52 protein-coding genes, 1 tRNA gene and 2 pseudogenes (1 of these 55 cut by a window edge) are annotated in these 57,538 nt (G+C 59.5%); 29 read left to right on the top strand and 26 right to left on the bottom strand.

Going from position 1 to position 57,538, the window contains the following annotated elements:
- Positions 1-14 carry the 3' portion of a Nudix family hydrolase gene (locus EJA72_RS14375; RefSeq protein ID WP_178129369.1) on the top strand. It extends 937 nt beyond the left edge of the window, so only the last 14 of its 951 coding nucleotides appear in the window; its start codon lies off the left edge, out of view; the stop codon is at positions 12-14.
- A gap of 122 nt (positions 15-136) precedes the next feature.
- On the opposite strand, the gene EJA72_RS14370 is transcribed toward EJA72_RS14375, so the two are convergent.
- The 3 genes from EJA72_RS14370 to EJA72_RS14360 are packed head-to-tail and all read right to left on the bottom strand — an operon-like array spanning position 137 to position 3,720.
- Entirely contained in the window at positions 137-718 is a 582-nt protein-coding gene (locus EJA72_RS14370; protein WP_157712087.1) for a cob(I)yrinic acid a,c-diamide adenosyltransferase, read from the bottom strand.
- A 2-nt stretch (positions 719-720) separates the two neighbouring features.
- Complete coding sequence (locus tag EJA72_RS14365; protein ID WP_157712086.1) at positions 721-2,757, bottom strand: PAS domain-containing sensor histidine kinase; 2,037 nt, start codon at positions 2,755-2,757, stop codon at positions 721-723.
- Between the two features lie 45 nt (positions 2,758-2,802).
- Positions 2,803-3,720, bottom strand: a complete 918-nt coding sequence (locus tag EJA72_RS14360) for a putative 2-dehydropantoate 2-reductase (RefSeq protein ID WP_157712085.1) — start codon at positions 3,718-3,720, stop codon at positions 2,803-2,805.
- A gap of 141 nt (positions 3,721-3,861) precedes the next feature.
- On the opposite strand from EJA72_RS14360, the gene EJA72_RS14355 reads away from it, so the two are divergent.
- Entirely contained in the window at positions 3,862-4,347 is a 486-nt protein-coding gene (locus EJA72_RS14355; protein WP_007906601.1) for a YajQ family cyclic di-GMP-binding protein, read from the top strand.
- Positions 4,348-4,486: 139 nt separating this feature from the next.
- The gene (locus EJA72_RS14350; RefSeq protein ID WP_157712084.1) at positions 4,487-5,329 is read left to right on the top strand and encodes a mechanosensitive ion channel family protein; all 843 of its coding nucleotides are present in this window, start codon (positions 4,487-4,489) and stop codon (positions 5,327-5,329) included.
- 64 nt (positions 5,330-5,393) lie between these two features.
- Here the strand turns inward: EJA72_RS14350 and EJA72_RS14345 are convergent, their stop codons facing one another.
- On the bottom strand, positions 5,394-6,749 hold the full coding sequence (locus EJA72_RS14345; protein ID WP_157712083.1) for an OprD family porin: 1,356 nt from the start codon (positions 6,747-6,749) through the stop codon (positions 5,394-5,396).
- An 892-nt stretch (positions 6,750-7,641) separates the two neighbouring features.
- Between EJA72_RS14345 and EJA72_RS14340 the strand changes: the two genes are divergently transcribed.
- Together EJA72_RS14340 and EJA72_RS14335 are read left to right on the top strand one after the other, a co-directional pair.
- Positions 7,642-8,067, top strand: a complete 426-nt coding sequence (locus tag EJA72_RS14340; RefSeq protein ID WP_178129370.1) for an HIT domain-containing protein — start codon at positions 7,642-7,644, stop codon at positions 8,065-8,067.
- A 3-nt stretch (positions 8,068-8,070) separates the two neighbouring features.
- Positions 8,071-8,277 carry a SlyX family protein gene (locus tag EJA72_RS14335; RefSeq protein WP_056741397.1) on the top strand — a complete coding sequence of 69 codons (207 nt, stop codon included), beginning with the start codon at positions 8,071-8,073 and terminating at the stop codon, positions 8,275-8,277.
- Between the two features lie 74 nt (positions 8,278-8,351).
- Here EJA72_RS14335 and EJA72_RS29525 read toward each other — a convergent pair whose 3' ends face one another.
- Entirely contained in the window at positions 8,352-8,954 is a 603-nt protein-coding gene (locus EJA72_RS29525) for a cold-shock protein (RefSeq protein WP_157712082.1), read from the bottom strand.
- Positions 8,955-9,419: 465 nt separating this feature from the next.
- Here EJA72_RS29525 and EJA72_RS14325 point away from each other — a divergent pair, with 465 nt between their 5' ends.
- The 18 genes from EJA72_RS14325 (at position 9,420) to nadA (ending at position 23,830) form a co-directional block, all read left to right on the top strand.
- Positions 9,420-9,758, top strand: a complete 339-nt coding sequence (locus EJA72_RS14325; RefSeq protein ID WP_157712081.1) for a ribbon-helix-helix domain-containing protein — start codon at positions 9,420-9,422, stop codon at positions 9,756-9,758.
- 136 nt (positions 9,759-9,894) lie between these two features.
- Entirely contained in the window at positions 9,895-10,116 is a 222-nt protein-coding gene (locus EJA72_RS14320; protein WP_010457489.1) for an FmdB family zinc ribbon protein, read from the top strand.
- 122 nt (positions 10,117-10,238) lie between these two features.
- Positions 10,239-12,014: an aspartate--tRNA ligase gene (gene aspS / locus EJA72_RS14315; protein WP_157712080.1), complete on the top strand. Its 1,776-nt coding sequence runs from the start codon at positions 10,239-10,241 to the stop codon at positions 12,012-12,014.
- A 120-nt stretch (positions 12,015-12,134) separates the two neighbouring features.
- Positions 12,135-12,881: a YebC/PmpR family DNA-binding transcriptional regulator gene (locus EJA72_RS14310; RefSeq protein ID WP_027922936.1), complete on the top strand. Its 747-nt coding sequence runs from the start codon at positions 12,135-12,137 to the stop codon at positions 12,879-12,881.
- A 120-nt stretch (positions 12,882-13,001) separates the two neighbouring features.
- Positions 13,002-13,526 (top strand): crossover junction endodeoxyribonuclease RuvC, encoded by a 525-nt coding sequence (gene ruvC, locus EJA72_RS14305; protein ID WP_019693260.1) that lies wholly within the window; start codon positions 13,002-13,004, stop codon positions 13,524-13,526.
- A gap of 116 nt (positions 13,527-13,642) precedes the next feature.
- Positions 13,643-14,260: a Holliday junction branch migration protein RuvA gene (gene ruvA, locus EJA72_RS14300; RefSeq protein WP_178129368.1), complete on the top strand. Its 618-nt coding sequence runs from the start codon at positions 13,643-13,645 to the stop codon at positions 14,258-14,260.
- Positions 14,261-15,322 carry a Holliday junction branch migration DNA helicase RuvB gene (gene ruvB / locus EJA72_RS14295; protein WP_178129367.1) on the top strand — a complete coding sequence of 354 codons (1,062 nt, stop codon included), beginning with the start codon at positions 14,261-14,263 and terminating at the stop codon, positions 15,320-15,322.
- 127 nt (positions 15,323-15,449) lie between these two features.
- Positions 15,450-15,917, top strand: a complete 468-nt coding sequence (ybgC, locus tag EJA72_RS14290; RefSeq protein WP_149657887.1) for a tol-pal system-associated acyl-CoA thioesterase — start codon at positions 15,450-15,452, stop codon at positions 15,915-15,917.
- Positions 15,907-16,602, top strand: a complete 696-nt coding sequence (tolQ, locus tag EJA72_RS14285; protein ID WP_178129366.1) for a protein TolQ — start codon at positions 15,907-15,909, stop codon at positions 16,600-16,602. Before ybgC ends, tolQ begins: the two co-directional genes overlap by 11 nt.
- Before the next feature lie 23 nt (positions 16,603-16,625).
- Positions 16,626-17,078, top strand: coding sequence for a protein TolR (tolR, locus tag EJA72_RS14280; RefSeq protein WP_172681793.1), 453 nt, complete (start codon positions 16,626-16,628; stop codon positions 17,076-17,078).
- Entirely contained in the window at positions 17,078-18,157 is a 1,080-nt protein-coding gene (tolA, locus tag EJA72_RS14275; RefSeq protein ID WP_157712079.1) for a cell envelope integrity protein TolA, read from the top strand. Before tolR ends, tolA begins: the two co-directional genes overlap by 1 nt.
- Complete coding sequence (tolB, locus tag EJA72_RS14270; protein WP_372240706.1) at positions 18,154-19,455, top strand: Tol-Pal system beta propeller repeat protein TolB; 1,302 nt, start codon at positions 18,154-18,156, stop codon at positions 19,453-19,455. Before tolA ends, tolB begins: the two co-directional genes overlap by 4 nt.
- Before the next feature lie 52 nt (positions 19,456-19,507).
- Positions 19,508-20,005 carry a peptidoglycan-associated lipoprotein Pal gene (gene pal, locus EJA72_RS14265; RefSeq protein WP_003178634.1) on the top strand — a complete coding sequence of 166 codons (498 nt, stop codon included), beginning with the start codon at positions 19,508-19,510 and terminating at the stop codon, positions 20,003-20,005.
- Positions 20,006-20,011: 6 nt separating this feature from the next.
- Positions 20,012-20,851, top strand: a complete 840-nt coding sequence (ybgF, locus tag EJA72_RS14260) for a tol-pal system protein YbgF (RefSeq protein WP_157712078.1) — start codon at positions 20,012-20,014, stop codon at positions 20,849-20,851.
- 166 nt (positions 20,852-21,017) lie between these two features.
- Positions 21,018-21,665: a 7-carboxy-7-deazaguanine synthase QueE gene (gene queE / locus EJA72_RS14255; protein ID WP_157712077.1), complete on the top strand. Its 648-nt coding sequence runs from the start codon at positions 21,018-21,020 to the stop codon at positions 21,663-21,665.
- A 1-nt stretch (position 21,666) separates the two neighbouring features.
- A complete protein-coding gene (queC, locus tag EJA72_RS14250) occupies positions 21,667-22,359 on the top strand; it encodes a 7-cyano-7-deazaguanine synthase QueC (protein WP_157712076.1) in 693 nt (230 codons plus the stop codon).
- A gap of 63 nt (positions 22,360-22,422) precedes the next feature.
- Positions 22,423-22,498: transfer RNA gene (locus tag EJA72_RS14245), tRNA-Lys, on the top strand.
- 273 nt (positions 22,499-22,771) lie between these two features.
- Positions 22,772-23,830: a quinolinate synthase NadA gene (gene nadA, locus EJA72_RS14240; RefSeq protein WP_157712075.1), complete on the top strand. Its 1,059-nt coding sequence runs from the start codon at positions 22,772-22,774 to the stop codon at positions 23,828-23,830.
- Between the two features lie 126 nt (positions 23,831-23,956).
- Here nadA and EJA72_RS14235 read toward each other — a convergent pair whose 3' ends face one another.
- The 12 genes from EJA72_RS14235 to arcD (EJA72_RS14180) all read right to left on the bottom strand — a co-directional run bounded on the left by EJA72_RS14235 (position 23,957) and on the right by arcD (EJA72_RS14180) (position 38,596).
- Positions 23,957-24,445, bottom strand: coding sequence for an RDD family protein (locus EJA72_RS14235; RefSeq protein ID WP_157712074.1), 489 nt, complete (start codon positions 24,443-24,445; stop codon positions 23,957-23,959).
- Positions 24,446-24,540: 95 nt separating this feature from the next.
- Positions 24,541-24,753 carry a cold-shock protein gene (locus EJA72_RS14230; protein ID WP_003175786.1) on the bottom strand — a complete coding sequence of 71 codons (213 nt, stop codon included), beginning with the start codon at positions 24,751-24,753 and terminating at the stop codon, positions 24,541-24,543.
- 404 nt (positions 24,754-25,157) lie between these two features.
- The gene (gene gcvT / locus EJA72_RS14225; RefSeq protein WP_157712073.1) at positions 25,158-26,282 is read right to left on the bottom strand and encodes a glycine cleavage system aminomethyltransferase GcvT; all 1,125 of its coding nucleotides are present in this window, start codon (positions 26,280-26,282) and stop codon (positions 25,158-25,160) included.
- 34 nt (positions 26,283-26,316) lie between these two features.
- Positions 26,317-27,693, bottom strand: coding sequence for an L-serine ammonia-lyase (locus EJA72_RS14220; protein ID WP_157712072.1), 1,377 nt, complete (start codon positions 27,691-27,693; stop codon positions 26,317-26,319).
- 192 nt (positions 27,694-27,885) lie between these two features.
- Positions 27,886-30,738 (bottom strand): aminomethyl-transferring glycine dehydrogenase, encoded by a 2,853-nt coding sequence (gcvP, locus tag EJA72_RS14215; RefSeq protein WP_157712071.1) that lies wholly within the window; start codon positions 30,736-30,738, stop codon positions 27,886-27,888.
- Positions 30,739-30,750: 12 nt separating this feature from the next.
- On the bottom strand, positions 30,751-31,134 hold the full coding sequence (gene gcvH, locus EJA72_RS14210; protein WP_084318989.1) for a glycine cleavage system protein GcvH: 384 nt from the start codon (positions 31,132-31,134) through the stop codon (positions 30,751-30,753).
- Positions 31,135-31,591: 457 nt separating this feature from the next.
- Positions 31,592-33,100, bottom strand: coding sequence for a sigma-54-dependent transcriptional regulator (locus EJA72_RS14205; protein ID WP_157712070.1), 1,509 nt, complete (start codon positions 33,098-33,100; stop codon positions 31,592-31,594).
- 208 nt (positions 33,101-33,308) lie between these two features.
- Entirely contained in the window at positions 33,309-33,671 is a 363-nt protein-coding gene (locus EJA72_RS14200) for a DUF5064 family protein (protein ID WP_157712069.1), read from the bottom strand.
- A 12-nt stretch (positions 33,672-33,683) separates the two neighbouring features.
- Complete coding sequence (gene arcC / locus EJA72_RS14195) at positions 33,684-34,613, bottom strand: carbamate kinase (protein ID WP_157712068.1); 930 nt, start codon at positions 34,611-34,613, stop codon at positions 33,684-33,686.
- Positions 34,614-34,796: 183 nt separating this feature from the next.
- Complete coding sequence (locus EJA72_RS14190) at positions 34,797-35,807, bottom strand: ornithine carbamoyltransferase (RefSeq protein ID WP_157712067.1); 1,011 nt, start codon at positions 35,805-35,807, stop codon at positions 34,797-34,799.
- Positions 35,808-35,876: 69 nt separating this feature from the next.
- A complete protein-coding gene (arcA, locus tag EJA72_RS14185) occupies positions 35,877-37,133 on the bottom strand; it encodes an arginine deiminase (RefSeq protein WP_157712066.1) in 1,257 nt (418 codons plus the stop codon).
- 35 nt (positions 37,134-37,168) lie between these two features.
- On the bottom strand, positions 37,169-38,596 hold the full coding sequence (arcD, locus tag EJA72_RS14180; protein WP_157712065.1) for an arginine-ornithine antiporter: 1,428 nt from the start codon (positions 38,594-38,596) through the stop codon (positions 37,169-37,171).
- A 459-nt stretch (positions 38,597-39,055) separates the two neighbouring features.
- Here arcD (EJA72_RS14180) and arcD (EJA72_RS14175) point away from each other — a divergent pair, with 459 nt between their 5' ends.
- Together arcD (EJA72_RS14175) and EJA72_RS14170 are read left to right on the top strand one after the other, a co-directional pair.
- Positions 39,056-40,483, top strand: coding sequence for an arginine-ornithine antiporter (arcD, locus tag EJA72_RS14175; RefSeq protein ID WP_157712064.1), 1,428 nt, complete (start codon positions 39,056-39,058; stop codon positions 40,481-40,483).
- Positions 40,480-41,343, top strand: a complete 864-nt coding sequence (locus tag EJA72_RS14170) for a DNA-3-methyladenine glycosylase (RefSeq protein ID WP_178129365.1) — start codon at positions 40,480-40,482, stop codon at positions 41,341-41,343. Before arcD (EJA72_RS14175) ends, EJA72_RS14170 begins: the two co-directional genes overlap by 4 nt.
- A 182-nt stretch (positions 41,344-41,525) precedes the next feature.
- Here the strand turns inward: EJA72_RS14170 and EJA72_RS14165 are convergent, their stop codons facing one another.
- The 9 genes and pseudogenes from EJA72_RS14165 to gap form a co-directional block, all read right to left on the bottom strand.
- Positions 41,526-42,857 (bottom strand): CoA transferase, encoded by a 1,332-nt coding sequence (locus EJA72_RS14165; RefSeq protein WP_157712063.1) that lies wholly within the window; start codon positions 42,855-42,857, stop codon positions 41,526-41,528.
- A 183-nt stretch (positions 42,858-43,040) separates the two neighbouring features.
- Positions 43,041-43,568 (bottom strand): annotated as a pseudogene (locus EJA72_RS29730) (methyl-accepting chemotaxis protein); the annotation flags it as partial.
- A gap of 378 nt (positions 43,569-43,946) precedes the next feature.
- Positions 43,947-44,906 (bottom strand): annotated as a pseudogene (locus tag EJA72_RS29725) (chemotaxis protein); the annotation flags it as partial.
- A gap of 476 nt (positions 44,907-45,382) precedes the next feature.
- On the bottom strand, positions 45,383-45,778 hold the full coding sequence (locus EJA72_RS14155) for a YbaN family protein (protein ID WP_157712061.1): 396 nt from the start codon (positions 45,776-45,778) through the stop codon (positions 45,383-45,385).
- 195 nt (positions 45,779-45,973) lie between these two features.
- On the bottom strand, positions 45,974-46,582 hold the full coding sequence (locus EJA72_RS14150; protein ID WP_157712060.1) for a biliverdin-producing heme oxygenase: 609 nt from the start codon (positions 46,580-46,582) through the stop codon (positions 45,974-45,976).
- 114 nt (positions 46,583-46,696) lie between these two features.
- Positions 46,697-49,288, bottom strand: coding sequence for a TonB-dependent receptor (locus tag EJA72_RS14145; protein ID WP_157712059.1), 2,592 nt, complete (start codon positions 49,286-49,288; stop codon positions 46,697-46,699).
- 122 nt (positions 49,289-49,410) lie between these two features.
- Positions 49,411-50,376, bottom strand: a complete 966-nt coding sequence (locus EJA72_RS14140; protein WP_178129364.1) for a FecR domain-containing protein — start codon at positions 50,374-50,376, stop codon at positions 49,411-49,413.
- 84 nt (positions 50,377-50,460) lie between these two features.
- Positions 50,461-50,979 carry a sigma-70 family RNA polymerase sigma factor gene (locus EJA72_RS14135; protein WP_178129363.1) on the bottom strand — a complete coding sequence of 173 codons (519 nt, stop codon included), beginning with the start codon at positions 50,977-50,979 and terminating at the stop codon, positions 50,461-50,463.
- A gap of 86 nt (positions 50,980-51,065) precedes the next feature.
- Entirely contained in the window at positions 51,066-52,067 is a 1,002-nt protein-coding gene (gene gap / locus EJA72_RS14130) for a type I glyceraldehyde-3-phosphate dehydrogenase (protein ID WP_157712058.1), read from the bottom strand.
- Positions 52,068-52,287: 220 nt separating this feature from the next.
- On the opposite strand from gap, the gene edd reads away from it, so the two are divergent.
- From edd to EJA72_RS14110, 4 genes are all read left to right on the top strand, one after another.
- Positions 52,288-54,114 carry a phosphogluconate dehydratase gene (edd, locus tag EJA72_RS14125; RefSeq protein ID WP_157712057.1) on the top strand — a complete coding sequence of 609 codons (1,827 nt, stop codon included), beginning with the start codon at positions 52,288-52,290 and terminating at the stop codon, positions 54,112-54,114.
- Entirely contained in the window at positions 54,111-55,070 is a 960-nt protein-coding gene (locus EJA72_RS14120) for a glucokinase (protein ID WP_157712056.1), read from the top strand. The genes edd and EJA72_RS14120 overlap by 4 nt, the downstream gene beginning before the upstream one ends.
- A 177-nt stretch (positions 55,071-55,247) precedes the next feature.
- Positions 55,248-55,979: a response regulator transcription factor gene (locus EJA72_RS14115; RefSeq protein ID WP_178129362.1), complete on the top strand. Its 732-nt coding sequence runs from the start codon at positions 55,248-55,250 to the stop codon at positions 55,977-55,979.
- Positions 55,969-57,438 (top strand): ATP-binding protein, encoded by a 1,470-nt coding sequence (locus EJA72_RS14110; RefSeq protein ID WP_157712055.1) that lies wholly within the window; start codon positions 55,969-55,971, stop codon positions 57,436-57,438. The genes EJA72_RS14115 and EJA72_RS14110 overlap by 11 nt, the downstream gene beginning before the upstream one ends.
- The last annotated feature ends 100 nt before the right edge of the window (positions 57,439-57,538 follow it).

Genomic DNA, 57,538 nt, shown 5'->3' with positions numbered 1-57,538 from the left:
ATTCTTTGGTGTAGCTGATGGCCTCTTCGCGGGCAAGCCTTGCTCCTACAGGTTCAGTGGTGGACACAGATTTGTGTACGGCGCTGATCCCTTGTGGGAGCGAACCTGCTCGCGATGAGGGGCTTGCAGGCGCCGGTTAAACCTCGGGTTTCGCCGCCGGCTGCCACAAAATCTCCGCAACCCCTTGCCGCTTCGCAATCAGCCTTGCCACCACAAACAACAGATCCGACAACCGATTGATATACGCCAGGCCCACCCCGGCCAATGGCTCGACCGCATTCAAATGCTGGCAACGCCGTTCCGCACCGCGCGCCAGGCTCCGGCACACATGCGCTTGGGCAATCAACGCTGAACCGCCCGGCAAGATGAAATTCTCCAGCGGCCCCAATTCTTCATTCCACAGATCGATCGCCGCTTCCAGACGCTCGATTTCTGCCGCGTTCAGCGCCTGATACTCCGGCATCGCCAGTTCACCGCCCAGATCGAACAATCGATGCTGACAGGGGGACAACACCTCGATCACTTCGCTCAAGCCCGGATATTCGGCCGTCTGCGCCGCCAGCCCGGCCAGCAATACGCCGACTTGACTGTTCAGCGTATCGACCTCGCCAATGGCCTCGATCCGTGGATGGTCCTTGGGCACGCGGCGGCCGTCGCCCAGCCCGGTTTCGCCTTTGTCGCCGGTGCGGGTGTAAATCTTCGACAAGCGAAAGCCCATGGTTACCTCGATAGCTGATTGAGTTCTTGAGAAACGAGCGGGGTGCCCGCCAATGGCAGGCGCAAGGTGAAACAGGTGCCTTGGCCCAGGGTCGATTGCACTTCCATCTGGCCCTTGTGGTTGTTGGTGATGATGAAGTACGAGACCGACAGGCCAAGGCCCGTGCCCTGGCCGATTTCCTTGGTGGTGAAGAACGGCTCGAACGTACGTTTGCGCACGCTCTCGCTCATGCCGATGCCGTTGTCCTCGACCTGGATTTCGGCCCAGGGCGGATTCAGTCGGGTGCGCAAGATTATCCGCCCCGGTTCGCGGTCATCTTCGCGCTGGTGAATGGCTTGCGCGGCGTTTTTCAGCAGGTTGAGCAGCACTTGCTCCAGCTCGTTGGCGGTGCCGGGCACAGGGCCCAGCGCGGGGTCGAACTGGCGGATGATCGCCTGGCCCTTGAAGTCGAAGCCGATCGCCAGGTCGAAATCGTTGCCGGCGATTTCGACGGCCTGGTCGATCAACGCCGGCAAATCGCACGGTGCCATTTGCCGGGTGCTGCGGCGGCTGAAACTGAGCATGTGGGTCACGATCTTCGCCGCCCGTGCGCCTGCTTGTGCGATACCGTCGAGCAGTTGTGGTACTTCGCGCACCTGCAGGTATTTATTCACAGTCTCCAGTTCGATGCCGACGTGCTCGGCCTGTTCGATGTTCTTCGGCAGCTCGGGGGACAGGCGTCGGCGAATGTTTTGCACGTTATGCAGAATGGCGCCGAGCGGGTTGTTGATCTCATGGGCCATGCCGGCGGCGAGTCCGCCCACCGAGAGCATTTTCTCCGACTGCACCATCATTTCTTCCAGGGACAGGCGCTGGGTGATGTCATCGATCCGGATCACCACACCACGCCCGGCGCCGCCCATCAGCGGATAGAACGTCAGGGCGTAATGCTTGGGCTCGTCGTCCTTGAACCAGGTCACGCGTTCGATTTTCGCGACGGTGTGCTGTTCAACGGTTTGCTTGAGTTGTGGCAGAAACGGCTTCAGCGGTTCAAAGGCGAGGAAAATAGGCTGGTTCAAGGCTTCGTCCAGTCGGGTGCCGGACAGGGCGCTGGCCTCCTGATTCCACTGCGTCACGTAGAGCTGCTCATCCAGCGCGATCAGTGCCGAGGGCATCGAGTCGATAATGCTGTTGAGGTAATTCTGGAACCCGGTGAGTTTCTTCTCGATCTTGCTGCGCACCTGGACTTCGAGTTCCAGTTTGCGATTGGTATGGCGGGTTTCTTCGGCCAACCCCTGGGCCTGGTCGTACGCGGCCTGGGAATCATCCCGTGCCCGTTTGAGTTGCTGCTCCCGGGCTTCAATGCGCGAAAGCATGGTATTGAAGGCCTCGGCAAGGCTGCCGATTTCGTCGTGGTTGCCGCGAGAGGCACGCAGGGCGTAGTTCTCTTCCCTCGTCACCTGCCGTGACAACTCTTCGAGTTGATGGATCGGCCGGGTGATCAGGCGCTTGATCTGCCGGGCGATGATCAGCCACAACAGCACGCTGAAAATCAGGATCCCCAGGCTTGCGGTTAACGTGCCGGTATAAAACGCCACGGGCAATTCGCTGCTGGCGACCAGCAGCAAGTGGCCGGGCGCCGTGCCGGGGCGGGGCAGGGTGATCACCTGGTTGGTGCGAAATTCCGTGGCTTGCCAGGCTTCGAGGTGCCGGAAACGTTCCGGCAGGTTCAACTTGTCGCCATGCTGCAATTGCGCCAGGCGTTCGCCTTTGCCGTCATACAGCGCCGCTGCGCGCAGGGGGGAATAGCTGTTGAGTTCGTTGAGCAGTCGGTCAGCACTTTGCGGCGACTGCAACGCTTCGGACACCAGGCTCGGGTTCGACACCAGGCGGCCGATGGTCTGCAAGGCCTGCGGCGCCATGCTTTCCTGGGAGATGTAATACGCGGCGCTGATAAAGGTCAGGTTGGCGACCAGCAGGACGGTAATCAACAGCACCAGCAGGGCGGCCAGGAGTTTTTGGCCGACCGGAAGGTTTTCAAGGCGCTGGCGCAATGGCATTGGGTTCATCGCTGAATAGGAACAAGTGGCCAGCGTAGCCGCTGCTCAGTCGCTGGGCAATCCGAGGCTGTGCAGATGGGCGATCAACCTTGATTCAAGCTGATTGAGGTGCGGCAGGTTCAACTGGTGCCGCGCGGCGACTTTGCAGACATGGCCCAGCAGGTAGCTGATTTCGGTACGGCGCTGACTCGCCACGTCCTGGTGCATCGATGAATAGTTAGCGGCTGTTGCATGGATCACCCGTTCGACTTCCTTCTGGAGGTCCTCGGCTGCTGCTGGCTGGCCACACCGTTCAAGCAACTCCGTCAGTTCGCCGCACAGGGTGGCGACTTCACAATGATGCGCCTGCAGCCCGCCATTGCGGCAATCGTGCAGCACGGTCAGCGGGTTGATCGCGCAATTGAGCGCCAGTTTCCGCCAAAGCCGGGTGAGGATCTCGGTGCTCCACTCGTGGGGAATGCCTGCGGCGCTCAGGTCATCCAGCCAGATGGGCGCCACGGGATGCCCGGCATCGCCCAGCCAGGTGTAACCGTGCCCCGCGAACACCACACGCCAGTCGCCATCTCGAAAAGCGCCCTCGGTGCTCGACGCCCAGATGCAGCGCGCCTGTGGCACTTGAGCGGCCACCGCATCCTGACTGCCGAGGCCGTTTTGCAGCAGGATCAATTCCGCGCCGGGGGCCAGGCGCGGCGCCAGTTGTGCGACGGCCTTTTCGGCGTCGTAGGCTTTGCAGGCCACAAGCAAGCGCTTGATCGGCTCGCCGCTGTCGGGCGTCTCACCGGGGATTTCGTAGGTTTTGGCTTCGCCGTGTTCCACCAGCGTCAGCCCACCCGTCGCCTCATAGGCCTGAAGGCGCGCCGCGTCCCTCACGATCAGCTTGACCGGCACACCGGCCCGGGCAAGACGCGTGGCCCATAAAGTGCCAAGGCTGCCGGCGCCCAGTACATGCCAAGTGGTAGACATCAGCTTTTTGCTCTGTTTAACGCGCGCATGGGTGGCTCGCAGTGAATGATGGGAAAGACCCGTTATAATCAGCGCGGATTTTAACCGCAAGCCAGGCGTGCTCCCTCGTGATTGAGCGCGCCCTTTTATTGGAGAGATTACATGCCGTCGTTCGACGTGGTATCCGAACTGGACAAACACGAAGTCACCAACGCGGTCGAGAACGCCGTCAAGGAACTCGATCGTCGTTATGACCTGAAAGGCAAGGGCACCTTCGAGTTCAAGGAAAAGGACCTGACCGTCAACCTGACCGCCGAGGCCGATTTCCAGCTTGAAGCGATGATTGAGATCCTCAAGCTGGCGCTGGTCAAGCGCAAAATCGACGTGCAGTGCCTTGAAGTCAAGGATGCCTACGCGTCGGGCAAGCTGATGAAACAGGAAGCCGTCCTCAAGGAAGGCATCGACAAAGAGCTGGCGAAGAAAATCGTCGCTCACGTCAAAGACGCCAAACTCAAGGTCCAGGCCGCCATTCAGGGCGAGCAGGTGCGTATTACCGGCAAGAAGCGTGACGACCTGCAGGAAGCCATCGCAGCCCTGCGCGCCAAGACTTTCGACATGCCGCTGCAGTTCAACAACTTCCGCGACTGACCTTCGAAGCGGGAACCTCTCGGCGTTTTCGGCGTCCGAGGCCCAAGCAACGGCAGAAACGATTGTCCCCAGGAGGGGGCAGTTTTTTCTGCCGATTATTTTTTCGCGTGCCGGGTAGCCGGAAATCAGGAGAACGTAGATGGATTTGAATGCTGAAGTAGACAACCTGGTCAAGGCATCTCAAGCCTGGATCCCGATGATCATGGAATACGGCAGTCGCGTGCTGCTGGCGGTCATCACCCTGGCCGTCGGCTGGTGGCTGATCAACAAGGTCACGCAAAAGCTCGGCGGCCTGTTGGCGCTGCGCAATGCCGACCTGGCGCTGCAAGGTTTCATCAGCAGCCTGGCGAACATCATTCTCAAGATCCTGCTGATTGTCAGCGTAGCGTCGATGATTGGTGTTGAAACCACCTCGTTCGTGGCGGCGATCGGTGCGGCGGGCCTGGCCATTGGTCTGGCGCTGCAGGGCAGCCTGGCCAACTTTGCCGGTGGCGTGCTGATTCTGTTGTTCCGTCCGTTCCGCATTGGTGACTGGATTGAAGCCCAAGGTGTTGCCGGTACTGTCGACAGCATCCAGATCTTCCATACCGTACTGCGCACCGGCGATAACAAAACCATCATCGTGCCTAACGGCAACTTGTCGAACGGCATCATTACCAACACTAACCGTCAGCCGACCCGTAAAGTCGTGTTTGATGTGGGCGTTGATTACGAAGCGGACTTGCAGAAGGCCCGTGAAGTATTGTTGGATTTGGCCAAAGATCCACGCGTATTGGCAGATCCGGCACCTCAAGCAGTGGTTTCCACTCTGGGTGACAGTTCGATCACTCTTTCGCTTCGAGTGTGGGTAAAGACGGCGGATTACTGGGACGTAATGTTCATGTTCAACGAACAGTCCCGTGATCGTTTGAAAACAGCAGGGGTTGATGTTCCATTGCCACAGCGGATGATTCGTGTGGTGCAGGAATCTGCGGTGCAGTAAGCAACAAAAAAGGCCCATCCGAAGATGGGCCTTTTTTTGTTTACCGCAAACTAACTGCTCGCGATTACAAAACTTGCAGCGGGTAGTCGACGATCAGGCGGAACTCTTTCACGTCGCCTTCGGCTTGGTCGGCGTTAGCAGTGTGCCAAGCCTGACGGATACGGAAAGACAAGTCTTTTGCCGGGCCAGACTGGATGACGTACTTGGCTTCGAGGTTGGTCTCGTGGTGTTTGCCATCTTCACCGTAGCCGTAACTGGTGTATTGGCTGTTGGCAGGCATATGGGTGCCGTCGATGTTCCAACCATTCACGTAACGGGTCATGAAGCTCAGACCTGGAATGCCGTACTCAGCCATTTTCAGATCGTAACGGATCTGGGCAGATTTCTCGCCTGGGCCGTTGAAGTCAGAGTACTGGATGGAGTTGGCAAGGAAGATCGAGTCGCCGCCGCGGTTGTTCTTACCCACACCGATGTAGTCGAACGGGGTATCGCCGTTAACTTTCTGGAAAGCCAGGGTGATGGTGTGTGCTTTCAGGAACGAGAGCGCAGTAGCCAGGGAGAACGCGGTGTTACTGATATCACCAGCTTTCTTGTCACCGGTATCGGTGGTGCGGTAGATGTTGAAGTCAGTGTTAAGCGACGTGTCACCACTGATTGGAGTGGTGAGGTTCACGTTGGCGTAGTACTGGTTCCAGATGTCTTCCAGTTTTGCGCCATACAGCGATACGGACAGGTTGTCATTGATGCCGTATTTGCCACCAGCGTAGTCGATGGAGTTGGCTTTGATGTTGTCGGCGTATTGCGACCACAGATCGCCGTCAAGTGCGTTTTTGTCCTGGCTGGACGCCGAGTAGAAGTGACCGCCTTCCAGATCGAGGTCTTTGACTTCGCTGCTCTGCAGTTGGAAACCGCGGGCAGTTTGCGGAAGGATGCGGGAGCCGCCAACAGCGAACACTGGAGCAGTGCTTGGCTGCATGTCACCGAATTTCAGTTCGGTTTTGGAGATGCGGAACTTAACGGCTGCGCCGGCTTTACCCTGGCTGTCGTTGACGTCGTGCGCATAACCGTTGGCTTTGACGGTGTCGCTGCGGCTCATGTTACCGGTGCCGGAAGTACCGTCGCCGCCATCCAGTTTGATGGCCAGGTAACCGAATGCATCAACACCAACGCCTACCAGACCTTGGGTATAACCGGAGCTGAAGTTGCCCCAGATGCCTTGGGTCCAGTCTTTCTGGTCGTGGCCGCCATTCTTGTTGTCACGGTTGAAGTAGTAGTTACGAACCAGCAAGTTCAGATGGGAATCTTCAACAATGCCCTTGGCTTCAGACTGGTCACTTACAAAAGGTGCGGCCGTAGCCAATTGGGTGCTGGCTGCTGCTGCAACTGCCAGTGCGATCATGCTCCACTTCATCACGCGCATCGTGATTTGCTCCTTTGGTTTTATAAGAGTACTGCCGTCCCACCTGATTTATTATCTGGGCGGCTCTTTCTTTTTGTGTCGGCGCAAACTTATATCACGCCGACCATGTTGGCGATACTTGCGAATCTAACCTTTCGGCTTCTTTACGACCATGTCGCAAACAGCTTCGTAGGTGTCGCAAATTTACAGCCCCGATGCAAGCGTACTGACAACTTTGACGTTGTTTTCTAGGGCTTGAGCATCGGCAAAAGAATCCCTGGTAAAACGTTTGAATCTCCATCGGGCTACCATGCCACTGTTTTTATTTGCCTTGAGGCTTCCGCTTCCAGCGGAGGCTTGCAAGGCGATGTGGGTGTGAATGCAACAAGCGTGCACAAAACCGAAATCCTGCGTTTTTTTTTCTGAACACCTGCCTGTCGCTGTAAAAACCTCATAAATCCGGGGGGTCAAGCCAATTTGAGTTGGACTTGACGCCATCAATTCCTCTGTGGTTCGTCACCGTGGACGACGCGGTGACAACCAAAAATGTTACCGGTTCACCCCTCTGTTGAGTAAAAGGTGCATACCCGAAGCATTCAGCGTAGACACACTGTACGATTTTGGTGCAAAAAATTTTAATCGCTGTACTGATTTCATACAGTAGGACCTGTAGCCGAACGTGGACGCGTGATTGATGATCGGTCATTCCGGTGTTTTCTGTGTGGTCATTGGTTCTGAAGTGGTGCGTTTCGGCAGAAAATGTCTCATGTCGGGGCGTGCGCCCGCTGATTGGGGGGCACTTCGTCGTGAAGGGCGCGACGTTCGCAGGTATGCTGCCGTCCAGTCGCTTGGTGCGCCGTTTCTTCAGGCGGGCACTAAGCTGAAAAATGATGACCCGGCGGGAGTGCGCACAGTGTTCGCTTTAGATCCACGGCTTCAACAAGACACCGTAACGATCGGGGATTTCCCGCTCTGTCGGCTGCTCTTGTCCAATGATTCGAACTATCCCTGGTTCATCCTGGTGCCTCGTCGCGACGATATCAGCGAGATATTTCAGTTGGGTGTCGCAGATCAGCAGTTGCTATGGCAGGAAACTACCGCGCTGGCGGAGATCCTCAACGTCACGTTCGACGCCGACAAGATGAATGTGGCGGCCTTGGGCAACGTGGTCAGTCAGCTGCACATGCATGTGATTGTGCGCAAGCGCGAAGACGCCGCGTGGCCGGCTCCGGTCTGGGGCAAGCACCCGGCCAAGCCGTACAGCCCGGAGCAGATTGCGCTGATTCGCGAACGCCTGCGCCCGGTGCTGACCCATGACTTCACGTTTCTGGAGGGTTGATTCATGAGCCTGGAAGATCGCGTTACCGATCTGGAAAGCCAGCTGGCGTTTCAGGATGACACCATCCAGGCATTGAGTGATGTGCTGGCCACCCAGCAGCGTGCCGTTGAGCGCCTGCAACTGCAAATGGCGGCCTTGCTCAAGCGTCAGGAAGAAATGGCCGGCCAGTTCGAGACGTTTGAAGAAGAAGCACCACCACCGCATTACTAAGCCGTCATTAAAAACGACAGGCCATAAAAAACCGCGAACAGCCTGGCTGTTCGCGGTTTTTTATCAGCCTTGAATCAGCGTCGCGGCAATGCGGCGATCACGTCTTCGGCTTGCAGGCCCTTGTCACGATTCATGACCGAGAACTCTACGCGCTGGCCTTCGACCAGGACGCGGTGGCCTTCACCGCGAATAGCCCGGAAATGCACGAAAATATCATCGCCGGAATCACGGGAAATAAAGCCGAAGCCTTTGGAAGTGTTGAACCACTTGACGGTGCCGGTATCGCGGTTGCTCATGTCATAGCTAGGCGAAGCGGCGGCCGGAGAGGATTTGTAGAAGCTGATGGCCAGGTGCAGGACAACGGCGATCAGTGCAGCCACCAGGCTGAACAGAACCGCAGGCTGGCCGGCGATGACAGGCATCGGTGCAAGCAGCGTCAGGATTTGCAATACGACCGCCAGGATCAGCAGGGCGCTGACCAGGTTTTGCAATTGATGACGCGGACCTTTGTTCCAGTAAGGGATAACTGGAGCGAGGGTGAGGTTGAGAAGGCCGAAAAAGGCCAGGTAAAGCGCATCGGGTTGTTGCAGGTAAGGTACGGCTTCGGATCGCAGGCTAGGGATGAAGGACAGCAGCAAAGCAGCTGCGCCCGTTAGCAGGTGGACGATTTTCAACATTTTGATTAACTCACGTTAAGACGGATCGCAAGGAAGAGCTGAGAGAGCACGGTTCGCTTCGGAACAATAAGAGGCGTTGGACACGTGCCGGCTATCAGCCTATGCGCGACTCCCGAAAAATAGGGAGTAGCGACACACTGCCTATTTAACAGCAAAGCCTGCAGCGACTCAAATCAGCCGGTCCGGCGGTGTATATCGGTCAATTTGTCGCATTGATAATGCGTTCGTTGCTGAACCGGTAACACCTTCCTGTGTAGGTGAAGTGTCCTGTTTATTGAGTGATCTTGCGTCATCGCATGTAGGGGAATTACCGGCGTAGGACGCTCTCCGTAATCTCCCAGCAGCTGTTGGCTTATCCTACGATGATGGTCATAAAGTCATCTGGATATACCTTTGCACCTGCGCTTTTATAAGAAGCAGGATTGCTCTTATAGAAGGCAAGGATGGCAAAGGAGTGTCAACGATATGCATGATGCAGTCATACAAAGTGAAGGGAGGATCGGTCCGGGCAGGGACATAAGGATTGATCCATTTGTCAGCGAATTTGATATGGGGCTGGCCCAGCCGTTGTCCCGATCCGTGCGATTGAACGGTTTTGCCACCTGTTTGCGGCTTGAGCAGGTGTATTGGGATATTTTGGGCGAAATGGCCAAGGTCAATTGCTGTTCGGTCAGCGCGCTTCTGTCCCACGTGGATCGCGAAGTGCATTTGCGCCACGGCGGGGTTAAGAATTTCAGTGGGCTGGTGCGGGTGGTCTGTGTCGTGCACAGCTTGAAGGAAGGAAGTTGCGCCGCCATGGCCTGACCGTGGCAGTGGAATGGACAGAGTGTCGGTCTGTGCAGTCTTACGGCTGCACAGGCTGCATTTTAATGGATATAATCCCGCTCTTTGCCGCAAAACCCAGCGTGTGCGGTAGCAATCTGATCGCCGAGACAACCCCATGCCGATGTACGACTATCAATGTGCTTCCTGTGGTCATCAGTTGGAAGCCATTCAAAAGATCAGCGCAGCACCGCTGGTCGACTGCCCTGCCTGCCAGGCGCCAGAGCTGAAAAAGATGCTGTCCATGCCGGGCTTCCGCCTCAGCGGCACCGGTTGGTACGAAACCGATTTCAAGACCGGTTCCAAGAAGAATCTGGCCGGCGGCGATAAAGCCGACTAGGGTCTGGAACCTGAGTTGAACGACACGTGTGAGCGCTTGCAACCACCAGCACCTTTATAAAGGGCAGGATGTACGCAAGGTCTCCAACCGAATTTCGAATTACGAGAAGTGAAACCACTACCATGATGCGCAGCCATTATTGCGGCCAACTGAACGAAAGCCTGGAAGGCCAGGAAATTACCCTTTGCGGATGGGTTCACCGTCGCCGTGACCACGGTGGGGTGATTTTCCTCGATATCCGTGATCGTGACGGTCTGGCCCAGGTGGTGTTCGACCCGGACCGCGCTGAAACCTTCGCCGCCGCCGACCGCGTGCGCAGCGAATACGTGGTTAAAGTGACCGGCAAGGTCCGCCTGCGTCCTGCCGGTGCCGGCAACGCCAACATGGCGTCGGGCATGATCGAAGTGCTGGGCTACGAGCTGGAAGTTCTGAACGAATCGGAAACCCCGCCGTTCCCGCTCAACGAATACTCCGAGGTGGGTGAAGAAACCCGTCTGCGCTATCGCTTCCTGGACCTGCGTCGCCCGGAAATGGCCGAGAAGCTGCGTCTGCGTTCGCGCATGACCACCAGCATCCGTCGTTACCTGGACGAGAACGGCTTCCTCGACGTCGAGACGCCGATCCTGACCCGTGCCACCCCTGAAGGTGCGCGCGACTACCTGGTGCCGAGCCGTACTCACGCCGGTTCGTTCTTCGCCTTGCCGCAATCGCCACAGCTGTTCAAGCAGCTGCTGATGGTGGCCGGCTTCGACCGTTACTACCAGATCGCCAAGTGCTTCCGCGACGAAGACCTGCGTGCCGACCGTCAGCCTGAATTCACCCAGATCGACATCGAAACCAGCTTCCTCGATGAAAAAGACATCATGGGCCTCACCGAAGGCATGATCCGCAACCTGTTCAAGGAAGTGCTGGATCTGGAATTCGGCGATTTCCCGCACATGACCTTCGAAGAGGCCATGCGTCGTTACGGTTCCGACAAGCCGGACCTGCGTAACCCGCTGGAACTGGTTGACGTTGCCGACCAGCTGAAAGAAGTCGACTTCAAGGTCTTCAGCGGCCCGGCCAACGATCCGAAATGCCGTATCGCCGCTCTGCGCGTTCCTGGCGCGGCGAGCATGCCGCGCAAGCAGATCGACGATTACACCAAGTTCGTCAGCATCTACGGTGCCAAGGGCCTGGCGTACATCAAGGTCAACGAGCGCGCCAAAGGCGTTGAAGGCCTGCAGTCGCCAATCGTCAAGAACATCCCTGAGGCCAACCTCAATGTGATCCTCGATCGCGTGGGTGCAGTTGATGGCGACATCGTGTTCTTCGGCGCCGACAAGGCCAAGATCGTCAGCGAAGCGCTGGGCGCGTTGCGGATCAAGGTCGGTAACGACCTGGACCTGCTGACCTGCAAGTGGGCGCCAATGTGGGTCGTCGACTTCCCGATGTTCGAAGAAAACGACGACGGCAGCTTCACGGCCTTGCACCACCCGTTCACCGCGCCGAAATGCACGCCGGAAGAACTGGAAGCCAACCCGGCAACCGCGCTGTCCCGTGCCTACGACATGGTTCTGAACGGTACCGAATTGGGTGGCGGTTCGATCCGTATCCACCGCAAGGAAATGCAGCAGACCGTGTTCCGCCTGCTGGGTATCAATGAAGCGGAACAGGAAGAGAAGTTCGGCTTCCTGCTCGACGCCCTGAAATACGGCGCGCCGCCGCACGGTGGCCTGGCGTTCGGTCTGGACCGTCTGGTCATGCTGATGACCGGCGCCCAGTCGATCCGTGAAGTGATCGCGTTCCCGAAAACCCAGAGTGCTGCCGACGTGATGACGCAGGCTCCGGGCGCGGTTGATGCCAAGGCATTGCGCGAGCTGCACATTCGTCTGCGCGAAACGCCAAAGGCTGAGTAAGGCTGACCCTGAAGGCGCATCCTCATGGGATGCGCCTTTTCTTTAGGTCGAGATTTTTTGTTTGCTGGCCGGCACTCCCAGTGCGGCGGGCAATGTTTCAAAGAGAATTCGGAGCGAGATATGGCGGGTCATTCCAAGTGGGCGAACATCAAGCACCGCAAAGAACGTCAGGATGCCAAGAAGGGCAAGATTTTCACCAAGTGGATTCGTGAACTGACCGTTGCTGCCCGTCAGGGCGGCGGTGATCCGGGCTCCAACCCGCGCTTGCGTCTGGCGCTGGACAAGGCCCTCGGCGCGAACATGAGTCGCGACATCATTGATCGTGCGGTGGCCCGCGGTGCCGGTGCGGCCGACACCGACGACATGGTCGAGCTGAGCTACGAAGGTTATGGCCCGGGTGGTGTGGCGGTGATGGTCGAGTGCATGACCGACAACCGTAACCGCACCGCGGCCGCTGTTCGCCATGCGTTCAGCAAGTGCGGCGGCAACCTCGGTACGGACGGTTCGGTGGCCTATCTGTTCGAGCGCAAGGGTCAGATTTCCTTTGCGCCGGGCGTCGATGAAGACGCGCTGATCGAAGCGGCGATGGAAGCCGATGCCGATGACGTGGTCACCCACGAAGATGGCTCGATTGACGTGTTTACTTCGTTCGCCGGTTTCTACTCGGTGCGTAATGCGCTGGAAGCGGCCGGTTTCAAGGGTGATGACGCAGAAATCGTCATGCTACCGACGACCAGCGCCGAACTGGACCTGGAAGGCGCGGAGAAGGTGCTCAAGCTGATCGACATGCTTGAAGATCTGGATGACGTGCAGAACGTTTATTCCAACGCGGATATCCCTGAGTCGGTCGCCGCACAGCTCGGTTGATGAACCTTTTGTAGGAGCGAGCTTGCTCGCGAAAAACCTGAGAGCGCCGCGCTCATTCAGGCGAACCGCGTTATCGTTAACGTCCATCGCGAGCAAGCTCGCTCCTACTTATGTAGCGTTATGACTTTAATTCTTGGCATCGACCCCGGTTCGCGCATCACCGGTTATGGCGTGGTACGCGACACCGGGCGTGGCTGTGTCTACGTAGCGTCGGGATGCATTCGCACGGGTTCCGGCGAGTTGCATGAACGCCTGCAAATCGTCTATCGCGGCGTACGTGAAGTCATCCAGACCTACGGCCCCGTCACCATGGGCATCGAAAAAGTGTTCATGGCCCGCAACGCCGACTCCGCGCTGAAACTCGGTCAGGCCCGTGGCGCCGCCATCGTGGCGGGTGCCGAGGAAAATCTGGAAATCGCCGAATACACCGCCACCCAGGTCAAACAGGCCGTTACCGGCACCGGCGCGGCGAATAAAGAGCAGGTGCAAATGATGGTCATGCACATGCTGAAATTGACCAGCAAACCGCAAATTGATGCCTCGGACGCACTGGCCATCGCCATATGTCATGCTCACACCCGTTCCAGCCTGTTGCCGCATGGCCTGGGCACGGCACGCAGTCGTGGCGGGCGCCTGCGTCTCTGATAGCATCAGCAATCATTTTTTATGGAATGAGCGTTTTGCGCCTGTGTCGTCGGCGCAAAACCCTCGCTCTGTCAGTCGCTAGCCATTGAGCTGGCCAACGCTCAAGGATCTGAAACGTGATTGGACGCTTGCGCGGCACACTGGCTGAGAAACAGCCGCCGCACCTGATTCTGGATGTAAATGGTCTGGGGTATGAGCTGGAAGTGCCCATGACCACGTTGTATCGCTTGCCGTCGGTCGGTGAACCGCTGACGCTGCACACCCATTTGGTCGTACGTGAAGACGCGCAGTTACTCTATGGCTTCTTCGGCAAGCGTGAGCGAGACTTTTTTCGCGAATTGATCCGTCTCAATGGTGTAGGGCCGAAACTGGCGCTGGCCTTGATGTCGAGTCTGGAAGTCGATGAACTGGTCCGTTGCGTGCAATCCCAGGACACTTCGGCCCTGACCAAGGTGCCGGGCGTGGGCAAGAAGACCGCCGAGCGTTTGCTGGTGGAACTCAAGGACCGCTTCAAGGCTTGGGAAACCGTGCCGGCCATGTTCGCCCTGGTCCCTAACCAGCCAGGTGGCCCGGATGCGCCGGCCCCGGCGGCCAGCGCCGAAAATGACGCGGTCAGTGCGCTGATCTCCCTGGGCTACAAACCACAGGAAGCCAGCAAGGCGATTTCCGCGATCAAGGAGAAAGGTTTGAGCAGCGAGGACCTGATTCGTCGCGCCCTGAAGGGGATGATCTAAGTGATTGAAGCTGATCGTCTGATTACCGCCGCGCCCGGCCCTCGCGACCGCGAGGAGGTCCAGGACCGGGCGATTCGTCCTGTCAGCCTGGCCGAATACATTGGCCAGCCGACTGTTCGTGAGCAGATGGAGTTGTTCATCCAGGCAGCCCGTGGGCGAAACGAATCCCTGGACCACACGCTGATTTTCGGCCCGCCGGGCTTAGGTAAAACCACGCTGGCCAACATCATCGCCCAGGAAATGGGCGTATCGATCAAAAGCACCTCCGGGCCCGTTCTTGAACGCCCGGGTGACCTGGCCGCGCTGCTGACCAACCTTGAGCCGCACGACGTACTGTTCATCGACGAGATCCATCGGCTGTCGCCGATCGTCGAAGAAGTGTTGTACCCGGCCATGGAAGATTTCCAGCTCGACATCATGATCGGCGAAGGGCCGGCGGCGCGCTCGATCAAGCTCGATCTGCCGCCGTTCACCTTGGTCGGCGCTACGACCCGTGCGGGCATGTTGACCAACCCGTTGCGTGATCGCTTCGGCATTGTGCAGCGTCTCGAGTTCTACAGCACCGCTGACCTGGCCACGATTGTCAGCCGCTCGGCGAACATTCTCGGTTTGCCGCTGGACTCGGAAGGGGCGTTCGAAATCGCCCGCCGTGCCCGCGGTACTCCGCGGATCGCCAACCGGCTGCTGCGCCGGGTGCGCGATTTCGCCGAAGTTCGTGCCAAGGGGCACATCACCAAACCGATTGCCGACCTTGCCTTGAACCTGCTGGATGTCGACGAACGTGGTTTCGACCATCAGGACCGGCGTCTGCTACTGACCATGATCGAGAAGTTCGATGGCGGGCCGGTCGGCGTGGACAGTCTGGCGGCCGCGATCAGTGAAGAGCGTCACACCATTGAAGACGTGCTGGAGCCGTACCTGATCCAGCAGGGCTATATCATGCGCACACCCCGGGGGCGGGTGGTCACACGTCATGCGTACCTGCATTTCGGATTAAACATCCCGTCACGAATGGGCGAAATGCCTGTCGTAGACGAGTTCCTTGATGCCGTTGACGATTAATAACCTTTGCGCGCTGATTTTTTCGGGCATTGTGCTGTCCCAGGACGGTACTTTTGCAAGAAAGCCGCAGAACAATGAAAAACAGTTGCCTGGCCGGATTGGCAACCTGAGGAGTAAGCACTAGAGTATGCGCGCGCAAAACGGGCTTGAGCCTTTCGCACATCGTTGTCGCGTTTATTACGAGGACACCGATGCGGGCGGCATCGTGTATTACGTTAATTACCTCAAGTTTATGGAACGGGCTCGAACCGAGCGGCTCCGGGAGCTGGGCTTTGCTCAATCCCAGCTGGCAGGGGAGGACCTGTTGTTCGTCGTGCATTCCAGCGAAGCGCGTTACCACGCGCCGGCGCGACTGGACGACGAGCTTCTGGTAAGCGCTGAAGTAATCGAATTGAACCGTGTCAGCCTGCGCTTTAAACAGCAAGTCAGGCGGGCTACGGATAATGTGCTGCTCTGCGAAGGGCAGTTTTTGGTGGCCTGTGTGCGCACTAACAGTTTGAAACCCCGGGCCATTCCCGAAGCTCTACGTGCGGCCTTTGCCGACGTGAGCGGCGCGGGTACACACTCAAAGCAGGAGATTAAGCGTGGAAGCTAACGTCGTCGACCATTCCTCCATGTGGAGCCTGGTCAGCAATGCCAGCGTCGTGGTGCAGTTGGTAATGCTGATTCTGGTAGCCGCATCGGTGACCTCATGGATCATGATCTTTCAGCGCAGCAACCTGCTGCGCGCCGGTCGACGTGCCCTGGAGAGCTTTGAAGAGCGCTTCTGGTCGGGTATCGACCTGTCCAAGCTCTACCGTCAGGCCGGCAGCAACCCTGATCCGGATTCGGGTGTGGAGCAGATCTTCCGCGCTGGCTTCAAAGAGTTCTCCCGCCTGCGTCAGCAGCCTGGCGTTGATCCTGAAGCGGTCATGGAAGGCGTAGCCCGTGCCATGCGCGTCGCGATTTCCCGCGAAGAAGAAAAGCTCGAGCAGAGCCTGCCGTTCCTCGCCACCGTTGGTTCCGTAAGCCCGTACATCGGTCTGTTCGGTACGGTCTGGGGCATCATGAACTCCTTCCGTGGTCTGGCCACTGCCCAACAAGCGACGCTGGCCACCGTGGCGCCAGGTATCGCCGAAGCACTGGTCGCCACTGCGATCGGTCTGTTCGCCGCCATTCCAGCCGTTATTGCTTACAACCGCTTTGCTGCGCGCAGTGAAACGCTGATCAGCCGTTACTACACCTTCGCCGATGAATTCCAGGCGATCCTGCACCGTAAAGTGCACACCAGCGAAGAATAAGCAGGTAATTTCCAATGGCTTTAATCGCTCGAGCTCGTAAAAAGCGCAAGCCGGTTGCCGAGATGAACGTGGTGCCTTACATCGACGTGATGCTGGTACTGCTGGTCATTTTCATGGTGACCGCACCGATGCTCAATCAGGGCGTGAAAGTTGATTTGCCCAAGGTTTCCAGCGAAGCCTTGCCGCAAGACAACAACACTCAGGTCCTGACCATTTCGATCAAGGCTGACAAGACCTATTACTGGAACCTTGGCAGCGAAGTCGACACCGAAAAGCAGCAGGACAAGGCCATGACCTTGCCGCAGATGACCGACGCGGTGACCAAAATCATTCGTGCCGGCAACGAAGGCGGCAAGCATACCCAAGTCTTCATTCGCGGCGACAAGACCGTCGATTACGGCGCCGTCATGGGGGCCATGGGCGGGTTGCAGAAAGCCGGGGTCGGTAATGTTGGCTTGATTACCGAGGCGCCCTGATGCAGCAACAGCGAGAGCCGTCCGCCTCGGAAAGCTACTTCTGGCCCAGTGTCCTGGCGATCGTCCTGCACGTGCTGGTGTTCGGCATGCTGTTTGTCAGTTTCGCCTTCACACCTGAGCTGCCGCCGGCCAAGCCGATTGTCCAGGCGACCTTGTACCAGCTGAAATCGAAAAGTCGGGCGACCACCCAGACCAATCAGAAGATTGCGGGTGAAGCGCAGAAATCTGCTGCGCGTCAGACCGAAGTCGAACAGATGGAACAGAAGAAGGTCGAGCAGGAAGCGGTAAAAGCTGCGGAACAAAAGAAAGAAGAAGCGGCTCAAAAGGCCGAGGAAGCCAAGAAGGCCGACGAGTCGAAGAAAGCGGATGAGGCGAAAAAGGCTGATGAAGCCAAGAAAGCCGATGAAGCGAAGAAGACCGCCGAAGCCAAAAAGGCAGAAGAGAAACAATTGGCTGATATAGCCAAGAAGAAATCTGAAGAAGAAGCCAAGAAGGCTGCTGAAGAAGAGGCCAAGAAAGCGGCCGCTGAAGAAGCGAAGAAGAAGATCGTCGAAGACGCGAAGAAGAAAGCCGCGGAAGACGCCAAGAAAAAAGCTGAAGCTGAAGAGGCGAAGAAGAAAGTCGCCGAAGACGCGAAGAAGAAAGCTGCTGCCGATGCTGCGAAAAAGAAATCGCAGGACGCGGCGCGTAAATCTACCGAAGACAAGAAGGCTCAGGCCTTGGCAGATTTGCTTTCCGACACGCCGCAGCGCCAGCAGGCCTTGGCGGATGAGCAGGGTGACGAAGTCGCCGGCAGTTTCGATGACCTGATTCGTGCTCGTGCAGCGGAAGGCTGGGCTCGTCCTCCTTCGGCACGCAAAGGCATGACGGTCGTGCTGCAAATCGGCATGTTGCCGGACGGTACGGTGACTTCGGTCAGCGTGGCCAAGTCCAGTGGTGACGGTCCGTTTGACGCCTCGGCGGTTGCCGCGGTCAAGAATATTGGACGTTTGACAGAAATGCAGGGAATGAAGCCGAGCGATTTCGCTCCGTATCGTTCATTCAAGATGACATTCACACCTGAGGATCTAGCCTTGTGAGAAACCTTCTTCGAGGAATGCTTGTCGTTATCTGCTGCCTGGCAGGGATAGCGGCAGCAGATGAAAAAAACATTCTGGTCACCAGCGGCAGTGATCGGGCAACACCGATCGCAGTCGTACCGTTCGGTTTCCAGGGCGGCACTGTCCTGCCGGATGACATGGCCGAAATCATCGGTAACGACCTGCGCAACTCGGGTTACTACTCGCCGATTCCGAAGCAGAACATGATCAGCCAGCCGAGCCAGGCCAGCGAAATCATCTTCCGTGACTGGAAGGCGGTCGGTGCCCAGTACATCATGGTCGGCAGCATTGTGCCGGCGGGCGGTCGCCTGCAGGTCCAGTACGCACTGTTCAACGTCGCCACCGAGCAGCAAGTGCTGACCGGCAGCGTATCGGGCAGCGTCGATCAACTGCGTGACATGGCGCACTACATCGCCGACCAGTCGTTCGAAAAACTCACCGGTATCAAAGGTGCGTTCTCGACACGCCTGCTGTACGTAACGGCCGAGCGTTTCTCCGAGAAGAACACGCGCTACACGCTGCAACGTTCGGACTATGACGGTGCCCGCGCTGTCACGCTGCTGCAATCGCGTGAGCCGATCCTGTCGCCGCGTTTCGCACCAGACGGCAAGCGCATCGCTTATGTCTCTTTCGAGCAGAAGCGCCCGCGTATCTTCATGCAGAACATCGACACCGGTCGCCGTGAGCAGATCACCAACTTCGAAGGCCTGAATGGCGCGCCAGCCTGGTCGCCGGATGGCAATCGCCTGGCCTTCGTATTGTCGAAAGACGGCAACCCGGACATCTATGTGATGAACCTGGGTTCGCGTCAGATTTCGCGTGTTACCAACGGCCCAGGCATCAACACCGAACCGTTCTGGGGTAAAGATGGTTCGACCATCTACTTCACCTCCGACCGTGGCGGCAAGCCACAGATCTACAAAACCAGCGTCGGTGGTGGCGGTGCGGAACGTGTGACCTTCATCGGTAACTACAACGCCAACCCTAAGCTTTCGGCTGATGAAAAGACCCTGGTGATGATTCACCGCCAGGACGGCTTCACTAATTTCAAGGTGGCGGCCCAGGATTTGCAGCGCGGAAGCGTAAAAATCCTCACTGATAGCACTCTGGACGAGTCGCCTACTGTTGCGCCCAACGGCACCATGGTAATCTACGCCACCCGCCAGCAGGGCCGGGGAGTCTTGATGCTCGTGTCCATTAATGGACGCGTAAGGCTCCCGCTTCCTACCGCACAAGGCGAAGTCAGAGAACCTTCCTGGTCCCCTTACCTGAACTGACGCGGCGCTACACGTTGTACTTAACACACTGGGGTTCATTAGGAGTTTCACGATGGAAATGCTGAAGTTTGGTAAATTTGCTGCGCTGGCTCTGGCCATGGCTGTAGCTGTAGGTTGCTCGTCCAAAGGCGGCGACAACGCCGGTGAAGGCGCTGTAGATCCAAACGCTGGTTACGGCGCAAACACTGGTGCCGTTGACGGTTCCCTGAGCGAAGAAGCTGCTCTGCGCGCAATCACCACCTTCTACTTCGAATACGACAGCTCGGACCTGAAGCCAGAAGCCATGCGCGCTCTGGACGTTCACGCCAAAGACCTGAAAGCAAACGGCGCTCGCGTTGTTCTGGAAGGCAACACCGACGAACGTGGTACTCGTGAGTACAACATGGCACTGGGCGAGCGTCGTGCGAAAGCCGTTCAGCGCTACCTGGTACTGCAAGGTGTTTCCCCAGCTCAGCTGGAACTGGTTTCCTACGGCGAAGAGCGTCCAGTTGCTACCGGCAACGACGAGCAGTCCTGGGCTCAAAACCGTCGCGTCGAACTGCGTAAGTAATTCGTCATGCGAACGTGCCGTCGTGCTGTAACTGTTCTGGCTCTCAGCCTCGCACCGCTTGCGGTGTGGGCTGCGGTTCCTGTGGTCGATAATGACTCCGGCTATAACAATAGCGGGAGCAGTTATCCGCCTGCGGGTTACGGTACGAACGGCGCCTATGCCGGGGGAGGGGTTTCGGCCCCTGTCTCGGCACAGGGCGAGCTGTTCAACCAACTGCAATCCATGCAGGAGCAGATCTCGCGCCAACAAGGCATCATCGAAGTTCTGCAAAATGATGTAGCGCGCATGAAGCAGGAAAACCTGGAGCGATACCAGGATCTTGATCGGCGCATTGGATCCGGTGCTGCACCAGCCGCGACTCCAGAAAATTCTTCCACCGGTGGCGATTTGAATGCCGCCGGTGCAGCAGCCGGCGCAAGTGCAGGAGCGGCAGCCGCTCAAGCGCCTGCGGCGAGTGGCGAACCGGCTGATCCGGCGAAGGAAAAACTGTATTACGATGCAGCCTTCGACCTGATCAAGGCCAAGGATTTCGACAAGGCCAGCCAGGCCTTCACCGCTTTCCTGCGCAAATACCCGAACAGCCAATACGCGGGCAATGCCCAGTACTGGTTGGGCGAGGTCAATCTGGCCAAAGGCGATCTGCAAGGTGCAGGTCAAGCATTTGCCAAGGTTTCGCAGCTGTACCCAAAGCACCCAAAAGTGCCTGATTCGCTGTACAAGCTGGCGGATGTAGAGCGCCGCCTTGGTCATACCGACAAGGTCAAAGGCATTCTGCAGCAGGTGGTTTCCCAATATCCGGGCACTTCCGCCGCTCAGTTGGCACAGCGCGATCTGCAGCGCATGTAAGCCTGTTTGACTCGTTTTGAAGAAACCCGCACTTGCTGCGGGTTTTTTCGTTAGAATTCACGCCCTTTTTATGAAACACGCTTTTTGGGATCTGCGCGATGGCGGGGTTCCTTGAAGTGCCTGACGGAGGCGGACAGCCTGTTTAGCTGTTATGCCCGTGGCGACTATGCAAGACACATTGAGAATCACCGAAGTTTTCTACTCGTTGCAGGGTGAAACGCGGACTGCCGGGCTGCCCACTGTTTTTGTGCGCCTCACCGGTTGCCCACTGCGTTGCCAATACTGCGACAGCGCCTACGCGTTCACTGGCGGCACCCTTCGCCCGCTCGACGATATCCTCGAGCAGGTAGCCGGTTTTCGCCCGCGATACGTTTGTGTCACTGGCGGCGAGCCGCTGGCACAACCCAACGCCATTCCATTGCTCAAGCAGCTGTGTGACGCCGGTTACGAAGTGTCCCTGGAAACCAGTGGTGCTCTCGATATCTCGGCGGTCGATCCTCGGGTCAGTCGCGTCGTCGATTTGAAAACCCCGGGTTCGAAAGAAGCACACCGCAACCGCTACGAGAACATCGAGCTGCTCACGCCCAATGACCAGGTGAAGTTTGTCATCTGCTCGCGGGAAGACTACGACTGGGCCGTGTCCAAACTGATTCAGTACGGTCTGGACCGGCGTGCGGGCGAGGTGCTGTTTTCGCCTAGCCACCATGACCTGAATGCACGAGATCTCGCGGATTGGGTGGTGGCGGACAACCTGCCAGTGCGACTGCAATTGCAGCTGCATAAATATCTTTGGAATGACGAGCCGGGGCGCTGACATGACTGAACAATCGAACACTGCGGAAAAACGTGCGGTCATCCTGCTGTCCGGTGGCCTCGACTCGGCAACGGTCGTGGCCATGGCCCGCGCCGAAGGCTACCGCTGCTACACCATGAGTTTCGACTATGGCCAGCGTTCTCACGCAGAATTGCACGCGGCCGAGCGTGTGGCCCGTGACCTGGGTGTGGTGGAACACAAGGTGATCGGTCTGAACCTGAACGGTATCGGCGGCTCGGCGCTGACCGACAACAGCATCGATGTACCGGAGTACGCGGGCGAGGGCATTCCCGTCACTTACGTGCCGGCCCGCAACACGGTGTTTCTGTCCTTGGCGCTGGGTTGGGCGGAAGTGCTTGGCGCCCGTGACATCTTTATCGGCGTCAACGCGGTGGATTATTCCGGTTATCCGGATTGCCGTCCCGAGTTCATTGAGTCGTTCGAGCGCATGGCCAATCTGGCGACGAAGGCCGGGGTAGAGGGCAATGGCTTCCGTATCCAGGCGCCACTGCAGAACCTGAGCAAGGCGCAGATCGTCCAGGCCGGTGTGAAGCTGGGCGTTGATTACGGGCTGACCGTTTCCTGCTATCAGGCGGACGATAAAGGCTACGCTTGCGGCAAATGCGACAGCTGCCGTCTGCGTGCAGAAGGCTTCGCAGCGGCCGGAATCAGTGACCCAACCCCTTATTTTTGATTTATTTCAAATTAGGTGTTGAATAGTCCTTAAAAATCAGTATTATACGCGCCACCACACAGCGGGTCGTTAGCTCAGTTGGTAGAGCAGTTGGCTTTTAACCAATTGGTCGTAGGTTCGAATCCCACACGACCCACCATTTTCAAAGCAGTTTTAAAAGTCTGGAAGGCCCACGCAAGTGAGGATTTCCGGATTTTTTTTTGCCCGCGATTTAAGGTTCGCTCACTGCGGCGGCGCATCGCGCAACGCAGGTCAGAATCATCTTTTGCATCCGCCGGATATTCTGTAGCCTTGCGCAGCTTCAACGCTGTCCGTGCCTGATGAATACTCACTTTCCCGGCGGTACCCTGATGGGTCCGGAGCCGGGTGTATACTCGACTTTCGCGCGAAAGCGCCTGCAGGTCTTGCGAACATGACGCAGATTTCCGAACGCCTTCTGGTTCAAGCTCACCTCGACGCCAAGCAGCCCAAACCGCTGACGGTTGAGGAAGAGGCCTATTACCGTGCCGCCATCGCTGCCGAGCTCAAGGCTCAGGACGCGGTACTGGTTGCTCACTTTTATTGCGATCCGGTCATTCAGGCTTTGGCCGAAGAAACCGGTGGCTGCGTCTCTGACTCTCTGGAGATGGCCCGCTTCGGCAATGCCCATCCGGCCAAGACCGTGGTGGTCGCCGGCGTGAAATTCATGGGCGAAACCGCCAAGATCCTCAATCCTGAAAAGCGCGTGCTGATGCCGACCCTGGAAGCGACCTGCTCGCTGGACCTGGGTTGCCCGGTGGACGAGTTCTCGGCGTTCTGCGATCAGCACCCGGAGCGCACGGTGGTGGTCTACGCCAACACCTCGGCGGCGGTCAAAGCCCGGGCGGACTGGGTGGTGACATCGAGTTGCGCGCTGGAAATCGTCGAAAGCCTGATGGATAACGGCGAAACGATCATCTGGGGCCCGGACAAGCATTTGGGTACTTACATTCAGCGCAAGACCGGTGCCGACATGCTGCTGTGGGACGGTGCCTGCATCGTTCACGAAGAGTTCAAATCCAAGCAGCTGGAAGACATGAAGGCGCTGTACCCGGATGCGGCGATTCTGGTGCATCCGGAGTCCCCGACCTCGGTCATCGAGCTGGCGGATGCCGTCGGTTCCACCAGTCAATTGATCGCAGCAGCGCAGAGCCTGCCGAACAAGACGCTGATCGTGGCGACCGACCGTGGCATCTTCTACAAGATGCAGCAGTTGTGCCCGGACAAGGTCTTCATCGAAGCGCCAACGGCCGGTAACGGCGCGGCGTGCCGCAGTTGCGCGCATTGCCCGTGGATGGCGATGAACACCCTTGAGCGGACGCTGAAGAGCTTGAAGGAGGGGGCGAACGAGATCTTCGTCGACCCGGCGTTGATTCCCCAGGCGATTCGCCCACTCAAGCGCATGCTCGATTTCACCCAGGCCGCGCGCATGAAGCTGGCCGGCAACGCCTGAATCTTACGGGGAAGGACTTACCTGTGGCGAGGGAGCTTGCTCCCGCTTGGGCGCGAAGCGGCCATCGTTTTATGCGACTGCTACGCAGCCGAACGGGAGCAAGCTCCCTCGCCACGGTAATCGGGGTTATTTAGTCTTCTTCGGAATCCGCACCAGCTGCGTGTTGGAATACATGTCATGCCAGCTGCGTTTCTGTTTGTCGAACAGCGACCAGACAAAGCCCAGCCCCACACACAGCAACGACGCAATCGACACCACGAACCGCAACAACGCCTGCCACAGGCTGATGGATGAGCCATCCGCGTTCTGCACGCGAATGCACCAGACCTGCATGCCCAGGGTCTGACCCGACCAGGTCCAGAACTTGGCAAAGAATCCAAACAGGACAAACAACAGCACCGTCGACAGCAATGGATCGCCATCCAGTGCGCCTGCTTCGGTCAGGGTGCGCATCTTGTCTTCACCGATGATTGCCATCTGAATCATCTTGTAAACGCCGCTGGTGACAATCAGCAGGGCGGTGCACAACAGGAAGTCATAGAACATCGCTGCCAGACGACGACCCAGGCCAGCGGCAGGAAAGTCGCCCTGGGGAGTTAGCAGGTGTTTCGACATGGCAGGCTCTCGGCGGAAAAAAAAGCCATTTTACGGATTTACGCGCACAAAAAAGCCCCTGATGTCAGCATCAGGGGCTTTTTCGTTACAGAAGATTAGGCTTCTGCTTGTACTTCGTCAGCCTGCATGCCTTTCTGGCCTTGCACAGCAACGAAAGTCACTTTCTGGCCTTCTTTCAGGCTCTTGAAGCCGTTGCCCTGGATGGCGCGGAAATGCACGAACAGATCCGGACCGCTTTCAGGAGTGATAAAACCAAAACCTTTCTCGTCGTTAAACCACTTGACGGTACCGCTCTGACGTTGGGACATTTCTTATTTCCTTTGACGCAAAAATTAATGACAGTCTCTTTCTCATGAAAGAGTACTGGGGCTGGTTGCAGGAGAGTAAGAAGACGTCGAACGGGATGTAGCTAACTTGTAGGCTACTGCCCAGGTCACGATTCCAAGCGACCCATGCAAACACAGTGAACAAACTCTACGCCAACTACGGGAGAAAAAACAAGCCCCGTAGAGGGCCCGGTTTTGCTGAGTTTGATCACTGTAATGAATGCACTAGTGCAGGCTTATTCGATACCGGTGTTCAATTGTTTTCGATCGTTATAAGGAACGTTCGCAATCGAAGCTTACAGTCAAAGGCCTGCACTATTTTATGGCAGTTGCGTTACACATTAGTGCACTGTTAACGCAACTGCGTTACTTATAGAAACAGTCAATCAGCCACGATAGTAGCGTTGTGGCACGAATGGCATTTTGCTTACAAGCAATGGCACCTTTTTCCCACGGACAATCGCCCACACGGGTGTATCGACAGCGACGTAGGCGCTGTCGAGGTAACCCATGGCCAAAGGAGCGCCAAGCGTAGGGCCGAAACCACCGCTGCAAACGCTACCGATGATGTCGCCCGCTTCGTTGACGATTTCTGCACCTTCACGCACGGGCGTACGCTCTTGTGGCAGCAAGCCCACGCGTTTGCGGCTCACACCCGTCTGCTGCTGGGCAAACACGTTTTCGGCGCCTGGGAAGCCACCGGCCCGTGCACCGTCCGCGCGACGTGGCTTGGAAATGGCCCACAGCAGGCTGGCTTCGATGGGCGTGGTGTCGGTGTTCATGTCGTGGCCGTAGAGGCACAGGCCGGCTTCCAGACGCAGGGAGTCACGCGCGCCAAGGCCGATGGCCGCGACTTCCGGTTCAGCCAGCAAGGCACGGGCCAGCGCTTCGGCATGGGCGGCCGGGACGGAGATTTCGTAGCCGTCTTCGCCGGTATAGCCTGAGCGGCTGACAAAGCAGTCCACACCCTGCAGCGTCACACGGGCGAACTGCATGAAGGTCATTTTCGCCACTTCTGGCGCCAGGCGTGCGAGCGCGGTGACGGCGGCCGGGCCTTGCAGGGCCAGCAGGGCGCGTTCCTCGAACAGCGGCTCGATGGTGCATTGATCGCCGATGTGTTTGCGCAAGTGCGCCAGGTCCTGATCCTTGCAGGCGGCGTTGACCACCAGGAACAACTCGTCGTTACCGAGGTTGGCGACCATCAGGTCGTCGAGGATGCCGCCAGTTTCGTTGGTAAACATTGCATAGCGCTGCATGCCCACCGGCAGGTCGATGATGTCCACCGGCACCAGGGTCTCCAGGGCCTTGGCGGCGTTGGCACCGGTCAGGCGGATCTGGCCCATGTGCGAAACATCGAACAGCCCGGCCTGGTCACGGGTGTGCTGGTGTTCCTTCATTACGCCCAGCGGGTATTGAACCGGCATGTCGTAGCCAGCGAACGGCACCATGCGGGCGCCGAGTTCGAGGTGCAGTGCGTGCAACGGGGTTTTCAACAGTTGTTCGGTGGACATATACAGCTCCTGAAAAAGTAGGCTGATGCGCGCATCAGCACTCGATAATGTTGACCGCCAAACCGCCTCGGGCAGTTTCCTTGTATTTGCTTTTCATGTCGGCGCCAGTCTGGCGCATGGTGCGGATGACCTTGTCGAGGGAGACGAAGTGCTGCCCGTCGCCGCGTAGGGCCATGCGCACCGCATTGATGGCTTTCACCGAGCCCATGGCGTTGCGTTCGATGCAAGGCACTTGCACCAGCCCGCCAATCGGGTCGCAGGTCAGGCCGAGGTTGTGTTCCATGCCGATTTCGGCGGCGTTTTCCACTTGCTGCACCGTGCCGCCCAGCACTTCGCACAAGGCGCCGGCCGCCATCGAACAGGCCACGCCGACTTCGCCCTGACAGCCGACTTCGGCACCCGAGATCGAGGCGTTTTCCTTGTAGAGAATGCCGATGGCGGCGGCCGTCAGCAGAAAGCGCACGACCCCGTCTTCATTGGCGCCGGGGATGAAGCGCATGTAGTAGTGCAAAACCGCCGGGACAATGCCCGCTGCACCGTTGGTGGGGGCCGTGACCACGCGTCCGCCGTTGGCGTTTTCTTCGTTGACCGCCAGGGCGTAGAGGTTGACCCAGTCCAGCACCGACAGCGGATCGCGCAGTGATGATTCCGGGTTCTTGCACAGTTGCCGATGCAGCGCGGCGGCCCGGCGCTTGACCTTCAAGCCACCGGGCAGAATGCCCTCGTTGCGGCATCCGGCGTCGACGCAATCCTGCATCACCTGCCAGATTTTCAGCAGGCCGGCGCGGGTTTCCGCTTCCGGGCGCCAGGCACTTTCATTGGTCAGCATCACCTGACTGATCGACAGGCCATAAGTGGCACAGTGACCGAGCAAGTCCTTGGCGCTTTTGAACGGGAAGGTCAGCGGCGTGGCATCTTCGACGATGCGGTCGGCGCCGGCGGCGTCTTCGTCGACCACAAAACCGCCCCCGACCGAGTAGTACTCGCGGCTGCGGATTTGCAAGCCCGCGGCATCGAAGGCGCGAAAGATCATGCCGTTGGGGTGATAGGCCAACGGCTTGCGAATCATCGCCAGGTGTTCTTTCTCATTGAACACAATGCTGTGTTCGCCGAGCAGGTTCAAGCGACCGTTGCCACGGATGTCATGCAGACGTGCGGCGACGGTTTCAGTATTGACGGTGTCGGGGTGTTCGCCTTCGAGGCCCAGCAATACAGCCTTGTCGCTGCCGTGGCCCTTGCCGGTGGCGCCGAGTGAACCGTACAGCTCGACTTTGACCATGGTGGTCGCCGCCAGCAGCCCTTCACGCCGCAATCCTTCGGCAAACCGCGCGGCTGCGCGCATCGGGCCGACGGTGTGGGAGCTGGAGGGGCCGATGCCAATCTTGAACAGGTCGAACACGCTTAACGACATGGTTGTTCTCCGGTTTCTTGTTATAGGAATTGGCGAGAATCTGTTGACTGAATGCGGTCCTGTGGGAGCTGGCTTGCCGGCGATGGCATCACCTCGGTCGACATGATGCACCGCGTTGATGCCATCGCCGGCAAGTCAGCTCCCACAGGTTTTGTGGCGTTCTTGCGGGGGCGGACATGCCGCCCCTTCGTATCAAGCGTAGCTTTCGATCGACGGGCAGGCGCACACGAGGTTGCGATCACCGAAGACGTTGTCGACACGACCGACCGGCGGCCAGTATTTGCTTTCGATCAGCGACGCGACCGGGTAAACCGCTTGCTCGCGGCTGTACGGGTGCGACCACTCGCCGACGATTTCCGCTGCGGTGTGCGGAGCGTTCTTCAGCGGGTTGTCGTCCTTGTCCAGGGTGCCGTTTTCCACTGCGCGGATTTCTTCGCGGATGCGGATCATGGCGTCGCAGAAGCGGTCCAGTTCTTCCTTGGATTCGCTTTCGGTCGGTTCGATCATCAGCGTGCCGGCCACCGGGAACGACATGGTCGGTGCGTGGAAGCCGAAATCGATCAGGCGCTTGGCAACGTCATCAACACTGATGCCGCTGCTGTCTTTCAGCGGACGCAGGTCGAGGATGCATTCATGCGCTACCAGGCCGTTGCTGCCGGTGTAAAGAACCGGATAGTGCTCTTCCAAGCGACGGGAAATGTAGTTGGCATTCAGGATCGCCAATTGCGAAGCGCGCTTGAGGCCCGCGCCGCCCATCATACGAATGTACATCCAGGTGATCGGCAAAATGCTCGCGCTGCCGAACGGTGCCGCGCAGACCGCGCCTTCCTTGCGGTCCATGTGGGCGTGGCCCGGCAGGAACGGGGTCAGGTGCGATTTGACGCCAATCGGGCCGACGCCCGGGCCGCCACCGCCGTGTGGAATGCAGAAGGTTTTGTGCAGGTTCAGGTGCGAGACGTCGCCGCCGAACTTGCCCGGTGCGCAGAGGCCGACCATCGCGTTCATGTTGGCGCCGTCGATGTACACCTGGCCGCCGTGGTCATGAATGATGCCGCAGATTTCGCGGATGCCTTCTTCGAACACGCCGTGGGTCGACGGGTAGGTGATCATCAGCGCAGCGAGGTGTTCGCGGTGCTCGATGGCCTTGGCGCGCAAGTCTTCGATGTCGACGTTGCCGCGAGCATCGCAAGCGGTCACGACTACGCGCATGCCGGCCATGTTGGCGGTGGCCGGGTTGGTGCCGTGGGCGGACGACGGGATCAGGCAGATGTCGCGACGGTCTTCGCCACGGCTCTGGTGGTAAGCACGGATGGCCAGCAGGCCAGCGTATTCACCTTGGGAACCGGCGTTCGGTTGCAGGGAGATCGAGTCGTAACCGGTGGCGGCGCAGAGCATCGCTTCCAGTTCGTCGGTCAGTTGCTGGTAGCCAGCGCTTTGCTCGGCCGGGGCGAACGGGTGCAGGGCACCGAACTCTGCCCAGGTCACCGGGATCATTTCGCTGGCGGCGTTGAGTTTCATGGTGCACGAACCCAGCGGGATCATGGTGCGATCCAGCGCCAGGTCCTTGTCGGCGAGCTTGCGCAGGTAGCGCATCAGCTCGGTTTCCGAGTGATAACGGTTGAACACCGGGTGGCTGAGGATCGGCGATTGGCGGACCAGCTCGGCTGGGATGGCGCTTTGCACGGAGGCGGCGAGGGCGGCGAAATCCGGGAGGCTCTTGCCTTCGGCGAGCAGGGCCCACAAGGTTTCCACGTCTGCTTGCGACGTGGTTTCGTCGAGGGACAGGCCCAGGCGTTCAGCATCGACGACGCGCAGGTTGATCTGTTGACCACGCGCCTTGTCGTGCAGCTTGGCGGTGTTGGCGCCGGTGTTCAGGGTCAGGGTGTCGAAGAAGCTGGCTTGCTCGACGGTCAGCCCCAGTGCGCTCAAGCCCTTGGCCAGAATGGCGGTCAGGTGATGTACGCGATTGGCGATCTGCGTCAGGCCTTTCGGGCCGTGGTATACGGCGTACATGCTGGCGATGTTAGCCAGCAGCACTTGTGCGGTGCAGATGTTCGACGTGGCTTTCTCGCGACGGATGTGTTGCTCGCGGGTCTGCATGGCCAGGCGCAGGGCCGGCTTGCCGAAACGGTCCACGGAAACGCCGACCAGACGGCCCGGCATGTCGCGCTTGAACGCATCCTTGGTGGAGAAGTAAGCGGCATGCGGGCCACCGAAGCCCAGCGGCACGCCGAAGCGTTGGGCGCTGCCGATGGCCACGTCGGCACCGAATTCGCCCGGTGGAGTCAGTACGGTCAACGCCAGCAGGTCCGCGGCCACCGCGACCAAAGCGTTGGCGGCGTGGAAGCGTTCGGTCAGTGCACGGTAATCGAAGACATCACCGTTGCTCGCCGGGTATTGCAGCAGGGCGCCGAAGAACGGCGTCACGTCAGTCAGTTCACGCTCGTCGCCCACGACCACGTCGATGCCCAGTGGCTCGGCACGGGTGCGCAGCACGTCGAGGGTTTGCGGGTGGCAATGCACGGAAGCGAAGAAAGCGTGGCTGCCTTTGTTCTTGCTCAGGCGTTTGCAGAAGGTCATGGCTTCGGCAGCGGCGGTGGCTTCGTCGAGCAAGGATGCGTTGGCAATCGGCAGGCCGGTCAGGTCGCTGATCAGGGTCTGGAAGTTCAGCAGCGCTTCGAGGCGGCCCTGGGAAATTTCTGGTTGGTACGGGGTGTACGCGGTGTACCAGGCCGGGTTTTCCAGAAGGTTGCGCAGGATCGGCGACGGGGTGTGCGTGCCGTAGTAGCCCTGGCCGATGTAGGTTTTGAACAGCTGGTTTTTGCCGGCGATGGATTTGATCAAGGCCAAGGCATCGGCTTCGCTCAGGCCGTCTTCCAGGCCGAGAACGCTGGTGCCCTTGATGCTGTCCGGAATGACGCTGGCGCTCAGGGCTTCCAGCGAGTCGAAACCGAGGCTGTTGAGCATGGCTTGCTCGTCGCCGGAACGCGGGCCGATGTGGCGGGCGATGAATTCGTTGGCGGTGCTCAGGTTTACTTGAGTCATGTGGGGCGCTCCTCAGGCTTCGGCGTTGGCTTTGATCAGGCGATCGTAGGCGTCTTGGTCCAGCAGTTTGGCGACGGCAGAAGCGTCGGCCGGCTGGAAGCGGAAGAACCAGCCTTCGCCCAGTGGATCTTCGTTGACCAGTTCAGGGCTGCTGTCGAGTGCCGGGTTCACTTCCAGCACTTCTCCGTCCAGTGGCATGTACACGCCGCTGGCCGCTTTGACCGATTCCACGGTGGCGGCTTCGGCGCCTTTGTCGTAGGACTGCAGCTCAGGCAGTTGTACGAAAACCACGTCGCCCAGGGCGTTCTGTGCGAAAGCCGTGATGCCGACAGTGACGGTGCCGTCAGCTTCGGTGCGCAGCCATTCGTGATCTTCAGTAAAACGCAACTCGCTCATGGAAACTCCTAAGGGGCCAGACTCGTCTGGTGGACGCGATTGAATGCTCGGGCAATGCCCTGATTTATGAAGGGTGACTAAGCAATTTCGTTGCCAATGTTTTTTTATTGTTATAAATCAATAGGTTGTGTTTGTTTTGGAAGGGCGATTGATTGATGGCTGTAGCGAAATCGCTACAGCTCACGACAAAGACAAAAGACTAACGGGATCAAAGCCTTGCACAGCGGTGATCTGGAGGGGGTGTAGCGATATCGTTCCGCTGTAGCGCTTTCAGTACAGGTGGAGGTCGTTTTTAGAGTGGGATTTCCGGCTCGACCTCAAACCTTGTGGGAGCCAGCCTGCTGGCGATAGGGCCATCACCTTCAACATCTTTGTTATCTGTGAGGCCGCGATCGCCAGCAGGCTGGCTCCCACAGTAGATTTTTGTTGGCAGGGAGAGGTGTTTCAGCGGTAAGGCTTACGGCTTGTTGGGAATGCCGTACTTGCGCAGCCGATGGGCGATGGCCGTGTGGGAGGTTTGCAGCCGGTTGGCCAATTGCCGGGTCGAGGGATAGCTGGCGTAGAGTTTTTCCAGCAGCGATTTCTCGAACGCCTCCATGGCCTGCTCCAGGCTGTCGACGTCGGCGTCGCTTTGCCGCGCCACCGAGGTGCCAGCGATGTCGAGGTCGCCGATGTCGACCAGGCTGCTTTCACAAATCGCCGCCGCGCGGAAGATCACGTTCTGCAGTTGCCGCACGTTACCCGGCCAGCGATTGCCGAGCAGCGCCGGATAAGTCCCGGGCGCCAGGCGACAGACCGGGCGCTGGATCTGCGCGCAGGCCTGCTGCATGAAATAACGCGCGAGCAACAGGATGTCCTGGCCGCGTTCGCGCAGGGGCGGGACTTCGACGTTGAGGACATTCAGGCGATAGAACAAGTCTTCGCGGAACGAACCTTCGCTGACCATTTTTTCCAGGTCGCGATGGGTCGCGCTGAGGATCCGTACGTTGACCTTGACCTCGCGATCGCCGCCCACCCGACGGAAGCTGCCATCGTTCAGGAAACGCAGCAATTTCGCCTGCAAGTACGGCGACATCTCGCCGATTTCATCGAGAAACACCGTGCCCTGGTTGGCCAGTTCCATCAGCCCCGGTTTGCCGCCCCGTTGCGCGCCGGTGAAGGCGCCGGGCGCATAGCCGAACAGCTCGCTTTCGGCGAGGTTCTCCGGCAATGCCGCACAATTCAACGCCAGGAAAGGCGAGCTGTGACGAGCGCTGATGGCGTGGCAGGCACGGGCCACCAACTCTTTGCCGGTGCCGGTTTCGCCCTGAATCAACAACGGTGCATCCAGGGCCGCCACTCGCTGGGCACGGGCCTTGAGCGTGCGAATCACCGGAGACTCGCCGAGCAGCGCGTCGAAACCTTCGGCGTGATCGTGGTGCAACGCGGAAAGGCGTTCGCCGATGCGATTCGGCTGATACAGGGTCAGCAGGGCGCCGGCGTCGGTGATGGGCGTGGCGTCCAGCAGCAAGGTCTGGCCGTTGACGGTGATTTCCCGCAGTGGCAAGCGGAAGCCCTGTTCAAGCAAGGCATCGAGCAGGGCCGGGTCGGCAAACAGGTCGGCGATACTTTCACCGGCCGGTTCACGTCCGTACAACGCGATCAAGGCCGGGTTGGCCAGCAACACCTTGCCGTCACTGTCCAGCGCCAGCACCGGGTCGGTCATGGCGGCGAGCAAGGCATCGAGCTGCAGGTGCCGACGCTGTCCGGGCAGGATGTCGACCACCGTCACCGCTTGCACGCCACGCACGTTGAACAAGGCATCGCGCAACTCTTCAAGCACATCCGGACTCAGGGTCGGGGCGTCGATGTAGACGTTGGGCGGAACCATTTCCACGGCATCCAGATTGAGATTGCGCCCGCCGAGCAGGGCCAGGACTTCCTGGGTAATACCGACGCGGTCGATGAAGCTGACGTGGATACGCATGGGGCGGATTTTGGTTCTGGAGTGCGGAGGGTGGCCAGTATGCCTTGGGGCGGGCCAATGGTGAAATCCCGCGCAGGACTTGAGAGCCTGTAGGAGCGAGCTTGCTCGCGATGGACGTCAACGATACCGCGGGCTTCCTGAATACACGCGTTATCGTTAACGCCCATCGCGAGCAAGCTCGCTCCTACAAAAAGGGGCGGTGGTGGGGTTATTCGAAGTGTTCGATGTTCACCGGGTCGCCGGATTTCATATCCAGCTGCTTGCGGATGTCTTCGAACATCAGGTCGTAGTGCTTGTGGACCGAGCCGATCTGGCTGTGTGACTTCGGAATCCCGTACTTCTCGGCGATTTTCGTTACGTTGTTGGCGAAGTTGTAGGCTTCCTCCTTGCGCAGAAAGAAGGGTTCTTTCACGTCCTTCCCTTGAATACTGCCGTGCAGGGTGAACTGGATCCCTTTCTCCCCCTTGGGATTCTTGCTGACTTCATAATCGAGGTGCACGTTGTAGCTGACATCGTCCGGTGTCAGTGCGTGGCGCTCGATGTGCAGGTGACCGGGCTCGAACTGTGCCATTGACGGTTCTCCTTATAAATAAGTGATGCCAGGTTTAGCCGTGCTGATGCGGGTGCCGGCCTTGCCCTGGACGATGGCTTCGATGTCCGAGAGTGAACCGATCACCGCGACTTTTCCAGTATGGCGGGCGAACTCGCAAGCCGCCTGGACCTTCGGTCCCATGGAGCCGGCCGCGAAGCCGAGTTTCTCCATGTCGTCGGGGTGCGCCTGGGCGATGGCTTTCTGCGTTGGTTTGCCGTAGTCGATGAAGGCGGCGCTGACGTCGGTGGCGATCACCAGCAGATCGCTTTCCAGCTGTTCGGCCAGCAGCGCCGAACACAGGTCCTTGTCGATCACCGCTTCCACGCCTTCAAGTTTGCCCGGCGCCGTGTACATGGTCGGAATGCCGCCACCGCCGGCGCAGATCACGATGCTGCCTTTTTCCAGCAACCACTTGATCGGGCGGATTTCGAAAATGCGCTTGGGTTTGGGGCTGGCCACCACGCGCCGGTATTTGTCGCCATCCGGAGCAATCGCCCAGCCTTTTTCGGCGGCGAGTTTTTCCGCTTCGGCCTTGGCGTACACCGGGCCGATGGGTTTGGTCGGGTTCTGGAAGGCCGGGTCGTTGGCGTCGACTTCGACCTGGGTCAGCAGGGTGGCGAACGGCACTTCGAAGTCCAGCAGGTTGCCCAGTTCCTGTTCGATGATGTAGCCGATCATCCCTTCGGTTTCCGCGCCGAGCACGTCCAGCGGGTAAGGCGAGACCGAGGTGTAGGCCGCGGCCTGCAGCGACAACAAGCCGACTTGCGGGCCGTTGCCGTGGGCAATCACCAGCTCGTTGCCGGCATGAATCTTGGCGATTTGTTCGGTGGCGATCCGGATGTTGGCGCGTTGGTTGTCCGCGGTCATGGGCTCACCCCGGCGGAGCAGGGCGTTACCGCCCAGAGCAACGACGATACGCATGATTCAGTCCTTCTAAAGAGAAATTGCAGACGATCCGATTCCCTGAAGGTACTCGGTCAATGTGGCCGCTGGCTTGCCGGCGATGGCCTCTCCTCGGTCAGTCAGATACACCGAGGTGATGCCATCGCCGGCAGGCCAGCTCCCACAGGTTCCGTGTTCCTGCAGGCGTGACCGGGTCAGCCGTTACAGGTCCGCCAGGGTCGATACCAGGATCGCCTTGATCGTGTGCATGCGGTTTTCCGCTTGCTCGAAGGCGATGCAGGCGGGCGACTCGAACACGTCATCCGTCACTTCAATGCCGTTCTTCAGGTTCGGGTACTGCTCGGCGATCTGTTTGCCGACCTTGGTGTCGCTGTTGTGGAACGCAGGCAGGCAGTGCATGAACTTGGTGCGCGGGTTGCCGGTGGCTTTCATCAGGTCGGCGTTGACCTGATACGGCAGCAGTTGCTGGATGCGTTCGGCCCACGCTTCGACGGGTTCACCCATCGACACCCAAACGTCGGTGTGGATGAAGTCCACGCCCTTGACCGCGGCTTTCGGGTCTTCGGTCAGGGTGATGCGGGCGCCGCTTTCCTCGCCGTATTTTTTGCAGCGCGCAACAAGGTCATCAAGGGGCCACAGGGCTTTGGGCGCGCAGATGCGCACGTCCATGCCCAACTTGGCGCCGATCAGCAGCAGCGAGTTGCCCATGTTGTTGCGAGCGTCGCCGAGGTAGGCGTAGCTGATCTCGTGGATCGGCTTGTCCGCGTGCTCACGCATGGTCAGTACGTCAGCGATCATTTGCGTCGGGTGGTACTCGTCGGTCAGGCCGTTGAACACCGGCACACCGGCAAATTTGGCCAGTTCTTCGACGATTTCCTGCTTGAAGCCACGGTATTCGATGGCGTCGTACATGCGCCCGAGTACGCGGGCGGTGTCCTTCATGCTTTCCTTGTGGCCGATTTGCGAGGAGTTCGGATCGATGTAGGTGACGTTGGCGCCCTGGTCATACGCCGCGACTTCGAAGGCGCAACGGGTACGGGTCGAGGTCTTTTCGAAGATCAGCGCGATGTTGTTGCCTTTAAGGTGTTGCTGCTCGGTGCCGGTGTACTTGGCGCGCTTGAGGTCGCGGGACAGGTCGAGCAGGTAACGCAGCTCGCGGGGCGTGTGGTGTTCCAGGCTGAGCAGGTTACGGTTGTGGATGTTGAACGCCATGATGATTCTCCTTGAATTCGGTAATCGGCCCGGCCGCTACCGGGTCGGTGCGGCCGGGGGGATGGTCGTTTAGTAGTCGATTGGGTCGCGAATGATCGGGCAGGTCATGCAGTGGCCGCCGCCACGGCCGCGTCCCAATTCACCGGCACTGATGGTGATGACTTCCACACCGGCCTTGCGCAGCAAGGTGTTGGTGTAGGTGTTGCGGTCATAACCGATCACCACACCCGGCTCCACGGCCACCACGTTGTTGCCGTCGTCCCACTGCTCGCGTTCGGCGGCGAAGCTGTTGCCGCCGGTTTGTACAACGCGCAGGGCCTTGAGGTTGAGCGCGGCGGCCACGGTATCGAGGAAACTGGTTTTCTCCCGACGGATGTCGATGCCGCCCGGTTTGCTTTCGTCCGGGGTCAGGGTGAAGGCGACGATCTGGTTGACCACCTCAGGGAAGATCGTCACCAGGTCGCGGTCGCAGAAACTGAATACGGTGTCCAGGTGCATGGCCGCTCGAGACTTGGGCAGGCCGGCAACGACTACTTTTTCCACGGCCTTGTTTTTGAACAGGTTGATCGCCAGTTGGCCAATGGCCTGACGGGACGAGCGTTCGCCCATGCCGATCAGGACGACGCCGTTGCCGATCGGCATCACGTCGCCGCCTTCGAGGGTAGACGCCCCGTGATCCTTGTCCGGGTCGCCGTACCAGATCTGGAAGTCGGCGTTGGTGAATTGTGGGTGGAATTTATAGATGGCGGTGGTCAGCAGGGTTTCCTGACGGCGCGCCGGCCAGTACATCGGATTGAGCGTCACGCCACCATAGATCCAGCAGGTGGTGTCACGGGTGAATTGGGTGTTGGGCAGGGGCGGCAGCAGGAAGCTGGAGTTGCCGAGGAAGTCGCGGAACATCTGGATGGCTTTGCCGCCAAACGCGTCCGGCAAGTCATCGCCCGAGACGCCGCCAATCAGGAACTCGGCGATTTGGCGAGGTTCCAGGCTGCGCAGCCAGGAATCCACCTCTTTGATCAGGCCTACACCCACGGTATCGGGGGTGATCTTGCGTGAAAGAATCCAGTCGAGCGCTTCGGGGATCGCAACGATGTCGGTCAGCAGGTTGTGCATTTCCACTACGTCGATCCCGCGTTCACGCATCTTGGTGACGAAGTCGAAATGGTCGCGCTTGGCCTGTGCGACCCACAGCACATCGTCGAACAGCAGTTCGTCGCAGTTGTTCGGGGTCAGCCGCTGGTGAGCCAGGCCGGGAGAGCAAACCATGACTTTGCGCAGTTTGCCGGCTTCGGAGTGGACGCCGTACTTAACTTTTTCCGTGGTCATTACCGTGATCCTCCAGATGACAAATAAGACGTGTGTTACAGGGTCAGGAAACCGTCATACAGCCCATAGGCCGCCACCACGGCGCCCAAGACAACGACTGCGAAAATCAGCTTCTCGACGTTGGTGAAAACCGGTTTTTTGAGTTCCAGCTTGGCCTTGGCGAACAGAATCACGCCGGGCGCATAGAGCAGGGCGGACAGCAGCAGGTACTTGACGCCGCCGGCGTAGATCAGCCAGATCGCGTAGACCAGCGCAACGGCGCCGATGAACAGGTCTTTCTGGCGTTCGGACGCGGCGTTTTCATAACTCTCGCCGCGCACCGCCAGCAGCAGGGCGTACGCCGCCGACCACAGGTACGGCACCAGAATCATCGAGGTGGCGAGGTAGATCAGCGACAGGTAAGTGCTGGCGGAAAACAGGGTGATGATCAGGAACAGCTGCACCATGGCGTTGGTCAGCCACAAGGCATTGACCGGCACATGGTTGGCGTTTTCCTTGCGCAAGAACTCCGGCATGGTGTGGTCCTTGGCGGCGGCGAACATGATCTCCGCACACAGCAGCACCCAGGACAGCAGGGCGCCGAGCAAGGAAATGATCAAGCCGACGCTGATCAGCACCGCGCCCCAATGCCCGACCACGTGCTCCAGCACGGCGGCCATCGACGGGTTCTGCAGTTTGGCCAGTTCCGGTTGGGTCATGATGCCCAGCGACAGCACGTTCACCAGCACCAGGAACAGCAACACGGTGATGAAACCGATCACCGTGGCCTTACCCACGTCCGAGCGTTTTTCCGCCCGCGCCGAGAAAATGCTCGCGCCTTCGATGCCGATGAACACCCACACGGTGACCAGCATCATGTTGCGCACCTGGTTCATCACGCTGCCCAGGTCCGGGTTTTTCACACCCCAGATGTCAGCGGTGAAGATATCCAGCTTGAAGGCGAAAATCGCGATCAGGACAAACAGCAGCAACGGCACGACTTTGGCGACGGTGGTTACCAGGTTGATGAACGCCGCTTCCTTGATGCCACGAAGTACCAGGAAGTGCACCGCCCAGAGCAGCACCGAGGCACCGATCACTGCGGCAGGCGTATTGCCCTCGCCAAAGATCGGGAAGAAGTAGCCCAGGGTGCTGAACAGCAGAACGAAATACCCGACGTTGCCCAGCCAGGCACTGATCCAGTACCCCCAGGCAGACGAGAAACCCATGTAGTCGCCGAACCCGGCCTTGGCGTAGGCGTAAACACCGCCGTCCAGGTCAGGCTTGCGATTGGCCAGGGTTTGAAAGACGAAAGCGAGGGTCAACATGCCGACAGCGGTGATAGCCCAACCGATCAGCACGGCACCGACATCCGCGCTGGCGGCCATGTTTTGTGGCAACGAGAAGATCCCGCCACCGATCATAGAGCCGACCACCAGCGCCACGAGTGCGCCGAGTTTCAGTTTTCCGGGGGATTCAGACATTGCATGACTCCAATGCAGGAGAAGAGAGACAACAGATTAATTCCGTTAGCCATTCAGTCAGCTGACTTAGATCAGTGCATGGGTACATTCCATTGTTAATTAACGACTTATGAACCTTTCCCGGCGCACAGCGGAATCACCGGAAAAGCCCTATCCAGAGGCCTCGGTCAGATAAAACAGGAATAACTCGTATTGCTTGGAGTTTTTACGCTAGTTCGTTTTCAGGTTTCCGCAAATTTTTGACGTGTGTTTTCAGTATGGAATCGAATTATCAAGATGACCCCAGATAATCGCTCTTTGCCATGACGCTTATAGAATGATCGGTTATAAATAACAGTCGTGGTTTGGCGTTATCTAATAAACGTTATTACGCTGTATCTATTTAGTTAAAACATAACGCTGTGACGGTTTTAAAACCGTGGTCGCCCGACCGCCTCGGGAAAGAATGGAGAGCCAGGAATGTCACAACCGACGCAAAAGCTCCGCTTGAGCGCGCTGATCGCGCTGGTGGTGGGATCGATGATTGGCGGTGGGATCTTCTCTTTGCCGCAGAACATGGCGGCCCGCGCCGATGTCGGCGCGATCCTGATCGGTTGGGCGATTACCGCCGTGGGCATGCTGACGCTGGCCTTCGTCTTCCAGACCCTGGCCAATCGAAAGCCTGAACTGGATTCCGGGGTGTATGCCTACGCCAAGGCCGGGTTCGGCGATTACATGGGGTTCTCGTCGGCTTGGGGGTACTGGATCAGCGCCTGGCTGGGCAACGTCGGGTATTTCGTCCTGTTGTTCAGTACCCTGGGTTATTTCTTTCCGGTCTTTGGCCAAGGCAACACCCCCATCGCCATTGGTTGTGCGTCGGTGTTGTTGTGGGCGGTGCATTTTCTGGTGATGCGCGGGATCAAGGAGGCGGCGTTCATCAATCAGGTGACCACCGTGGCCAAGATCGTGCCCCTGATCATGTTCATCGTCATCGCGGCCGTGGCGTTCAAGGCGGACATCTTCACTCGCGACATCTGGGGCCACAGCAATCCGAACTTCGGCGGGGTGATGGACCAGGTGCGCAACATGATGCTGGTCACGGTGTTCGTGTTCATCGGCATCGAAGGCGCGAGTGTGTATTCGGCGCGGGCGCAGAAGCGCTCCGATGTCGGGCGGGCGACGGTCATCGGTTTTCTCGGGGTGCTGGCGCTGCTGGTGCTGGTCAACGTGCTGTCCCTGGGGATCATGAGCCAACCCGAATTGGCGAACCTGCAAAACCCGTCCCTGGCGGCGGTACTCGAACATATCGTCGGGCCTTGGGGCGCGCTGCTGATCAGTGTCGGCCTGGCAATTTCGCTGCTCGGCGCGTTGTTGTCGTGGGCGCTGCTCTGCGCCGAAATCCTCTTCGCCACCGCCAAAGACAAGACCATGCCGGCCTTCCTTAAAAAGGAAAACGCCAACCATGTGCCGGTCAACGCGTTGTGGCTGACCAACGTGATGATCCAGATTTTCCTGCTGATCACCCTGTTTTCGGAGGGCACTTACACCAGCCTGATCTACCTCGCGTCCTCGATGATTCTGGTGCCTTACCTGTGGTCAGCGGCCTATGCGGTGTTGTTGAGCGGGCGTGGCGAAACTTATGAACACGCCTCGGCGGAACGCACCAAGGACCTGATGATCGGTGGCGTCGCCCTGGGTTACGCGGTGTGGTTGTTGTACGCCGGCGGGGTGAAATACCTGCTGCTGTCGGCGCTGCTGTATGCGCCGGGGGTGATTCTGTTTGCCAAGGCCAAGCATGAGCAGGGTGAGCCGTTGTTCACGCCTGTCGAGAAGGGGATTTTCACCGGCGTCGTCATCGGGGCGGGGTTGGCGGCCTACGGGTTGTACAGCGGATTGCTGTCGTTGTGAGGTTGTTGCTTGAGTATCAACCTCCTTATGACTGGGCGGCGATGCTGGGTTTTTTGTCCGCCCGGGCAGTGACCGGAATGGAAACGGTGGTCGACGGCGTTTACTCACGCAGCATCGGTTTGAACGGTGTTCAGGGAGCGTTTTCGATCAAGCCTGCAACGGCGGATGCCCTTGAGTTGACGCTGGAGTTTGCGGATATCGCGGCCGTGCCCGAAATCGTTGAGCGAGTGCGGCGGATGTTCGATCTGGATGCGGACTTGCTGATGGTTCATCGGCAACTGAGCAGTGATCCGTTGATGGCGCGGCTGATTGCCGAACGTCCGGGGTTGCGGGTGCCGGGGGCTTGGGATGGGCTGGAACTGGCCATTCGGGCGGTGTTGGGGCAGCAGATTAGCGTGGTGGCGGCGATCAGGCTGGCGGGGAAACTGGTGGGGCAGTATGGGCAGCCGTTAGCCTGTTCGATGCCCGGTTTGACGCATGTTTTTCCAGAGGCCGACGTGTTGGCGCCAGCGGATCTGGCAATGTTAGGAATGCCGAAAAGCCGTGGCCGGACGTTGTCCGGTGTGGCGCAGGCGTTGCTGGAGGATCCCCGGTTGTTTGAACCGGGACGTGAAAAGGGCGTGGCGCGGTTGCTGGCGCTGCACGGGATTGGCGACTGGACGGCGCAGTACATTGCGTTGCGGCAGTTGCGGGAGCCGGATGCGTTTCCGAGTGGGGATGTGGGGTTGATCAACGCGTTGGCGGCGCTGGAGGGCAGGGCGGTGACCGCGCGGGAATTGTTGGCGCGGGCCGAAGCCTGGCGACCGTGGCGAGGGTATGCGGCGCAGGTGCTTTGGACTTCGTTGAGTCGGTCTGACTGAGCACAGATCCAACAGGTGTGTTGATGGTTCGGGCCCCATCGCGAGCAGGCTCGCTCCCACATTGGATCTGCGCCGGTCACAAAACTGTAGGCGTTCAGCCACCAGCGAGGGTTTGCGTCGAACACAAAACCTGTGGGAGTGAGCCGGCTCCGGGCGGCGTTCCGACGATGAGGCCAGTCCGGTCACCACCACTGCGCGCGATGGGCACCCAATTCCGCCGCAGGAAGCGCCCACTGCAACGGCGTCCCGGTTATTTTCAGCGGCACCTGCAGCCGATGCGCAGCCCCCCAGGGTGTCTGCTCGATGAGCACCCCTTGATCGTTTTCATCCTCCGCCCGCAACGGCTCGTCTGTTCCCCCGCCGCTCTCAATCAACAACTTCGCCGTGCGCGCCAACGACAATCGCGCCGACCCACCACGGCCCAACAACGTGATCGCGGCCGCTGCCATCAAATACCCGGTGGCATGATCCAGCGCCTGCACCGGCAGCGGCGTCGGCTTGTCGGCTTTCTTCCACAGCCTCCCCGCATCGGCAATCCCGCTGCTCATCTGCACCAGGCTGTCGAAGCCGCGACGGTTCTGCCAGGGGCCGCTCCAGCCGTAGGCGTTGAGGCAGACATCGATCAGGCCGGGCGCCAGTTTTTTACGCTGGGCGACGCCGTAACCCAAGCGCTCCAGCGCATCAGCGCGATAGCCGTGAAGCAGGATGTCGGCATCCTTGAGCAGGTTTTCAAAGACGGCGCGATCAGCGTTGTCGTGGAGGTCGAGCCGGGCACAGCGTTTGCCCAGGGTGACTTCCGGTACCACACCCGGTTCGTTCCAGGTCGGTGGGTCGATGCGCAAAACGTCGGCGCCGAGGCCCGCGAGAAAACGGCTGGCGACGGGGCCGGCGAGCACGCGGGTGAGGTCCAGCACCTTGATGCCCGCCAACGGTTGCGCCACTGAACCCTGCCACGGTTTGCGCGTTTGAGGGCTGCCGGCGCTGAACTGAATCAAGGGTTCGGCGTTCACCGCCAAACCCTGGGGGTGCGCTTGCCATTGCGCCCAGCTGCGCATTTCGGCGGCGCAACCTCCGGCGTCGACCACGGCTTGCTCCAGATCGCTTTTCGCCCATTGCGCGACCTTGCTCGCCATTGCAGCGCGGTCGGCGCACGTGCCGAGCACGCTTTCGGCCGCCGCCCGATGGTGTGGTGCGTTGGTGTGCAGGCGGATCCAGCCGTCACGGGTCGAGTAGTCACCGGCCACCGGGTCCCATAGCGGCGGAACACTCCAGCTGACAGGGCGGATCGACGTCGAGAACCAGAAAGACGCGAGACGCCGATCGACTTCAAGAGTGGGCAAGCGACCGGTGTGTTGCTGCAGCAGCTCGCTGACAGCCTGCCCGGCGGCAACAATGCTGGCGCTGGCCAGGTCTGTCACGGCAAACGCCGAGGGCAGGGCGCCACTCGACGTGAAGGAAATCGGCGTATGCGGCAAGCCGAGCGCGGCTTGAATGGACGTGAGTAAATCAGTCATCGAAGGCCCTCCGGAAGAGGGCCTGATCATAGATCAAAACGTTGGCTATCCGGATGAAACCCCTGATTGACGACTGAAAACCCAATCCTGTGGGAGCTGGCTTGCCGGCGATGACGGTGTGTCAGCTAATGGATAGGTCGACTGACACGCCGCCATCGCCGGCAAGCCAGCTCCCACAGGGATCTACACGCGGAACTGATCCATCAATTTCATCTGGTGGGTGGTCAGGGAGTTGAGCTGGCTGCTGATCTGCGCCGATTCGGTGGCTTGCCCGGTCAGGGTTTCGGTGACGGTACGGATCGCCGAGACATTGCGGTTCACCTCTTCGGCCACGGCGCTTTGCTGTTCGGCGGCGCTGGCGATTTGCAGGTTCATGTCGCTGATCACCGTGACCGCGTCGCTGATTTTGCCCAGCGCTTGCACCGCCTGCTGGATCTGCCCGGCGTTGCTGTGGGCCTGGGACTGACTCGAATGCATGGTCGCCACCACGCCTCGGGTGCCGGTCTGGATGCGTTCGATGACGATGCGGATTTCCTCGACCGAATCCTGAGTCCGTTTCGCCAGGTTGCGCACTTCATCGGCAACCACCGCAAACCCGCGCCCGCTTTCACCGGCGCGGGCCGCTTCGATGGCGGCGTTGAGGGCCAACAGGTTGGTCTGCTCGGCGATGCTGCGGATCACTTCCAGTACCGAACCGATTTGCTCGCTGTTGACGGCCAACGCTTCAACTTCGGTCACAGCCTTGCTGACTTCGTCGGCCAGCTGATTGATGTCGCGGGTGCTGCGCTCAATGATCGACATGCCGTCGCGCGCCGACTGGTCGGCACCTTTGGCGGCATTGGCCGCGTTCGAGGCGCTGTTGGCGACGTCGTGGGCGGTGGCGCTCATTTCATTGGAGGCCGTGGCGACCTGATCGATTTCACGGAACTGCACCTGCATGCCTTCGCTGGTCTGGCGGGCGATTTCCGAAGACTGGTCGGCGGTGCCTCGTGCATCGGTGATGCTTTGTTTGATCTGGGCGATGGTCGGTTGCAGCTTGTCGAGAAAACGGTTGAACCAGCTCACCAGTTCGCCCAGTTCGTCTTTCTTGGCGTAATGCAGGCGTTGGGTCAGGTCGCCGTCGCCGCTGGCAATCGCCTTGAGCATTTCCGCGACGCTGTTGATCGGCCGGGTCACGCCCGAGGCGGTGAGCCAGATCAGCAATAGACCCACCAGGCCGGCAACGACCGCGACCATAACGGCTTTGATCGTGCCGCTTTGCTGGGCGTCATCGAGGACCTCTTGCAGCTTCACCGAATCGGCCAGCAGCACTTGTTTCGGCAAGTCGATCACCACGCCCCAGGCCTTGGAATCGGCAATCGGGCTGACCGGGTAAACGGCGCGAATCAGGTCGCCTTGTTCGAGAATTTTCGGTGTGCCGACGCTGAGCAATTGCAGGACGTCCTTACCCTCCGCGCCGAGGGTGTCACCAATGCTTTTCCCCACTTTGCTGGCGTCGGTACTGTAACCGGCAAGTACACCCGTGCCCGAAACGATCAGCATGTGCCCGGCGCTGTTGAACAGTTCACGCTGGGAGTCGACCGCCGCGGCTTGCAAGGCGTCGAGGGCGATGTCGATACCGACCACGCCAATGGATTTTCCGTCCACCACCAGCGGCACCGAAATGGTGGTCATCAGCATTTCCTTGCCGGCGACGGTATCGGCGTACGGGTCCAGCAGGCAGGTGCGCTTGCTGTCGCGAGGGCAGGTGTACCAACTGTTGTACGGGATGCCGCTGATGTTCTGGGTCGTCTTGGTCATGTCGTCTTCGACCATGATCGTGTTCAGCCCCTCACCACCAGCACGGCTCCAATACGTCGCGAACCGTCCGATTTCGTTGGACTGTCGGGCCGCGTCATTGACGAACTCGCTGTCCTTGCCGTCCAGGCCATTGGGTTCGAACGCCAGCCAGATCCCCAACACTTTGCTGTTACGGTCGAAGGCGGTTTTCAGGCTCTGGTTCAACTCTTCACGCAGGGCGCCGGCTTCCAGCGAGCGCTTGGTCGCCATGTTGCGCATGTCCTTGATCTGATCCGCCAGGGCGGTCACCACCAGCAGGCTCTCACCGAACGTCTTCTGCACCCGCACCGCTTGCTCGGCCGCCTTGGCCTGTAGCAGGTCTTGCACACTGTCCGTGAGCATCTTGCTGCTGGAGGCGCTGACCAGGTCATCGTTCTGATTGGTCTGGTAGAAGTTCATGCTGACGATCAGGACGACCACGCCCAGCAGGCATAGTCCGGACAGCAGAACGATTTTCAGGCGGATGGAGAGGGAGTCGAACATAGGGCGAACTCGCGAATGGATGATGTGTTGGCTGTGAGTCGGGGCTGACCCATTTCGCCGAGTCCATTCAGCGCCATTCAATGCTCATCGGCGCGAAGCTTGAGTTGCATGAGGGGCGTGCCGACGAACGGTCATGGTTGATCGTTTGCGCGGGAAAATGTGCCGAAATGCTGGGTTAAAACGGGGATATTTCGCGGTTTTGGTCAGGAAGGTCGAGGCACTGGTTCAGGTCGTGACCAGATCCACAGATTGCCCAGGCTCATGCCCGCGATGGCCAGGTAAATCGGCCAGCCATGATCGAGCATCACCAGCATCAACCCTGCGCACAGCAGCATGCTGACGGTGGCGCTGACTTTGGCGCGGCGGGCGATGACCTTACCGTTGCGCCAGTTGCAGAGGATCGGGCCGAACAGGCGATGGTTTTCCAGCCAGGCACTCAGGCGCGGTGAACTCCGGGTCGCGGCCCAGGCGGCGAGCAGGATGAATTCAGTGGTTGGCAGGCCGGGCACGACGATGGCGATCAGGCCGATGCCGAGGCTGATGTAGGCGAGTACGCCGAACAGTATCCGGGCGAGTTTTGAAGAGGCAGGCTGCGGCATGGGGCTCAAAGCGGCGTATTAGGCTTGATCGGGATCTTGCTGAAATGCTCTGCCCCCTGTTGGAGCGAGCCTGAGTGGCGAGGGAGCTTGCTCCCGTTTGAGTGCGCAGCACTCACAAAAGGGGCCGCTACGCAGCCCAGCGGGAGCAAGCTCCCTCGCCACACAGGCTCGCTCCCACAGGGGATCGGAGTTGTATCAAGCGGGTTCGGCAGTTGAGGCGTAAGCCTGTTCCAGCAGAACGGTGAAGCGGTTGAATGCGTCGATGGCGCCTTTGTCCAGCTCGGCTTCTTCCTGAGCGCTGAGTGCCAGGCCATCCAGGGTCTTCACAAAGCTTTTCCAGCCTTCAGCACGGCCACCGGCCGGTTCGCCGAGGTGACGGGCACCGAAGGTTTCGCTCAGGCCCAGGCCAACGGCACGCTTGATCAAGAACGCTGCGCCCAGTTTCGAGCCTTCGGATACGAACAACCAACCCAGCGCTTCGGCTTTGCTCGGGTTTTCCACCGCGCCGGCAACTGGAGCGGGTACGTCGGTTTCCAGGTCAGCCAGATCAGCCTTGGCCGCTTCCGCACGGCAGCGAGCCGGCAGGTCCGGGACGATGGCGGTCAGTTCCGCGTCGTTGTACAGCGCAACCAGTTCCGACTGGAACAGGTACTGCGCGACCACGAAGCGGGCGAAGCTGGCCTGGGTTTCAAACGGGGCATGGGCTTTGACCAAGGCATCGAGCTTGGTGTGCGGCTCGTTGGTGATCTGGTTCAAGCGTTGCGAACGCAGGGCGGGGCGTTGAGCGGTGTCCTGGGTGGTCATGAGAAATCCTTGAGGGAAATGGGCGCTTGGTAACGAGACGAATCAGAAGGCGCCGGACAGTAAAAAAACCTTGCGGCCCTGCGACGATCAAGCAGGGCCGTGAGGTTGGTCAGGTCAGATATCCCAGACCAGATTGACTGCGAAGTTACGACCCGGCTGGGTCAGGCGATCAAGGTTGGCCGGGCTGAGAACCGAGGCCTCACCGACACCGTCGTAACCGCGCACGTCATCCCACAGCCAGTATTTCTTGTCGGTCAGGTTGTAGACGCCAGCGTTGACCGTCACGTCGTCGGTCACCTTGTAGAACCCGGTCAGGTCCAGAATGCCAAAGCCTGGCGATTTGAACTGGCTGCTGACACCGTCTGGCGATTTAAAGCTGCTGTTGTCGACACGGTCCTTCTTCTTGACCAAAGTCCAGCTGAGCAAACCACCGTAGGCGTCCTGGTCGTAACCGAGGCCGAACACGCCGGTCAGCGGGTTGACGCTGTTCAGTGGTTCGCCGCTGTCGTTGTTGCGACCGTAGGCGTAGGCCACGGAACCCTGGGTGTAGAGGCCTTGTGGTGCGCCGAAAACGTCGAGGTTCAGACGGCCCTTGACCTCTGCGCCCTTGATGGTGGCGTGCTTGATGTTCGCACTCTGGAAGGTCAGCTCGCTGTAGCCGGGCGTGACGGCATCTTCTTCGATGAAGTCGCGGTACTTGTTATAGAAGAGGGCCACATCGAAGGAGCCCGATTCGAAGTTACCGCGCAGCCCGGTTTCGAAGCCTTTGCTGGTTTCCGGTTCCAGGTTCGGGTTTGGCTCCACGCGATAACCGGTGGTGGTGTTTTCGAAGCGGCCGTACAGCGCCTTGGCGGTCGGTGTGCGGAAACCTTCTGCGTACTGGCCGTACCACGTGTATTGGTCGGTCAGGGCGTAGGTCAGGCCGAATTTCGGCGACACGCGGTGCCAGGTCTTGTTTTCGTCACTGACGGTACCGCGACCATCAGCGGCCACGGTGTTGAGGAATTCCTGGGTGATGTGCGGCTTGAGCTCGGTGTAGTCGTAGCGCAGGCCCGGCAGGAAGGTCCATTTGTCCCAGCTGATTTGGTCCTGGGCAAACAGGCTGTAGGTGTTGACGGTCGGGTCCGGGAAGTCGCTGGATTTCTTCAGGACGTCGGCCGCGCTCACGGCGCCAACGGTACGGCAGCTGCCGAAGGCCACAAGGCAAGTGCCGTTGCCGCTGCGAGAGCCGGTGACTTTCTGCTGTTTGATCGTGGTGCCGTAGGTCAGCAGATGCTCGGTGTCGGCGATCTCGAAAGACTTGTCCAGCTGAGCGTCGAAGACCCACTGTTTTTCTTCATACAACGTTTCCCGCGTACGCAGTACTTTGCGTGAGATCGGGTAGTAGAACTCCTCGGTGCTCTGGTCAGTCTTGGCGACCTGATGGTTCAGGCTCCACTTGACGTTGTCCACTAGCAGGCTGTCGAGGGCGAAGCGGTGTTCCAGGCCGAAACGCTCGCGGGTAATGGTGTCGTTACCGGTGCGCCACTGGTACATGCCACCCGGCAGGATGCTGGTCGGAATCGCTGGCTGGCCTTTGTCGAATGGACCGCCGTAGGCACTTTTCTGATCGGTGTCGCGGTCGTCCTTGTACTTTTCGTAGGTCAGGCCCAGGCGCGCGTCATCGTTGTAGTTCCAGCCGATCTTGGCCAGTACGTTAGTAGTGCGTACGTCTTCCGGGTTGGCGGCGGTGCGGGCCAGACCGGTGCCGTTGTTGTTGCCGAAGGATTCGGTTTCGTGACCGTCACGCTGGCTGTAATGCAGCAAGCCATCGAATTGATCCGCACGGCCGGCCACGGTCGCGGATTTCAACCAGCTGTCGTCGGCGGAGCTGTATCCGGTTTTCAGGCGAGCACCGACGTCTTGGCCCGGTTTGATGATGTCGTCCGGGTCGAGGGTGAAGTAGCTGACCGCGCCGCCGATGGCATTACTGCCGTAGAGCACCGAGGCCGGGCCGCGCAGGATTTCGACGCGCTTGACGATTTCCGGGTCGACGTAGTTGCGCTGGGTCTTGGCGTACGGACCGTTGAAGAAGTCGTTCGGCACTTCGACGCCGTCGACCTGGGTCAGGATCCGGTCGCCGTCGATGCCGCGAATGTTGTAACCACTGATGCCACCGCGCTGTCCGGCGCCGCCCACCGAAACCCCCGGCTCATAACGCACCAGGTTCTTGATGGTATTGACGTTGTTGCGGTCCAGCTCTTCGCGGGCGTGGACGGTGACGGTGCCCGGTACGCTTTCCACGCTCTGTTCCTGACGGGTAGCGCTGATGGTCACCTGGTCCAGGTTCAGCGCGCTACCGGAGCTGCGTTTCTCCAGCACGATGTTGTTGTTGCCCAGTTTCCGATAGCTCAGGTTGGTCCCCACCAACAGGCGATCGAGGGCTTTTTCCGGCGGCAACGAACCCCGCACGCCGGGCGAAGCGACGCCGTCTGCCAGTTCGGCCGGCAAGCCGACCTGCCAGCCCGTCACCGCGGTAAAGGCATTGAGTGCCGAGACCAGCGATTGTTGCGGGATGGCAAACGAATAGTCGCCCATGTTGCGGGCCGGTTGCTCAGCGGCGGTGGCCGCCATCAGGGGGGCAGCGCCTGCCATCAGGATCGCGGCGGTCAGCAGCGACAGCAGGCGAGAAGGTGGAGAGGACTGGCGGGTAAGGCGAGAGGACATCGATAGCGCTCCGTGTCGCACGAATCTTTATAGGTGCTGATTGGCATTTAGAGATGCGAATCAATTGCATTGGCTATAACGAGACGTACGAGCTTCGGCTATCGAGTAAAAATAATTCTCATTTAGTTCAGGATCACCAGTTTCGGGAATTCCTGGAGTCGCGCGGAGGTGATGTGGGCGAGTGAACGGACCACGTCCAGCGGCTGATCGAGACGATAATTGCCGGTGACCGCGACGTCGGCCAACCGCTCGTTGTTATTGATGATCCAGCCCGGATAGTAGCGACTCAGTTCCGCCAGCACCTGGCTCAGCGGGCAGTTTTCAAATACAAGCCGGCCTTGAACCCACGCCAGGTCGGTCGCCGCGTCAAGTTTGGCCGGCCGGTCGAAGCCATTCGGGCCGATGCGGATGCTTTCCCCGGCGGACAAGCGCACCCGCGTGTCGTTGTGGGTGGCGCGCAAGTCGACGTCGCCACGCTGCACGCGAACCTGTGCGACGCCGTCCAGATAACGCACGGCAAATGCGGTGTCCCGGACACTGGCCTTGACCGGGCCGGCATCGATCTCCAGCGCCCGGCCGCGATCGGCCGGCACCTCGAAAAACGCTTCGCCCTGATACAGACGGGCGACGCGCTGTTGTTCGTTGATGGTGCTGGAAAACGCCGTGTTGGTATTGAGCAAGACTTTCGAGCCGTCTTCCAGTTGCAGGCGTTGTCGTTCACCGACGACGGTCAGGTGATCGGCCTGTAGGCGAATTGGCAGGTTGCTGAAGCTGAACAAGCCGAGGATCAGCACAGCGGCGGTGGCCAACGGTTTCCAGTGCGGACGCAAGCGTGACAGGACCGTCACTTTCGGCGGCCGAGCAGCGAGGTCCTGGGCACATTGCACCACTTGCGGCCCCTCCCAGATCGCCTGGGCCTTGGTAAACGCTTGCGCATGCAAAGGGTCGGCGGCCAGCCATTCCTGGAACTGCCGGGATTGTTCCTCGCTCGGGCTGCCCATCACGATCAACCAGTCCAGGGCCTGATCCATCGCGCTTGCGGCGTCCCGCGCCGGGGAGGGCGGAGGGGAGCGGTGGGTGTCCGTCACGGTGTTTCCTCGGCAGTGTCTTTGCACGGCTGTTTTTTTAGTGATGCTTGAAAGTGGGAGCTAGGGTAGCAAAGCCCCGTGGGCTCAGTCGCCGTTTAAGCGCTCGGCCACGCCGACGCAGATCGCCATGATCAGCTTCAGCTCTTTCTGCACGGTGCTCAACGATACGCCGAGCTCCTCGGCAATCTCCAGATAGCTGTGCCCGTGCAAGCGGCTCAGGATGAAGATCTGCTGCTGGCGGTGGCTGAGTTCACTGAGGCTCACGTTCAAACGCTCCAGCAGTTGTTCGGCATGGGCGGCGTCCTCGGCGCTGCTGGTGGGGGCGGCGATGCTTTCCACCACGTCCATCGGCACGTCGTCGAGCAGGGTGCGCGACTGAATGCGGCGCGCGCGCAAATGGTCCAGCGCCAGGTTGCGGGCGGTCTGGAAAACAAAGGGTTCCAGGTGATCGATGGCCCGTTCACTGAGCGCTCGGGTCACTCGCAGGTAGGTTTCCTGCAAGAGGTCTTCGGCGGTGCTGTGATTGTTGACCATCCGCTCCAACGTGCGCAGCAAGGAAACCCGCTGGGCGATGAAGACGTGATTGAAGCGAGATTGACTCACGGGAGGACCTGATCCATTTTGAGTGAATGATAATGCTTATCATCCACTCGAATGGTCAAGTATAGATTTGTCAGATCTCTGTAAGGTTACTCAGCGTTGCACAGCGCCAGGCAGTTATCGAGCATGCGGTTGGAGAAGCCCCATTCGTTGTCGTACCAGGCCAGTACCTTGAGCAACTTGCCGCTGGATTTGGTGTGGTTGGCGTCGAAGATCGACGACAACGGGTTGTGATTGAAGTCGCTGGAAACCAGTGGCAGCGTGTTGTAACCGAGGATTTTGGAGTGCTGGCTGGCTTCTTTCAGCAACGCGTTGACTTCATCGGCCGATGCTTCGCGCTTGAGCTGCACGGTCAGGTCCACCAGCGACACGTTGATCACCGGAACTCGCACCGCCATGCCGGTCAGTTTGCCCGCCAGTTCCGGCAGCACCAGGCCGACCGCTTCAGCGGCGCCGGTCTTGCTCGGGATCATGTTCTGCGTGGCGGAGCGCGCACGGTACGGGTCGGTGTGGTAGACGTCGGTCAGGTTCTGGTCGTTGGTGTAGGCGTGGATGGTGGTCATCAAGCCGCTTTCGATGCCCAGTTCGCGGTGCAGCACCTGAGCCACCGGGGCCAGGCAGTTGGTGGTGCATGACGCGTTGGAAATAATCTGGTGGGACTGGCGCAGAATGTCGTGGTTAACCCCATAAACGACGGTGGCGTCGGCACCTTTGGCCGGGGCCGAGATGATCACTTTGCGCGCGCCGGCCGTAATATGCGCAGCGGCTTTGGCCCGGTCGGTGAACAGACCGGTGCATTCGAACACGACATCAATCTTTTCCGCGGCCCAGGGCAAGTCAGCCGGATTGCGAATTGCACTGACGGCAATACGGTCGCCGTTGACGGTCAGGCTTTCCTGATCGTGCTGGACATCGGCGTCGAACGTGCCGTGAACAGTGTCAAACTTGAGCAAGTGGGCGTTGATCGAGCTGTCGCCCAGATCATTGATGGCAACGATCTGCAAATCCTGACGGTAGCCTTGGGTATACAGTGCGCGGAGGACGTTGCGGCCGATGCGGCCAAAACCATTGATTGCGATTCGAAGAGTCATTTAACTGGGCCGCCGTCGTTTTGTTGTTGGAATTACAAGATTATTCGCATAAAAATAGAAAACAAGCCTTTTTAATGGCAATATTTTGTTCAATCTACAACGAGTGACCTGAATCAACTGGTCCGACCGATCAAGAAAACCGTCTGTCATCCCAATCACAACGGCCCTTGTTCAGCATAGACAATCAGGTCGCCCTATCCGTTAGCCTGGAGTTCTACACATGCATCCCCGCGTCCTTGAGGTCACCGAACGGCTTATCGCCCGCAGCCGCGCAACCCGCGAGGCCTACCTTGCGCTCATTCGCGGTGCGGCCAGCGACGGTCCGATGCGCGGCAAACTGCAATGCGCCAACTTCGCCCATGGCGTGGCCGGCTGCGGTACTGACGACAAGAACAGCCTGCGGATGATGAACGCCGCGAACATCGCGATTGTTTCGTCATATAACGACATGCTCTCGGCGCATCAGCCTTACGAAGTCTTTCCTGAACAGATCAAAAAAGCCCTGCGCGAGATCGGCTCGGTCGGCCAGTTCGCCGGCGGCACCCCGGCCATGTGCGATGGCGTGACCCAGGGCGAGCCGGGCATGGAGCTGAGCCTGCCCAGCCGTGAAGTGATCGCGCTGTCCACCGCGGTGGCGCTGTCCCACAACATGTTCGATGGCGCGCTGATGCTTGGCATCTGCGACAAGATTGTCCCGGGCTTGATGATGGGGGCGCTGCGTTTCGGCCATCTGCCGATGATCTTCGTCCCGGGCGGGCCGATGGTCTCGGGCATCTCCAACAAGCAGAAAGCCGATGTGCGCCAGCGCTATGCCGAAGGCAAGGCCAGCCGCGAAGAGCTGCTCGAGTCGGAAATGAACTCCTACCACAGCCCCGGCACCTGCACCTTCTACGGCACCGCCAACACCAATCAGCTTTTGATGGAAGTCATGGGCCTGCACTTGCCGGGCGCGTCTTTCGTCAACCCGAACACCCCGTTGCGCGATGCACTGACTCGCGAAGCGGCGCATCAAGTCACGCGCCTGACCAAACAGAATGGCAATTTCATGCCGATCGGCGAGATCGTCGACGAGCGTTCGATCGTCAACTCCATCGTCGCGCTCAACGCCACCGGCGGTTCGACCAACCACACCCTGCACATGCCGGCCATTGCGATGGCGGCGGGCATTCAGTTGACCTGGCAGGACATGGCCGACCTGTCCGAAGTGGTGCCGACCCTGAGCCACGTCTACCCGAACGGCAAAGCCGACATCAACCACTTCCAGGCGGCGGGCGGCATGTCGTTCCTGATCCGCGAACTGCTGGAAGCCGGGCTGCTCCACGAAAACGTCAACACCGTGCTCGGCCATGGTCTGAGCCGCTACACCCAGGAGCCCTTCCTCGACAACGGCGAACTGGTCTGGCGTGAAGGCGTGACCGACAGCCTCGACGAAACCATCCTGCGCCCGGTGGCTCGCGCGTTCTCGCCAGAGGGTGGCTTGCGCGTGATGGAAGGCAACCTCGGACGTGGCGTGATGAAAGTGTCCGCCGTGGCCCTGGAAAACCAGATCGTCGAAGCACCGGCCATGGTGTTCCAGGATCAGCAGGACCTGGCCGATGCGTTCAAGGCCGGTCTGCTCGAGAAGGACTTTGTTGCGGTGATGCGCTTCCAGGGCCCACGTTCCAATGGCATGCCGGAACTGCACAAGATGACGCCGTTCCTCGGCGTGCTGCAGGATCGCGGCTTCAAGGTCGCGCTGGTGACCGATGGCCGCATGTCGGGTGCCTCGGGCAAAATCCCGGCGGCCATTCACGTCAGCCCCGAAGCTTATGTGGGCGGCGCTTTGGCACGGGTGCAAGAGGGCGATATCATCCGCGTCGATGGCGTCAAAGGCACCCTGGAGCTTAAGGTGGACGCCGAAGAATTCGCAGCGCGCACGCCGGCCAAGGGCCTGTTGGGCAACAACATCGGCACCGGTCGCGAACTGTTTGGTTTCATGCGCATGGCCTTCAGCTCCGCAGAGCAGGGCGCCAGCGCCTTTACTTCTGCCCTGGAGGCGCTTAATTGAAACTGGCTTTGGTCGGTGACATCGGTGGGACCAACGCTCGTTTCGCGTTGTGGAAGAACCAGCAACTGGAATCGATCCAGGTGCTGGCAACGGCCGATCACGCCAGCCCGGAAGAGGCCATTAATGTCTATCTGGGCGGGTTGGGCCTGAAGCCGGGATCCATCGGATCGGTGTGCCTGTCGGTGGCTGGCCCCGTGAGCGGTGATGAATTCAAGTTCACCAACAATCACTGGCGCCTGAGCCGCAAGGGTTTTTGCAAGACCTTGCAAGTCGATCAACTGCTGCTGGTCAACGACTTTTCGGCGATGGCGCTGGGCATGACCCGTTTGCAGCCGGACGAATTCCGGGTGGTCTGCGAAGGCTCGCCGGAACCGTTGCGCCCAGCGGTGGTGATCGGCCCCGGCACTGGCCTGGGTGTCGGTACCTTGCTCGACCTCGGTGAAGGCCGTTTCGCGGCGTTGCCGGGGGAGGGTGGTCACGTCGATTTGCCGCTGAGCAGCCCGCGGGAAACTCAACTCTGGCAACACATCTTCAATGAGATCGGCCATGTCAGCGCTGAAACAGCCCTGAGTGGCAGCGGCTTGCCGCGCGTCTATCGGGCGATCTGCGCGGTGGACGGCCATGAGCCGGTGCTCGACACCCCGGAAGCGATTACCGCGGCCGGGTTGGCGGGTGACCCGATTGCGCTGGAAGTGCTGGAGCAGTTCTGCTGCTGGCTCGGTCGCGTGGCCGGCAACAACGTGCTGACCACCGGTGCGCGCGGTGGCGTGTTCATTGTCGGTGGGGTGATTCCGCGGTTTGCCGATTTCTTTGTCGAAAGCGGTTTTGCCCGGTGCTTTGCCGACAAGGGTTGCATGAGCGATTACTTCAAGGGCATCCCGGTGTGGCTGGTGACGGCGCCGTATTCCGGGTTGATGGGCGCGGGTGTGGCGCTCGAGCAATCCATCCCGGCCTGAAATACGTTACCCCTGTAGGAGCGAGCTTGCTCGCGATGGACTTCAGAGCACCGCGTGCATCCAGAAAGCACGCGTTATCGTTGACCTCCATCGCGAGCAAGCTCGCTCCTACAGTAGTTCTGAAATCCCGCGCTTAAGGCATAATCCGCCCAATTCAAACAACAAGGACGCCGCCCCGTGAGCTCAGTCAACAAGTCGATTTTGTTGGTCGATGACGATCAAGAGATACGCGAGTTGCTGGACACCTACCTGACTCGCGCCGGTTTCCAGGTCCGCACCACGCCCGATGGCGCCGGTTTCCGCCAGGCCATGAACGATGCGCCGAGCGATCTGGTGATCCTCGATGTCATGTTGCCGGACGAAGACGGGTTCAGCCTCTGCCGCTGGATTCGCCAGCACCCGCGCCAGGCGCAGGTGCCCATCATCATGCTCACCGCCAGCTCCGACGAAGCCGACCGCGTCATCGGCCTGGAACTGGGTGCCGACGACTACCTCGGCAAACCTTTCAGCCCCCGTGAGCTGCAGGCGCGCATCAAAGCCCTGTTGCGCCGCGCGCAATTCGGTCAGGAACGTTCCGGCGGTGAAGTGCTGGCCTTTGACGACTGGCGACTGGACATGGTCAGCCATCGGCTGTTCCACATCGATGGCGAAGAAGTGATTCTCTCCGGCGCCGATTTCGCGCTGCTCAAACTGTTCCTCGATCACCCCCAGGAAATCCTCGACCGCGACACCATCGGCAACGCCACCCGTGGCCGCGACCTGATGCCGCTGGATCGCATCGTCGACATGGCGGTCAGTCGCCTGCGCCAGCGCTTGCGCGACACTGAAAAACCGCCACGGTTGATCCGCACCGTGCGGGGTAGCGGCTACCAACTGGCCGCCAATGTGGTTGCCGGCAATGGTCACTGAGTTTTTCCGTACGCTTGCCGCCAAAGCCCCCGTCCCGCGTTCGCTGCTCGGGCGCATGTTGCTACTGACCCTGTTGGCGGTACTGTTCGCCCAGGCATTGTCCAGCGTGATCTGGGTTTCGCAATTGCGCGCCACTCAGCTTGAAGGCCTGGTCACCAGCGCTCGCAGCCTCGCCCATTCGATGACCGCCAGCGTCAGCTACTTTCGCTCGCTGCCGGTGGCGTTCCGACCGTTGGTGCTCGACCAGTTGCGCAGCATGGGCGGCACCCGTTTCGTGGTGACCCTCAACGACAAACCCTTGGGCATGGAAGTACTGCCGATCACGCCGCGCAAAGAGGCGGTGCTCAAAGCGGTGGACCAGGTGTTGCGCGAGTCCCTGGGCCAGGACACCGATATTTCGGTGACTTTCGTCAGTCCCGAAGACCTGCGGATTTTCAATAGCGGGCTGAAGCTCGATGAGTTGCCACGCTCCTGGGCCCACTACGCGCTCACGCTTGAGCCGGTGAACCCGCCCGTGCTGGTCACGCAAATCCAGATGGCGCCGGGTGAATGGCTGTACATCGCCTCGCTGTTGCCCGAGCCGTACACCAGTCTTGAAGAGCAAGGCCTGCCGGCGCAGCAGGTCTGGTTTATCGTGCTCACCAGCGGCTTTTTGCTGCTGTTCATCGGCCTGCTGGTGCACTGGCAGAGTCGTCCGCTCAAACGCTTGGCGCGTGCGGCGCGGGACATGTCCCTCGGCGCGGAGGTCGAGCCGGTGGCGGAAGGGGGCGGCAGTGAAGTGGTCGAAGTGGGTCGTGCGTTCAATGCGATGCGCGAACGCATCAGCCGTTACCTGACCGAACGCAGCCAGCTATTCAGTGCGATTTCCCACGACCTGCGCACGCCGATTACCCGGTTGCGGTTGCGCGTCGAATTGCTTGAAGACGAGCGGGTGCAGGCCAAATTCGGTCGGGATCTGGATGAGCTGGAGCTGCTGGTCAAGGGTGCGCTGCAATGCGTGAAGGACACCGACATTCACGAGAACATCGAACCGGTGGACCTCAACCATGTGCTCGATTGCCTGGTGGAGCCGTACCTGGCGCCCAACGGTAACGGCCGCGTTACCCAGCAAGGGCGGGCGCTGGCGGCGTATCCCGGCAAGCCGTTGGCGCTCAAGCGTTGCATCGGCAACCTGATCGACAACGCGTTGAAGTACGGGCAGAACGCGCATCTGCATATCGATGACGATGAGAACGCGTTTGTCCTGCATGTCGACGATGAAGGGCCGGGGGTTCCCGAGCAGCGCCTGGAGCAAGTGTTCGAGCCGCACTTTCGGTTGTCGGGGCAGCAGCAGGGTTATGGCCTCGGCCTGGGAATTGCGCGCAACATTGCCCATAGCCATGGCGGGGAAGTGAGTTTGCAGAACCTGCGTGAGGGTGGGTTGCGGGTGACCTTGCAGTTGCCCCGCTCGATGGACTGACCCTGACTCCTGAACTCTGACTCACTGACTCTGTGGCGAGGGAGCTTGCTCCCGCTGGACTGCGCAGCAGTCCCATCTTTAGGGCCGCTTCGCGCCCCAG

The sequence above is a fragment of the Pseudomonas sp. PB120 genome (assembly GCF_009761815.1).
In the GTDB taxonomy this organism is placed as follows: Bacteria; Pseudomonadota; Gammaproteobacteria; order Pseudomonadales; family Pseudomonadaceae; genus Aquipseudomonas.
This window is presented reverse-complemented; position numbering and strand designations above follow the sequence as displayed.

Excerpts from the sequence above, each read along its gene's own strand:
- EJA72_RS14230 (WP_003175786.1), bottom strand. The coding sequence starts at position 24,753 with ATGTCCCAACGTCAGAGCGGTACCGTCAAGTGGTTTAACGACGAGAAA.
- EJA72_RS14365 (WP_157712086.1), bottom strand. The coding sequence starts at position 2,757 with ATGCCATTGCGCCAGCGCCTTGAAAACCTTCCGGTCGGCCAAAAACTC.
- EJA72_RS14200 (WP_157712069.1), bottom strand. The coding sequence starts at position 33,671 with ATGGCACAGTTCGAGCCCGGTCACCTGCACATCGAGCGCCACGCACTG.
- ruvC (WP_019693260.1), top strand. The coding sequence starts at position 13,002 with ATGACTTTAATTCTTGGCATCGACCCCGGTTCGCGCATCACCGGTTAT.
- queE (WP_157712077.1), top strand. The coding sequence starts at position 21,018 with ATGCAAGACACATTGAGAATCACCGAAGTTTTCTACTCGTTGCAGGGT.
- EJA72_RS14325 (WP_157712081.1), top strand. The coding sequence starts at position 9,420 with ATGCATGATGCAGTCATACAAAGTGAAGGGAGGATCGGTCCGGGCAGG.
- EJA72_RS14190 (WP_157712067.1), bottom strand. The coding sequence starts at position 35,807 with ATGGCGTTCAACATCCACAACCGTAACCTGCTCAGCCTGGAACACCAC.
- EJA72_RS14165 (WP_157712063.1), bottom strand. The coding sequence starts at position 42,857 with ATGACTGATTTACTCACGTCCATTCAAGCCGCGCTCGGCTTGCCGCAT.
- EJA72_RS14335 (WP_056741397.1), top strand. The coding sequence starts at position 8,071 with ATGAGCCTGGAAGATCGCGTTACCGATCTGGAAAGCCAGCTGGCGTTT.
- gcvP (WP_157712071.1), bottom strand. The coding sequence starts at position 30,738 with ATGACTCAAGTAAACCTGAGCACCGCCAACGAATTCATCGCCCGCCAC.
- EJA72_RS14355 (WP_007906601.1), top strand. The coding sequence starts at position 3,862 with ATGCCGTCGTTCGACGTGGTATCCGAACTGGACAAACACGAAGTCACC.
- EJA72_RS14310 (WP_027922936.1), top strand. The coding sequence starts at position 12,135 with ATGGCGGGTCATTCCAAGTGGGCGAACATCAAGCACCGCAAAGAACGT.
- nadA (WP_157712075.1), top strand. The coding sequence starts at position 22,772 with ATGACGCAGATTTCCGAACGCCTTCTGGTTCAAGCTCACCTCGACGCC.
- EJA72_RS14345 (WP_157712083.1), bottom strand. The coding sequence starts at position 6,749 with ATGCGCGTGATGAAGTGGAGCATGATCGCACTGGCAGTTGCAGCAGCA.
- gcvH (WP_084318989.1), bottom strand. The coding sequence starts at position 31,134 with ATGAGCGAGTTGCGTTTTACTGAAGATCACGAATGGCTGCGCACCGAA.
- arcD (WP_157712065.1), bottom strand. The coding sequence starts at position 38,596 with ATGTCTGAATCCCCCGGAAAACTGAAACTCGGCGCACTCGTGGCGCTG.
- arcD (WP_157712064.1), top strand. The coding sequence starts at position 39,056 with ATGTCACAACCGACGCAAAAGCTCCGCTTGAGCGCGCTGATCGCGCTG.
- ybgC (WP_149657887.1), top strand. The coding sequence starts at position 15,450 with ATGCGCGCGCAAAACGGGCTTGAGCCTTTCGCACATCGTTGTCGCGTT.
- EJA72_RS14150 (WP_157712060.1), bottom strand. The coding sequence starts at position 46,582 with ATGACCACCCAGGACACCGCTCAACGCCCCGCCCTGCGTTCGCAACGC.
- EJA72_RS14110 (WP_157712055.1), top strand. The coding sequence starts at position 55,969 with ATGGTCACTGAGTTTTTCCGTACGCTTGCCGCCAAAGCCCCCGTCCCG.
- EJA72_RS14370 (WP_157712087.1), bottom strand. The coding sequence starts at position 718 with ATGGGCTTTCGCTTGTCGAAGATTTACACCCGCACCGGCGACAAAGGC.
- gap (WP_157712058.1), bottom strand. The coding sequence starts at position 52,067 with ATGACTCTTCGAATCGCAATCAATGGTTTTGGCCGCATCGGCCGCAAC.
- arcC (WP_157712068.1), bottom strand. The coding sequence starts at position 34,613 with ATGCGTATCGTCGTTGCTCTGGGCGGTAACGCCCTGCTCCGCCGGGGT.
- arcA (WP_157712066.1), bottom strand. The coding sequence starts at position 37,133 with ATGACCACGGAAAAAGTTAAGTACGGCGTCCACTCCGAAGCCGGCAAA.
- EJA72_RS14320 (WP_010457489.1), top strand. The coding sequence starts at position 9,895 with ATGCCGATGTACGACTATCAATGTGCTTCCTGTGGTCATCAGTTGGAA.
- queC (WP_157712076.1), top strand. The coding sequence starts at position 21,667 with ATGACTGAACAATCGAACACTGCGGAAAAACGTGCGGTCATCCTGCTG.
- EJA72_RS14205 (WP_157712070.1), bottom strand. The coding sequence starts at position 33,100 with ATGCGTATCCACGTCAGCTTCATCGACCGCGTCGGTATTACCCAGGAA.
- EJA72_RS14360 (WP_157712085.1), bottom strand. The coding sequence starts at position 3,720 with ATGTCTACCACTTGGCATGTACTGGGCGCCGGCAGCCTTGGCACTTTA.
- ybgF (WP_157712078.1), top strand. The coding sequence starts at position 20,012 with ATGCGAACGTGCCGTCGTGCTGTAACTGTTCTGGCTCTCAGCCTCGCA.
- EJA72_RS14220 (WP_157712072.1), bottom strand. The coding sequence starts at position 27,693 with ATGTCGTTAAGCGTGTTCGACCTGTTCAAGATTGGCATCGGCCCCTCC.
- EJA72_RS29525 (WP_157712082.1), bottom strand. The coding sequence starts at position 8,954 with ATGTTGAAAATCGTCCACCTGCTAACGGGCGCAGCTGCTTTGCTGCTG.
- EJA72_RS14145 (WP_157712059.1), bottom strand. The coding sequence starts at position 49,288 with ATGTCCTCTCGCCTTACCCGCCAGTCCTCTCCACCTTCTCGCCTGCTG.
- gcvT (WP_157712073.1), bottom strand. The coding sequence starts at position 26,282 with ATGTCCACCGAACAACTGTTGAAAACCCCGTTGCACGCACTGCACCTC.
- EJA72_RS14235 (WP_157712074.1), bottom strand. The coding sequence starts at position 24,445 with ATGTCGAAACACCTGCTAACTCCCCAGGGCGACTTTCCTGCCGCTGGC.
- tolA (WP_157712079.1), top strand. The coding sequence starts at position 17,078 with ATGCAGCAACAGCGAGAGCCGTCCGCCTCGGAAAGCTACTTCTGGCCC.
- aspS (WP_157712080.1), top strand. The coding sequence starts at position 10,239 with ATGATGCGCAGCCATTATTGCGGCCAACTGAACGAAAGCCTGGAAGGC.
- EJA72_RS14350 (WP_157712084.1), top strand. The coding sequence starts at position 4,487 with ATGGATTTGAATGCTGAAGTAGACAACCTGGTCAAGGCATCTCAAGCC.
- pal (WP_003178634.1), top strand. The coding sequence starts at position 19,508 with ATGGAAATGCTGAAGTTTGGTAAATTTGCTGCGCTGGCTCTGGCCATG.
- EJA72_RS14155 (WP_157712061.1), bottom strand. The coding sequence starts at position 45,778 with ATGCCGCAGCCTGCCTCTTCAAAACTCGCCCGGATACTGTTCGGCGTA.
- edd (WP_157712057.1), top strand. The coding sequence starts at position 52,288 with ATGCATCCCCGCGTCCTTGAGGTCACCGAACGGCTTATCGCCCGCAGC.